38 protein-coding genes and 2 pseudogenes (1 of these 40 running past the window's edge) are annotated in these 57,671 nt (G+C 70.4%); 19 read left to right on the plus strand and 21 right to left on the minus strand.

Translation table 11 applies throughout. The features are described 5' to 3' along the window. Positions 1 to 1,056: 1,056 nt before the first annotated feature. Positions 1,057 to 4,299, minus strand: a complete 3,243-nt coding sequence (locus ACWGR4_RS30170; RefSeq protein WP_452131935.1) for a hypothetical protein — start codon at positions 4,297 to 4,299, stop codon at positions 1,057 to 1,059. A gap of 320 nt (positions 4,300 to 4,619) precedes the next feature. Between ACWGR4_RS30170 and ACWGR4_RS30175 the strand changes: the two genes are divergently transcribed. Further along, a complete protein-coding gene (locus ACWGR4_RS30175; protein ID WP_452131934.1) occupies positions 4,620 to 5,990 on the plus strand; it encodes an AlbA family DNA-binding domain-containing protein in 1,371 nt (456 codons plus the stop codon). 562 nt (positions 5,991 to 6,552) lie between these two features. Then, positions 6,553 to 7,668 (plus strand): methyltransferase domain-containing protein, encoded by a 1,116-nt coding sequence (locus ACWGR4_RS30180; protein ID WP_452131933.1) that lies wholly within the window; start codon positions 6,553 to 6,555, stop codon positions 7,666 to 7,668. A 747-nt stretch (positions 7,669 to 8,415) separates the two neighbouring features. Here ACWGR4_RS30180 and ACWGR4_RS30185 read toward each other — a convergent pair. Next, positions 8,416 to 8,622, minus strand: a complete 207-nt coding sequence (locus ACWGR4_RS30185) for a hypothetical protein (protein WP_452131932.1) — start codon at positions 8,620 to 8,622, stop codon at positions 8,416 to 8,418. Positions 8,623 to 8,746: 124 nt separating this feature from the next. On the opposite strand from ACWGR4_RS30185, the gene ACWGR4_RS30190 reads away from it, so the two are divergent. Further along, on the plus strand, positions 8,747 to 11,059 hold the full coding sequence (locus tag ACWGR4_RS30190; RefSeq protein WP_452131931.1) for a hypothetical protein: 2,313 nt from the start codon (positions 8,747 to 8,749) through the stop codon (positions 11,057 to 11,059). Positions 11,060 to 11,301: 242 nt separating this feature from the next. On the opposite strand, the gene ACWGR4_RS30195 is transcribed toward ACWGR4_RS30190, so the two are convergent. The 3 genes and pseudogenes from ACWGR4_RS30195 to ACWGR4_RS30205 form a co-directional block, all read right to left on the minus strand. Beyond that, positions 11,302 to 11,589 (minus strand): hypothetical protein, encoded by a 288-nt coding sequence (locus ACWGR4_RS30195; protein WP_452131930.1) that lies wholly within the window; start codon positions 11,587 to 11,589, stop codon positions 11,302 to 11,304. A gap of 862 nt (positions 11,590 to 12,451) precedes the next feature. Further along, complete coding sequence (locus tag ACWGR4_RS30200; protein WP_452131929.1) at positions 12,452 to 12,790, minus strand: hypothetical protein; 339 nt, start codon at positions 12,788 to 12,790, stop codon at positions 12,452 to 12,454. A 65-nt stretch (positions 12,791 to 12,855) separates the two neighbouring features. After that, positions 12,856 to 13,314, minus strand: a pseudogene (locus tag ACWGR4_RS30205) (protein kinase domain-containing protein); the annotation flags it as partial. 328 nt (positions 13,315 to 13,642) lie between these two features. On the opposite strand from ACWGR4_RS30205, the gene ACWGR4_RS30210 reads away from it, so the two are divergent. The 3 genes from ACWGR4_RS30210 (at position 13,643) to ACWGR4_RS30220 (ending at position 16,884) form a co-directional block, all read left to right on the plus strand. Continuing rightward, complete coding sequence (locus tag ACWGR4_RS30210) at positions 13,643 to 14,566, plus strand: endonuclease domain-containing protein (RefSeq protein ID WP_452131928.1); 924 nt, start codon at positions 13,643 to 13,645, stop codon at positions 14,564 to 14,566. A 162-nt stretch (positions 14,567 to 14,728) separates the two neighbouring features. Further along, positions 14,729 to 14,953 (plus strand): hypothetical protein, encoded by a 225-nt coding sequence (locus ACWGR4_RS30215; protein ID WP_452131927.1) that lies wholly within the window; start codon positions 14,729 to 14,731, stop codon positions 14,951 to 14,953. Between the two features lie 449 nt (positions 14,954 to 15,402). Next, complete coding sequence (locus tag ACWGR4_RS30220; protein WP_452131926.1) at positions 15,403 to 16,884, plus strand: serine/threonine-protein kinase; 1,482 nt, start codon at positions 15,403 to 15,405, stop codon at positions 16,882 to 16,884. Between the two features lie 492 nt (positions 16,885 to 17,376). On the opposite strand, the gene fxsT is transcribed toward ACWGR4_RS30220, so the two are convergent. The 3 genes from fxsT to ACWGR4_RS30235 form a co-directional block, all read right to left on the minus strand. After that, the gene (gene fxsT, locus ACWGR4_RS30225; protein ID WP_452131925.1) at positions 17,377 to 19,746 is read right to left on the minus strand and encodes an FxSxx-COOH system tetratricopeptide repeat protein; all 2,370 of its coding nucleotides are present in this window, start codon (positions 19,744 to 19,746) and stop codon (positions 17,377 to 17,379) included. An 835-nt stretch (positions 19,747 to 20,581) separates the two neighbouring features. Next, the gene (locus ACWGR4_RS30230; protein ID WP_452131924.1) at positions 20,582 to 20,971 is read right to left on the minus strand and encodes a hypothetical protein; all 390 of its coding nucleotides are present in this window, start codon (positions 20,969 to 20,971) and stop codon (positions 20,582 to 20,584) included. Between the two features lie 118 nt (positions 20,972 to 21,089). Then, positions 21,090 to 21,413: a hypothetical protein gene (locus ACWGR4_RS30235; RefSeq protein WP_452131923.1), complete on the minus strand. Its 324-nt coding sequence runs from the start codon at positions 21,411 to 21,413 to the stop codon at positions 21,090 to 21,092. 394 nt (positions 21,414 to 21,807) lie between these two features. Between ACWGR4_RS30235 and ACWGR4_RS30240 the strand changes: the two genes are divergently transcribed. Continuing rightward, a complete protein-coding gene (locus ACWGR4_RS30240) occupies positions 21,808 to 21,930 on the plus strand; it encodes a hypothetical protein (RefSeq protein WP_452131922.1) in 123 nt (40 codons plus the stop codon). 194 nt (positions 21,931 to 22,124) lie between these two features. Then, entirely contained in the window at positions 22,125 to 22,334 is a 210-nt protein-coding gene (locus ACWGR4_RS30245) for a hypothetical protein (protein WP_452131939.1), read from the plus strand. A gap of 546 nt (positions 22,335 to 22,880) precedes the next feature. Here ACWGR4_RS30245 and ACWGR4_RS30250 read toward each other — a convergent pair. Next, positions 22,881 to 23,168: pseudogene (locus tag ACWGR4_RS30250) on the minus strand (hypothetical protein); the annotation flags it as partial. A 329-nt stretch (positions 23,169 to 23,497) separates the two neighbouring features. Between ACWGR4_RS30250 and ACWGR4_RS30255 the strand changes: the two are divergent. Both ACWGR4_RS30255 and ACWGR4_RS30260 read left to right on the plus strand, forming a co-directional pair. Continuing rightward, positions 23,498 to 23,752: a hypothetical protein gene (locus ACWGR4_RS30255; RefSeq protein ID WP_452131938.1), complete on the plus strand. Its 255-nt coding sequence runs from the start codon at positions 23,498 to 23,500 to the stop codon at positions 23,750 to 23,752. Further along, on the plus strand, positions 23,749 to 23,820 hold the full coding sequence (locus ACWGR4_RS30260; RefSeq protein ID WP_452134278.1) for a hypothetical protein: 72 nt from the start codon (positions 23,749 to 23,751) through the stop codon (positions 23,818 to 23,820). Before ACWGR4_RS30255 ends, ACWGR4_RS30260 begins: the two co-directional genes overlap by 4 nt. A 250-nt stretch (positions 23,821 to 24,070) precedes the next feature. On the opposite strand, the gene ACWGR4_RS30265 is transcribed toward ACWGR4_RS30260, so the two are convergent. Continuing rightward, entirely contained in the window at positions 24,071 to 24,853 is a 783-nt protein-coding gene (locus ACWGR4_RS30265; RefSeq protein WP_452131921.1) for a hypothetical protein, read from the minus strand. A gap of 472 nt (positions 24,854 to 25,325) precedes the next feature. Here ACWGR4_RS30265 and ACWGR4_RS30270 point away from each other — a divergent pair, with 472 nt between their 5' ends. Then, positions 25,326 to 25,571, plus strand: a complete 246-nt coding sequence (locus ACWGR4_RS30270) for a hypothetical protein (protein ID WP_452131920.1) — start codon at positions 25,326 to 25,328, stop codon at positions 25,569 to 25,571. A gap of 333 nt (positions 25,572 to 25,904) precedes the next feature. On the opposite strand, the gene ACWGR4_RS30275 is transcribed toward ACWGR4_RS30270, so the two are convergent. The 3 genes from ACWGR4_RS30275 to ACWGR4_RS30285 all read right to left on the minus strand — a co-directional run bounded on the left by ACWGR4_RS30275 (position 25,905) and on the right by ACWGR4_RS30285 (position 28,934). Continuing rightward, positions 25,905 to 26,336, minus strand: coding sequence for a DUF1877 family protein (locus tag ACWGR4_RS30275; protein ID WP_452131919.1), 432 nt, complete (start codon positions 26,334 to 26,336; stop codon positions 25,905 to 25,907). Positions 26,337 to 27,840: 1,504 nt separating this feature from the next. Beyond that, positions 27,841 to 28,614, minus strand: a complete 774-nt coding sequence (locus tag ACWGR4_RS30280) for a hypothetical protein (RefSeq protein WP_452131918.1) — start codon at positions 28,612 to 28,614, stop codon at positions 27,841 to 27,843. Continuing rightward, the gene (locus ACWGR4_RS30285) at positions 28,611 to 28,934 is read right to left on the minus strand and encodes a PadR family transcriptional regulator (protein WP_452131917.1); all 324 of its coding nucleotides are present in this window, start codon (positions 28,932 to 28,934) and stop codon (positions 28,611 to 28,613) included. Before ACWGR4_RS30285 ends, ACWGR4_RS30280 begins: the two co-directional genes overlap by 4 nt. Before the next feature lie 504 nt (positions 28,935 to 29,438). On the opposite strand from ACWGR4_RS30285, the gene ACWGR4_RS30290 reads away from it, so the two are divergent. Further along, positions 29,439 to 29,708 carry a hypothetical protein gene (locus ACWGR4_RS30290; RefSeq protein WP_452131916.1) on the plus strand — a complete coding sequence of 90 codons (270 nt, stop codon included), beginning with the start codon at positions 29,439 to 29,441 and terminating at the stop codon, positions 29,706 to 29,708. Positions 29,709 to 29,859: 151 nt separating this feature from the next. Here the strand turns inward: ACWGR4_RS30290 and ACWGR4_RS30295 are convergent, their stop codons facing one another. Both ACWGR4_RS30295 and mihF read right to left on the minus strand, forming a co-directional pair. Then, positions 29,860 to 30,069: a hypothetical protein gene (locus tag ACWGR4_RS30295; RefSeq protein WP_452131915.1), complete on the minus strand. Its 210-nt coding sequence runs from the start codon at positions 30,067 to 30,069 to the stop codon at positions 29,860 to 29,862. A gap of 662 nt (positions 30,070 to 30,731) precedes the next feature. Next, positions 30,732 to 31,058: an integration host factor, actinobacterial type gene (gene mihF, locus ACWGR4_RS30300; RefSeq protein ID WP_452131936.1), complete on the minus strand. Its 327-nt coding sequence runs from the start codon at positions 31,056 to 31,058 to the stop codon at positions 30,732 to 30,734. 65 nt (positions 31,059 to 31,123) lie between these two features. Here mihF and ACWGR4_RS30305 point away from each other — a divergent pair, with 65 nt between their 5' ends. The 5 genes from ACWGR4_RS30305 to ACWGR4_RS30325 all read left to right on the plus strand — a co-directional run bounded on the left by ACWGR4_RS30305 (position 31,124) and on the right by ACWGR4_RS30325 (position 38,499). Continuing rightward, complete coding sequence (locus ACWGR4_RS30305) at positions 31,124 to 32,584, plus strand: tyrosine-type recombinase/integrase (protein WP_452131914.1); 1,461 nt, start codon at positions 31,124 to 31,126, stop codon at positions 32,582 to 32,584. 65 nt (positions 32,585 to 32,649) lie between these two features. Further along, entirely contained in the window at positions 32,650 to 34,419 is a 1,770-nt protein-coding gene (locus ACWGR4_RS30310) for a hypothetical protein (RefSeq protein ID WP_452134274.1), read from the plus strand. Continuing rightward, the gene (locus ACWGR4_RS30315) at positions 34,416 to 36,602 is read left to right on the plus strand and encodes a hypothetical protein (protein ID WP_452133929.1); all 2,187 of its coding nucleotides are present in this window, start codon (positions 34,416 to 34,418) and stop codon (positions 36,600 to 36,602) included. The genes ACWGR4_RS30310 and ACWGR4_RS30315 overlap by 4 nt, the downstream gene beginning before the upstream one ends. Next, on the plus strand, positions 36,599 to 37,129 hold the full coding sequence (locus tag ACWGR4_RS30320) for a hypothetical protein (protein ID WP_452133928.1): 531 nt from the start codon (positions 36,599 to 36,601) through the stop codon (positions 37,127 to 37,129). Before ACWGR4_RS30315 ends, ACWGR4_RS30320 begins: the two co-directional genes overlap by 4 nt. 764 nt (positions 37,130 to 37,893) lie before the next feature. Continuing rightward, the gene (locus ACWGR4_RS30325; RefSeq protein ID WP_452133927.1) at positions 37,894 to 38,499 is read left to right on the plus strand and encodes a hypothetical protein; all 606 of its coding nucleotides are present in this window, start codon (positions 37,894 to 37,896) and stop codon (positions 38,497 to 38,499) included. 582 nt (positions 38,500 to 39,081) lie between these two features. Here ACWGR4_RS30325 and ACWGR4_RS30330 read toward each other — a convergent pair. Further along, the gene (locus ACWGR4_RS30330) at positions 39,082 to 39,888 is read right to left on the minus strand and encodes a hypothetical protein (RefSeq protein ID WP_452133926.1); all 807 of its coding nucleotides are present in this window, start codon (positions 39,886 to 39,888) and stop codon (positions 39,082 to 39,084) included. A 459-nt stretch (positions 39,889 to 40,347) separates the two neighbouring features. Then, on the minus strand, positions 40,348 to 40,797 hold the full coding sequence (locus ACWGR4_RS30335; RefSeq protein ID WP_452133925.1) for a hypothetical protein: 450 nt from the start codon (positions 40,795 to 40,797) through the stop codon (positions 40,348 to 40,350). Positions 40,798 to 41,979: 1,182 nt separating this feature from the next. Between ACWGR4_RS30335 and ACWGR4_RS30340 the strand changes: the two genes are divergently transcribed. After that, on the plus strand, positions 41,980 to 43,212 hold the full coding sequence (locus ACWGR4_RS30340) for a hypothetical protein (protein WP_452134130.1): 1,233 nt from the start codon (positions 41,980 to 41,982) through the stop codon (positions 43,210 to 43,212). Positions 43,213 to 44,631: 1,419 nt separating this feature from the next. Then, positions 44,632 to 44,841, plus strand: a complete 210-nt coding sequence (locus tag ACWGR4_RS30345; protein ID WP_452129508.1) for a hypothetical protein — start codon at positions 44,632 to 44,634, stop codon at positions 44,839 to 44,841. 326 nt (positions 44,842 to 45,167) lie between these two features. Here ACWGR4_RS30345 and ACWGR4_RS30350 read toward each other — a convergent pair whose 3' ends face one another. The 4 genes in view from ACWGR4_RS30350 to ACWGR4_RS30365 are tightly spaced (each overlapping or abutting the next) and all read right to left on the minus strand, a layout consistent with a single transcriptional unit that may run on beyond the window. Next, entirely contained in the window at positions 45,168 to 46,826 is a 1,659-nt protein-coding gene (locus ACWGR4_RS30350) for a hypothetical protein (RefSeq protein ID WP_452129507.1), read from the minus strand. Then, complete coding sequence (locus tag ACWGR4_RS30355; RefSeq protein ID WP_452129506.1) at positions 46,823 to 50,707, minus strand: hypothetical protein; 3,885 nt, start codon at positions 50,705 to 50,707, stop codon at positions 46,823 to 46,825. Before ACWGR4_RS30355 ends, ACWGR4_RS30350 begins: the two co-directional genes overlap by 4 nt. Further along, complete coding sequence (locus ACWGR4_RS30360) at positions 50,704 to 53,223, minus strand: hypothetical protein (RefSeq protein WP_452129505.1); 2,520 nt, start codon at positions 53,221 to 53,223, stop codon at positions 50,704 to 50,706. The genes ACWGR4_RS30355 and ACWGR4_RS30360 overlap by 4 nt, the downstream gene beginning before the upstream one ends. Beyond that, positions 53,220 to 57,671, minus strand: partial view of a DUF6603 domain-containing protein gene (locus ACWGR4_RS30365; RefSeq protein WP_452129504.1) — the 3' portion only. Its footprint extends 1,260 nt past the window's final position; 4,452 of the gene's 5,712 nt are visible here — the last part of the coding sequence; its start codon lies beyond the right edge, outside the window; the stop codon is at positions 53,220 to 53,222. The genes ACWGR4_RS30360 and ACWGR4_RS30365 overlap by 4 nt, the downstream gene beginning before the upstream one ends.

Here is a 57,671-nt window from a genome sequence, read left to right on the forward strand (position 1 = left end):
GACCCTACGGGTCGCAAGAGGTGTTGGTTGGAAGTGACTCCGTCACTTCCAACCAACACGCAATCGCTACGCGATTGCCCACCGTGCCGGACGTCTCCGGCTGTCGACCGTTTCGCTCGGGAACTGCGCTGGCAACAGCGGGGGTTCGCGTCCGGGGCCGCGCTCTTCCCGGGGTCGCCCAGACCGGGCATCGGACTAGTGGAGCGAACCAACACCCCAAAACATCACGCGACTTGGCACCGTCATCGCGAACCATCATTGGAAGCAGGCGACTTCACCACCGGGCCAGCCACTTCCAATATAGGTGCGCGCCACACTACCGACAAGGTCTGCATCAAAAGCTGCACCGGGTACGATCTGGGGAAACCCACGGACCCCACCCGGACACCGGACCCGGCCCGCTCCGCGGCCCCACCACCACACCCAGCGAGCGAACCCGCACCGACCCGCAGGCACATCGAACCAGCCCTCCACGGCCACCACAAGTCCGACACGGCAACCACCAGGAACCCCGACAAGCGACTTGGACGCCCTCCTGCAGCCCTCACGCCCGGATCCGCCGCCACTCCACCCATCAGCTGGCACGACGCCGCACAGCGCCATCGACAAGCCCGGCGCCCGATCAACAACCCGAGACTTGAAAGTCGTAAGGAAAACCCGACAGGAAACCGAGAGACACCGCAGGTCAACCACCCCACGGCCACAGGCACGCCCCACACTCCGCCGCAACAGCACAGGTCACAAGGCACAGCACAGCCTTCTCAATCCGTGCCGCACCGCAGGTCAGACCACCACTCCTTCGACTCGGCGTTGAGACGAGACACCCGATATCGCGGCCTCGCCACCTGGCCACCACCAGGGCCGGGACAACGCCGCAGCACGCCCCTCCCCGACCGATAGATCGAGCCGAAAAGGCGTAAGGAAACCCGACAGAATAACCGAACAAGGAAGTCCGAGAAAACCAGGTCAGGAACAATCCCGGATGCGATGCAAATCCGCGTTCAGGACTGCGAGACCTGGATGATCCCGCAACTCGTGCGCGACCCTCGTCCTTGCTTAGTCGTTGGACATGAAATGGGTGAGGGTGCGTCGTACTTCCACGCGTGGATCCTCGGCAAGCATGTCCCGTACTGGGTCGGGGAGTTCGAGCGCTCGGCGAGCGAGTGCCGCCCGTACCTGCATGGAGGGGTCGTCCACCAGTGTCGTGAACATCTCGGATGACGCCGGAGCGTGTGCGACTCCAAGAGCCCGGACGTCGTCGTCGGGGTGTGACAGCAGTCCGGCGGCGAGCGCGGCGTATCGCGGGTCGGCTTGGGCCAAGGTGGCGAGCGTGAGAGCGCCAAGAATGCGCATGTCGCGGTTCTCGCTGCGAAGGTACGCCGGCGACGCTGCCACGGCTTGGTCGACGAACGCTTGCCCGCCGGGTGTCGTCGGAGTGCCGGGGGTTTGCGTGAGTGCCAGCGCTTCGGCCGCAGCAACCATGGCCAGGCCCGGGAGTTTGTGCGCCCCGGTATTGATACGTACGGAGCTGAGTGGGTTGTTTCCCTCCATCGCGGCAAGGTCGGAGGCGTTGAAGTTCGGTGTCTTGCTGACCGCGGCGAGTCGACTCACGAGTGTTGCGGTGGTCTCGGCCGGGATGTGCTCCAGGATGCGGCGCAGCGCTCGTACGGACTGGGCGCGGGGTGCTGCTCCGTAGTGGGTGTCTTCGATCGTGGCGGTGAGGTGGAGGGCGACGGCCGTGGCCAGTGCCGTTGGTGGGGAGGCTGCCGTGTTCGCGGCTTCGTCCTGTGGTTGAGGGTCGTCTTGGGTGTCGAGCGGGGTTTGTGGTGGCGTGTTTGGTGGGCTGGTAGGGGCGACGACGGTTGTGGTGACGTAGAGGACGCCGCCGGCGAGTTGGCATTTGTCGGCTGTGAGTTCGTCCGGGAGAACAGCCACGGGTTGTTCGGTTCCGAGCAGGCCCAGGAGCAGATCGACGGTGGTGGATTCCCACGTTCCGAGGACCGTCGTTGAACGGGTGACTCCCACGGGCATGCGCAGCAGTGCCGCGCATGCTCGACGGGCGGCAAGCTGCACGGCGGGGGTGGCGTTTCCCCAGGTCGCGAGGGTTTGGATCGCTGCGGGGTCTTCGGTGTCGGCGAGTTCGGTGATCGTGGGCAGCAGCGGCTCGCGTGCGTCTTCGGGCAGGTTGGCCACGAGCGTCCAGAGTGATTCCGGGGGCGTTGTCTGCCGGAGCATGCTGGTGAGAGCGGTCGCGAGGTCCTCGCGCCGTTGCTCGATGGTCCAGTACGTCTGGATCAACAGGTTCGCGACGGGTTCTCCCGCCCAGGTGGGGGTCGCGAGGGCAGGCTGTGCCAAGGCCAGGATCGCGTCGACACTGGTGTCGGGAATGCGGACGCCGAAGGCGGCGATTGCCTTCAGCGCTTCGACCTCGGGACGAGGCCCGATGTTACGGGTTTGGGGCCACTGGTCAGCGATCGGCATCAGTGTGTTGACGAGGTCGGTCACGTCTTGATCATCGATCATCGCGGCCTGGGCGCCGACGACTTGAACGGCGGCGTTTCGGCGGCGACGGACACCGGAGGTCAGCCCCGCTCGGACGTCGGCCGGTTCGTCTAGGTCCTTCGCGTGTTTCACGGCTTTCGCGGCCGCCCCGCCGGCGATGTAGAACTCGACGGCCGCCGTCTTTTGACCAGTGGCGACGAGAACGTCACCGAACAACGACAGCGCGTTGAGTTCCTCTTGGAGGTGGCCGGACAAGCGGCTCTGCCACAGGTATCGACGGGTGTCGCCGAACGCTTCGCGCAGACGTCCTGCGTGGGCGGCCTCCAATGCGATGTGCGCCGGGTCGAACGGTGAGTCGATGAGGCACTTCCGGGAGGGCAGCGCGCTGGTGGCCACGTGCAGTGGCGTCCGGCTGTATCGGCCGTCGTCCTGCAGCAGCAGTCGGGATGCGCGCATCGCTCCCCGGGCGTCCCCGTAGAGTTCGTGCTCGCTGGACGCCAGAATCGAGTAACGCCAGTAGTTGTCGGCGCGCTCGATGGCGCCCCTGACCCCGAGTGCGTGGGCAACCCGGGAGACGACCAGGCCGCGGGCATGGCGCAGGCGTCCGCCGATCGCGTTCTCGACGACTGTGCCGAAGACCCGAAGGACGTCATCCACCCCGGCATCGGCCGTCAAAGCGGCGTCCGCCACCGCACATGCCAGGCGGGCGCGGATCTCGGGATCCGAGCTGTCCATGCGCGAGGCGAGTTCTCGCGTCTCCGCCAGAGCGGCGATCGCGTTCGCCGGATCGTCGTCGGGGCTGACGGCCGAAGGGCGTGGTGGTGTGAAGTCGTACCAGCCGTCGACGACGAGTTGTTCGAGTACGAGGCAACACAACACGGCGACGTGTTCGTCGCCCGCGGCCTCCAAGGCTCGTAGGGATACGAGGTCGGCCTCGGGGTTGCACCCTCGCTCGTACCAGCCGTCGATCGACTCCAGGAGGGACATCCGGTGGTGGGCAGCCGCGTCCAGGAAGTCCTTCAGCCGGGGCCACAGGTGTTGGAGGTGCCCGAGTGCGCGTCTCTCCCCGGTGCGTACACGCCCGAGCGTCATGTCGAACAGGGTGTTGAACGCGGTGGCGAAACGGCCGTCCTCGATTTCGGTTTCGGCTTGTCGCACGCGCAGGATCGTCGCGTGGCCGGGGAAATTCCCTGCCTTGAGACCATCCGCGACGAGTCCGTACAAACGGGCCGCTTTGGATCGGTTCGAGGTTGCGACCTCGTTGGCATCCGCCTCGAGGGCGTCCAAGCCGAGCACGGCGACGGGATCGTCAACGAGACCAAGGGCCGGCGGAAGGGCCGCATTCGGGGGCCCGGGATCGAATCCGCAGTACATCTTCGCCCAAGGCCCTCCGAACACCGCGTACACGAGGTGGTGTTCGTTCCGGAGGACACGACTGATCGCTTCGGCGCCCCAACACTCGATGTCCAAGTCGCCGGCGTACTCGTCCTGGAGAACCGCGAGTTCGTTGACCACCTTCGTCTCGTGGTCCACCGGAGCAGACGTCACGACGATGAATCGTTCGGGGTGGAACAGTCGGGGCGGTTCCGTGTGTCCCTGCGGGCGCGCCGAGTCGGCGTACTCCACGACGGCCGCGCGCAACTTCGCCGGGGTGATGACCGCGTAGCGCTTGACCTGGTAGAGCGTCCTGCGATGGTTCAACCTGCGCTCGACGATGTCGAGCCCGTACTGCTCCTGGCCGCTGCGCCCGTAGAACTGGACGCCGAGATTGTGTCGGCGACTCACGAGCTCCGCCACCACACGCTCAAAGACCCCAGGGTCCAGGTGATCCAGGGGCAATACCGGCGGATTGGGCAGTGGAAGCGGGAGCGATCCTGTCTGCGTCCGTCGAGTCAGTTCCGGCAGTGTGAGTTCGGGTGGACACACATTCGAGTCGTCGTTCACCCGTCCAGTCTGTCGTCTCCTGCCGTCAGTGGTCTTCTGTTGCTGGCACGCCGGCTGCTCGGCGAAGAGGCGAGGTCGGTGATCGTGTCGAGGAGTCCCCTCGCGTGCGGGCGTCTTCGTCGTGTTCGGATGTTGTCAGGCTTCGGACGGCGGTTGCGGCGTAGGTTGGGCCGATGGTCTTTCGTTCGCGTCGTCTCGAGGATTTGTTCGGCGGCGCTGTCGCTGACATCGGCTATGCCGACTTGGTGGGTCTGATCGGCAATGCGGACGCCGCCGAGGCGGAGGATCTCGACTACAAACAGGCTCACTACACGGCCGCTCCCGAGAGTCGCGAGGAACTGGCCAAGGATGTGGCGGCGTTCGCCAATCATTTGGGCGGGGTCATCGTGATCGGCGTCGCGGGAGCCCGCGGCGTGCCGTCGAAGGCGTTCGACGTCGAACTCGACGACGCCCATGTCCGCGACCTGCAACAACGCATCGCGTCTTCGACCGCTCCCCCGGTGCGCTGGGAACCGTTCAGGAAGCCCAACCCCGCCGACCCCGGTCGGGGCATGCTGCTCTTGGCCGTGCCGCGCAGTCCTCACGGGCCGCACGCCGTCACCGCGCCACCGACGAAGCCGACGGCCGCTGCCCTACGCTACCCGCGACGCGCCGGCAGCAAGACCGACTGGCTGACCGAGACGCACGTCGCCACCGCCTACCACCAGCGCTTCCAGGCCGCTGCAGACCGTCGGGAACGCATGCGCGAGGTCCAACAGGACCTGGTCGCCGAGGAACGTACTCGCGATCGGCCGCACCTGGTGGTCACGCTGGTCCCGGATGTGCCCGGTGAGATGCCGATCAACCAGCGGTCGTTCGTCGCGCACGAAGCGGCCCTGCTGGCCGCGCGGCCTCTTCTGGGCCTGTCGCAGCAGCCGTTTCTCCAGGTGAGCGTGGGGCGTTGCAGGTTGCGCCTGGACTGGCCCCCTCCCGCGTCGCGCAAGGATTTGGCGTATCTCCACGACGACGGCGCCGGTATCTGGGCCCACCCGGTCAACACGCGCGTCTACACCATGGACGACGACACGTCGGTTCGTGTCGTCGACGCGGACGTGCTCGTGCATCGGCTGATGTCGGCGCTCGCCTTCCTCGGTGCCCATGCGCGGGATCGGTGCGGCACGACGGGGACGGTCAACGAGGTCGATCTCGTGGACGAGATGTACTCCCACCCCTGGGCGCCACCGGAGCCCATCGCACGCCCGGGGGTGCCCTCACGCGAACCGGCGCATCCTCTGGTAGTGGAGCAACGATCCGGACAGTCCGCAACGTTCAACGCGGTCTCCGCCCAGGCGGAGATCACAGCGCTCCTCGACGACCTCGCCGACGCGGGCCCCGCACTCGTGCAGGCAACATCCGCCCTGGCGGACCGCCTGCTGCACACCTTCGGCATCCCCGAAGCCGCCCCCGTCACCACAGACGGGCACATCCGGCGCGCCGCCTGGTCCAAAGATCTCTGCGACGCCATCGTCACCTGGGCCGGTCGCCACTGCGTCGAAGTCGTCTGAGTACCAACGCCCGATCCGACACGGCAACCGTTCGCCCCCTTCCGCAGCGATCGCCCCCGTCCGCCGAACACGGGCCAGGCGGCGTCAACCCGCGACCGACTCCGCCGTAGTAACGACGGGCCATCCTGCGGCGGATGTCGGCGTCCCCGCCCGCACATCGTGGACCTGCTGGAGCGCGCCACCGCGCGCATCGGCCGCGAAGCCGCGGTCAACGTTCGGGCCGACCGGATCCCCTGGGACGACCTCGGCACCGGCCTCGGGATCCCGGCGAGCGAGGCAGGCGTCATGCGCCACAGCCCCGGACACTGGCCCCGACCGACTCCGGCGCCCTGCGGTTCGTCGGGCGTCGGCCGCCGTGGTCTTGCCGTCGCTCGTCGTGTCGCGTCATGCTCGGAACGTCATCTCGCTTCCGAGGACGTGGAGGCCCCGTCGTGGGTGATCACAGCAAGCCGCCGGCGCCCCAACCGGATCCGCCGCAGCCCGATCCCAAGCAGAAGCAGGACGGCGCGTTACCCGGCATCGGGAACCCTGGTCCGGGACGCCGTAAGAAGGACAAGCCCTAGTGCGGGACGACGCCGCGATCGTGGGCGCCCTCGACAGGGAGGGCGCCTTCCCCGCCCCGTGGGTACGCGAGGCCATGCTCGCCGTACCACGCGCCGCGTTCGCGCCCGACACGGTCTGGCACCCCGACCCCGCGTCCGGCCGGTACACCGCGGTGGACCGGCACGCGGACCCCGACGCGTGGGACGAGGTGGTCCTGCGGCCGGAACCGGTGGTCACCCAGGTCGACGACGGCACCACCAACTCCGTGGGAGACCTGGCGAGCAGCTCGCTCAGCGACTACCGCGCGGTCGCCTCCTTCCTCACCGAACTCGACGTCCACCCGGGCCAACGCGTCCTGGAGATCGGCACCGGGCCGGGCTGGACCGCCGCGCTCCTCGCCTGGCGCCTGGGCGGCGAGAACGTCGTCTCGGTCGAGATCGACCCCGCCCTCGCGGCCGGCGCCCGCGCCGCCCACGCCCGGCTGGGCTTGTCGCCGACGGTGATCACCGGCGACGGCACCCTCGGCGCACCCGACGCCGGGACCTTCGACCGGGTGCACGCCACCGCCGCCTTCACGCACCGGGTCCCCTACGCGTGGATCGAACAGACCCGCCCCGGCGCGGTGATCGTCGCACCGTGGTCGCCCGGCTTCGGCGCGGGCGCCCTCCTGCGCCTGGTCTCAGGCGACGACGGAACCGCGTCCGGCAAGCTCGTGCGCAGCGTGGCGTTCATGGAACTGCGCGGCGAACGCGCCAAGGCCGCCTTCGAGGCGGCTCGCGAGGCCGAGCCCGCCACGGGCGAGTCCGAGGTGGAGTGGGTGCTGGACTCGCTGTACCGGGACGGGAACTTCACGCACGCCGTCGCGCTGAGAATCCCCGACGTGCGGCTGGAGACACTCGGGAGCGGCACGGTGTGGCGACTGTGGGACCGCGGGGGGTCCTGGGCTCTGGTCGATGACCGGCCCGGAGTCGGGAAAGCCGTCCAGGGTGGACCGCGCCGGCTGTGGGACGAAGTCGACGCCGCCCTGCAATGGCAGGACGAACACCGCATCCACGGCTACGACTTCGGCATCACCGTCGAACGTGGTCGGCAATGGGCCTGGGCAGAACAACCCGAACGACGCTGGGAGATGTAGTCCATCCAGGCGGGCGAACCACGACAGTGGCAGGGGGACCGCCGCTGCGCAGCGGCGGGTGGACACTGTGTTCCCGTGGGCGCGGGTCCGTCGTCGAGTTCCCGTTCGCATGCGGTGATCCGTTGGTCGATCCTGCGGTCACTTGCGGCGATCCGCGCCGGCTGTTGGCGCAGCAGGCGTTCGTGGTGGCGTCGGTGCGGCCGGTGGCGGTGTCTGGGGTTCCGCGCGCCGCAATCGTTGTCGCTGCTCCCCTCGAGCACGGATTGCACGGGTCTGAAGGCGGCGCGGGTCAGTTCCTCGATGGTCGGCACACCGCACACGACACCGCGCTCGTCGACGTACACCTCGTCCGTCAGGCCAACCCACGCGGTGCGCGGATGCGGGACCACGTCCGTGATCGGTGTGTGCCGATCACGGCCCGGGTCCAGGAGCAGCGGTTCGCCCTCGCCCTCGCGATCCTCGAACCGGAGTCCACCTCGCCACAACCGCCGTCGCGACACGAGGCACGACACGACGACGGACACGGGCGGCCGAACGGCGACACCGCAGCGAGGTTCGCGTGGAGTTCGAGGCGTCGATCGGTGACCGGCCGACGCCTCGGGGCGTGCCCGGGCCCGATCACGCGGCGCCGGACCGGCTCGGCGGTCCGGCGGCCGGCCCTCGAGCGGCGGCCCCGGCGCGAGGTGCCACCCTGCCCAAGGACGGCGGCGCCGGACACGAGCCGCTCCACTACTGCGGGTAGGGCGATCATCGAGTGGCGGCCGCCAGGGCGGCGAGAGCTGCGGTAACAGTCGCGGCGAGGGTGACGGTGGCGCCGAACGCGGCAGCGGACCGAGTGAGGGCCAGAGGGCGGGAAGCTCCGGCCAGGCGGGCAAGCTTGGCGGTCGCAGCGGAGACGAGCAGGCCGACGACGGCAACCAGTGCGGCGCCGATGAGCACCAGGGCGAGGAACATGACGGACTCCCGTAAATCGGGTGGGCGTTGACTTCCTCGATGGTGGGCGAAACCGTGTACGCCGATGTCCGCGCCGGTCGATGATGGTCACCGTCGGACACCAACGGCGGAACCTTCGGGGGCCATGGACGGAGACGTTGCCCGTGCGGCGGCGATGGCGGAACTCCATCGCCGCTTCGACGACGCGCTGGCGCGCTCGCGCCGGACCAAGACACAGTTGGCGGGGCTGGCTGGCCTGGCACGCAGTACGGTCAACGACGCGCTGCGGCCCGATGTCCTGCCGTCGGCGGAAACCACCGCCGCGCTCGCCCGGGCGCTCGGCTTGGACGAGCCCACGATGCTGAACCTGCGACGGCGCGCAGGTCCTGCCCCACGGAATGCGCGATTGGGGCGGTCCATTGAGGCGTGGCATCCTCATGATTTGGAGGTCCATCCGGCCGGCACGCCACCGAACCCGGGCAGATCCGAGCGGGATGGCCGGACGCTGCCTGGGTACGTTGCACGCGCCCACGACCGGATCCTGGGCGAGGCGGTGCGCGGCGCCGCAGCCGGGCACAGCGCGATGGTGGTGTTGGTCGGGTCGTCGTCGACGGGGAAGACCCGGGCCTGCTGGGAAGCGGTGCAGATGCTGGGCGACCCGGCCTGGCGGCTGTGGCATCCGTTCGATCCCAGCCGGGCCGGCGCGGCGCTCGCGGATCTGGCCCGCGTCGGACCGCACACGGTGGTGTGGTTGAACGAGGCCCAGCACTACCTGGGCGACCCACGTGTGGGCGAGCAGGTTGCCGCCGCGGTGCACACCCTGCTCAGTGACCCCCAGCGCGCCCCGGTGCTCGTGCTGGGCACGCTGTGGCCGGAATACGCTCGCCGATACACCCGACTCCCGCGTCCCGGCGAGGCGGATCCACACAGCCGGGCCCGCGAACTGCTGGCCGGGCGCACCCTCGCTGTCCCCGACACCTTCGACGTCGACGCCCTGCGCATCGTCACCGCCTTGGCGAACGCCGGGGACCGACACCTCGCCGACACCCTCTCCCGCGCCCGCCACAGCGGTCGCATCGCCCAGGACCTGGCCGGCGCCCCGGATCTACTGCGCCGCTACCGTGAGGGCACCGAGCCCGAGCAAGCCCTGCTGCGCGCGGCGATGGACGCACGGCGGCTCGGGGTGGGGCCTCACCTGCCGCGAGCGTTCCTCGTGGGCTCCAGCGCCGACTATCTGGACGGCAACGTGCGGGACTTCCTCGGGGACGACTGGGCCGACATCGCGCTCGACGAGCTCGCCCGCCCCGGCCACGGCACACATGCCCCGTTGCGTCGCACCGGACACCCCCGGCGGCGCCCATCGACCCCCCTCGTCGCGTCGCCATCGCCCGCAGCGAGCAGCGCGACGATGTACCGGCTCGCCGACTACCTCGAACAACACGGCCGCCACGAGCGCCGCTGGGTATGCCCGCCCGCCGCCTTCTGGGAAACCGCCCTCCGCACCGCCACACCCGATGAACTGGCCGATCTTGCCCGGCAGGCGGGCGAACGCGGACGTCATCGACACGCTGCGCTCCTCGCCCGGCAGGCCGCCGACGCCGGGCGTCCGAACGGGCTGGCGAAACTGGCCCGGTTGCGCCTTGAGTTCGGTGATCGGGACGGTGCGGAGTGCCTGTACGGGCAGGCCGCCGACGCCGGAGACACCCTCGCGCTGACGTATCTAGCCGATATACGCGCCGAGGCCGGTGATCGGGCCAGTGCGGAGCGCCTGTACCGGCAGGCCTGCGACATCGGATTCCGCCACGCGTTGAACGCCTTGCTCTGGATGCGGTCAAACGATCGGGACATCGTGGAGCGCCTGAGCCGGGAGGCCGCCGACGCGGGAAACTCCCTCCTGCTGAGAAACCTCGCCGACATGCACGCGGAGAACGGGGATTGGGAGGCTGCCGAGCACCTGTACCGGCAGGCCGCCGACACCGGAAACCCCCACGTACTGCCAGATATAGCCCGAATGCGGGCGAACGTTGGGGATCGCGACGGCGCGGAGCATCTCTACCGGCAAGCCATCGATGCCGGGAACCCTTTCGCGTGGATGGAACTCGCTCGGATGCGGGAGGAAGACGGAGACCGAGACGTGGAACACCTCTACCGGCAGGCTGCGGAAACAGGACACCCCTACGTGCTGGGAGACCTCGCCGACATGCACGCGGCGGCCGGGGAACCGGACGACGCGGAGCGCCTGTACCAGCAGGCCGCCGACGCCGGAAACATCCACGCAGTGACAGCTCTCGCCCGACTGCGGGAGAAGAACGGGGACCAAGACGTGAAACACCTCTACCGACAGGCCGCCGACGCCGGCGATACCCACGCGGTGAGAGACCTGGCCCGGGCGACCCACCGGAGCACGAATGTGTGGTACGGCTGGGAACCCGACGGGAGCGACTCCCCGCCTTGGTAGGAGCCACCAACGACTGGGCCATGAACCCCAGCCAGTATCCGCCACTGGACCGACGCGGCTCCGGGACGTCCCGGCGGTCGCGGTTGCCGCGCACCGACGAGGAGCCGTTGCCGTACGGATCGGAACCCAGGGGACCGTCCGCCGCGCTTTTGATCTGCTGTTGGCGTGCGGCGGGGAGTTTCGCGATGTTGTTCTCGGCGCCGGCGGTGAACTGCACGCGATACCGGGCCACGGGTGTCTCCTCACTCGGCGGGAGGGCCGGTCACCGGGTTGCCGTCGGCGTCGACGACACCGGTGTAGTAGCCCCGGCGGACGCGTTCCATGGCCTCCTCGGCCTCCTCGTGGGCCTCCGGCGGCAACGCCCAGTCCAGCACCACACGCCGCACGAGCTCGTCGAGGGGGGTGTCGTACACGACCTTGTCGAACTCCGCGCGCCGCTCCTCCGGAAGCGCCGCGCGGATACCGCCCAACGTCCCCGGCAACGTGACGACTTCCCCCCGCACCACATGCGTCCACTCCGAATCCGCCATGACACCCAGCCTGCCGGCCTCCCCTTCCCCCGAACCACCGCGGCCCGCAGTGCGAACGGCCTCGTCCACGATGGTCCATGGTGCGCCTGCGGATCCGACGCCCGCAGCCGCACACCACTTCCGGGTCGGCCCCGAAGGCAACGCCGGCCACGGGTCCGACAGTGGGGGATGGACTCACCGTGACGCCACCGGTCGGCCGGATGGGACTGCCGTCACTGTCCAAGCGGACGGCGTTGCGTCGCCGACCGGACGTGCAGACGCTGTCGGCCCGCCGGGCGCAGGGCGCGGCGACCGCGGTGTGGTGCCGGCGCGCCCCTCGGGCCCGTCGTCATGGCGCTGATGCCTCGGGGGCGGCGCGTGCGTACCCCGCGCGGTGGTCGAACTCGACATGGAGCCGACCGGCGAGCGGGTGGGGAATCGCCGCTGCCGACCCGACTCGAACAACCACGGCGCGGGATCGGGGCTGAGAAGCGTTGAGGCGGGGCCTGGACCTGCGTAATCGACGCGCCCGTCCCGGACGCAGTCGGCGCGGCACCCGACGGGGCTACGGGCGGCGCCAGGACGGGGAGCCGCAGCAACTGTCGCCGGTATCGGGACCGTTCGGGGGCATCCGCCCCGAGCGGGGTCGCAGGCCTTGACGACGACCGGCCGGTGGTCGACTGCCGCGCACATGGACGGGCGTTGGGGTCCCGGGCCCGGCGCGCCGAGCCCGGGGTCTGTCGCGCCTACGCCCCCACAGGTCACTGCCGGTCGGAACCTTTGCGGCCGAGGGGGTTCGCGCCTTGGAGTCCGAGTTTCGGGTTCCACCGGGCGCCGGCGTGGCGGGTGAGGGCCTCGGTGAGTTCGAAGTGCTGACGTTCGGTCAGTGGACCGAGGACGCACACCGGGACACCCCTCCCCTGCCCGCGGGAATCCTGGGAATCTCGCCGGAGTAGAACCATCCCGCGGGGCGCAGGGGGGTGGCGTTGGTGTCGTCGACGAGGTGGACGCGCAGTCCCGGGTAGACGTACAGCTCGGGCAGCAGGGCGGGCCGTACGGGCTCGATGCCGATCGTCTTGATCCGGTCCCAGGCGATGGTGCGGTGGAAGTTGTCGGCGGTCGTGATGCCGCCCGGGCCGATGCGCAGCGACCAGGGGGCCCTGTTCGGAACCGCGAGTCGATGTCGCCGTTCCGCGACCGGCTTGCAGGCCCTGGTGTACACGAAGAGACCGAGGCAGAAGAACCCGGAGATCCCCGCGCCGGCGATCGCGACGATCAGGAAGGCGTGGTGGACTCGGCGGCCAGGGAGATGCCGAAGTCGATCACCCGCGGCCCGTCCGCCGCCAACAGCACGTTCGAGGGCTTGAGGTCGCGGTGCACCAGGTCGGCGTGGTGGATGGCGTCCAACGCCTCCGCCAACGCCGCACCCAGCGCCATCGCGGCCCTGCCCGGCCAGGCGCCGTGCGCGGCCACCGCCACCTCCAGGGACGTGCCGGGCACGTACGCGGTGGCCAGCCACGCCGGCGTGCCCTGCGGGTCGGCGTCCACCACCGCCGCGGTGAACAACCCCGTCACCCGCCGGGCCGCCTCCACCTCGCGCACGAACCGGCGCCGGAACCCGGGATCGTCCGCGAACTCGACCCGCACCACCTTCACCGCGACCGCGCGACCACCCGACGACAGGCCCAGGTACACCCGGCCCATGCCGCCCCGGCCCAGCAGCCCCACGATCCGGTACCGGCCGATCCGCTCCGGATCCCCCGCCTCCAACAGCGCGAACGCCACCACCGTGCCCCGCCCCCGTCACCGGAACAACACCACCCGTACCCGACCGCTACGCACCACCGAACATCCCACACCCCCACCCGCGAAGGGACCGAAACCACGGACGTCACCCGGGCTCGGTCGAGAAGGCGGGCGCGTGGCGTCGTCCGACGACGCGGGATACTTCTCCGGGCCCGGGCCGTGCGGAAATCGCGCAAACGCGTGTATCCGCGGCGGACTTCTCGTCTCCTGGAAGCCGGGACACTCCGCGGATCGACGACGGTCGACCGCGAGGACGAGGGAGGCACGGATGAGGCACGCGTCGATGTCGTCGCAGGCCAAGGATCGCTACCTGGCCGAGCACCCCCGTTGCATGCTCTGCCCGGGAGTCGCGGTGGTGGTCGACCACGATCACGACACGGGCCTGGTACGCGGTGCGCTCTGTCGCCGATGCAACGCGACGCTCGGGTCGTTGGAGGCCGCGGTGCGTCCGCCGGAACGCGGGTTCCAGACCCTGGCGGGCGATCTGCATCGCGCGCTGCGCAGGAACAAGACGATCACGATGGGCGCGTATCGCCGGGAGTTGGACTATCTGGGGCTGAGCGAGGCCCGGTACGTCGAGCGGCTGCGGCGCGCGCACGATCGGCTGGTGACGCCGTGTGTGTACTGGGCCGATGTGACCGCGACGCCGCTCGGCCGCGCCACCGAGTGGACCGGGTCCGGCCCGCTGCCCGACAAGGCGGAAGCCGAGCGGGTGCTCGCCCGGCTGCTGATCCGGCCCGTGCCTCCGCCGCATCGGTGGATCGCCCTGGCGTGGGAGCCGGACGACGGCGTGGACTCGCCGGTGCCCAGGGGGTTGATCACCCACCACGCGACCGAGGGGGCCGGCGAGGCGTACCGCGCGCTCCGGGGAGAGGTGGACATGAGCCACCACGAGGCGAAGTGTCGTGACTTCGTCGAGCTGGCGGTGCCGGTCCTCCTCAGCCGCGAGCTCACCCCGGAGCAGATCCGCGCCGCCCACTGGGGCTCCGTCACCCGCCTCCCGCAGTCGAGGGAGGCGCTACGAGATCTGATCGGGACGATGTACGCGGCCAAGTGGCTGGACCTGGCGGTGCGGATCGCCGTCGACGACCTTCGCACGGCGCCGGCCGATCCACGCTGGAGCACGTTCGGCAAGGCCCGCCGGAACTGGCGCGAACTGTTCCGGTGTTGGCAGGCCCGGCGATCAGGCTGAGCCGCGTCGGTGGCATCGGGCGGGCCGACTGCCGCGGGCCGGGTCCGGGCGCCCGGATCGGCGCGCACGAGTTGCCGGGGAACCGGGCAGCGGTGCGGCGTCCTCGTCGCGGATCGCGCCGTTGCGTATCTCGTGCGACACGCGGACCACGCCGAGACGGAGGTGTCTCGGCTCTCCGCCGCGTGCCGACGCGAACTGCGGTCGACCGTGAACGGCGCCATCGGCCGCGACCTCTACGGACCCGGCTCCTCACCCGTGCGCGAGGAACGCGACCGCCGCGACGTCGACCTCGCCGGGCCCGGAGCCGTCCAACGCCACGGAATCAGCCGTATGGTCCCGATCGTCACCATCCTGCGCTTCGCCGTCACGGTGCCCTCGGCGCCCTAGCACGCAATCCCCCGCTCGCCCTCGCACTCCGATCGGGTCCGTCCACTCGGGTGAACAGCACGCACCGGGACCGGAGTTGCAGAATCCGGCGCGTGGGCGCAGCCCCGGCTGCTTCGAGGGCTTCGCGTCGTGGTGGCTCCACGTCGGGTGTTCCGGAAACCGTCGAGGATTTGGCGAAGGGTGAGGCTGCGCCCGGTGGTGCGCGCAACCCACGATCGCCCCGATGACCGCCGGACTCGCCGCGCGGAAGGATCGGTGCCGGCATGCGGTCCCGTTTCGTGGGCACGTCCGATTGCCGGGAGACGCGTTCCCCTGCGAACGTCGGTCCCGACGGGCGACCATGAGACCCCCCGCGGATCGCGGCGCGGCTGGCCCGCCCTCGGGCGTGGGCGGTCCGCGTGCGCGGGGGGCGTACGGACCACGGCAGTTCGGGGAGAGGCGGCAACGGCGTGGAACCCGACACGGTGCTGAGCGGGAGATACCGCTTGTACGCCCGCCTGGGTAGCGGGGGCATGGGCGAGGTGTGGAGCGCCCTCGACCAGTATCTGAACCGTCCGGTCGCCGTGAAGATCGTCCTCGCCGATCCGAACGTCGATCCCGCGCTGACCGCACGATTGCGGCAGGAGGCCCGCACCGCCGCCGCGCTGCAGCATCCCTGCATCACCGTCGTGCACGACATCGGCGTCCACGGACACCGTCCGTACTTCGTGATGGAACTGCTCACCGGTCACGACTTCACCGCGCTGCTGGCCGACCACCCCGCCGGGCTGCCCGTCGACTTCGCGCTGCGCCTGATGATCCCGGCCGCCGCGGCACTCGCGCACGCACACCGCCACGGCGTGGTCCATCGGGACATCAAACCCGCCAAGTTCGTGCTGACGACCGGCGGCGCGGTGAAGGTCTGCGACTTCGGCATCGCCCGCTACGCCGAGGCCGCCACCCGTCTGACCACCGTGGGCGGCGTGGTGGGCACACCCGCGTACATGGCCCCCGAGCAGTGGCGGGGCGAGCAGGTCGGCGCCCACACCGACCTGTACGCCTTCGGCGCCACCCTGCACACCCTCCTGGCTGGCAGGCCGCCCTTCCCCGGCCCGACCGACGCCGCGCTGATGTACCAACACCTCGACCACGCCCCGCTCCGCCTGCGTGCCCTGCGTCCCGACGCGCCCCACGAACTCGACGACCTGATCCGGAACCTGCTCGCCAAGCCACCCACCGCCCGACCCGCCACCGCCGGCCACGTCGAAGCGGCCCTGCGGAGCACCCTCGACCGCGTCGTCACCGCCGGCGGGCCGATCGCCGCCCCCGTGCCCGGCCGCGGCAACACCCCGGAAACCACCCGGCCCCGCGTCGTCGCGTCCGACGGCCCCACGACGATCGTCAACGGGCGGTGGACCATCGTGGGAAACGCGGCCCTGCACGGGGGCATGTACGCCCTCGTCGTTGCCGCCGTGTTCGCGATGATCGAGGGTCTCTCCGGCGAACCCGACGGATCGGACACCGTTTTCGGTGTGCTCCTCGTGACGGTGCTCGGGGCGTTCCTGGGAGTCTGCCTGGGGTTCGGGTACAGCACCGTTCCCGACGTCGTCACACTGGATGGTGCGGGCCTCACCGTGACGCGCACCGTGCCGTCCCGAACCGGCCCGCAAAGGATCCCCTTCTCGGTCCGCTGGGACGCCGTCGACCACATCACTGTGGACATCGACGAGAACGGCAAAAGCGTGCTGATCGCCCACTTTCTTCCGTCTCGTCACCCCACGCCCCAGTGGACGACCAGACACGGTGTATCGAAGCGCGCGGACGGCGGCCACGTCGTCTACGGACCCGTCGGCAACAGGCTCATGATGATCGACCCCGAACGGCTGCGGACCGCGCTGCCGCGTCACGCCGGACGGCTCTACCGCGACCGGGACGACATCCCCGACCCGTAAGCGGACATCCCCCACCGTCGGGAACACCCGGTACATCACCCTGAAACGGCACCCGGGTGCTCCCGAGTCGTGTCGTCGCAGACTGCTCCGCTCGCTCTGCCACCATTCGACGACGGGTCCCGGGCCGGTCGCGTCGACGCCTCGAGGCCATCCCCGGCCGGACTGTTCGCAATACCGGCTTCCACCGGCGCGGACGGGCGATTCCCGCCCCAGGGGCACCACCGCGGCCACCGGCAGCTTGAAGACATCCGTCGGGTCCGGACAACGACAGGTGGATCTCCCGCGTTATCTGCACTGTCAGTTCGGTTTGAACGTGCCATTCCTTGGTGTGGCGGGAATGTAGTACAGATCAGTACTCAGAGGGACGTGAGTCACGAGGATCGCACGCGTAGCCTTCGCTTGAACGGCTCGCGGCTGCGACCTGTCTGACGGATTCGCCAGCTATTCGTAGTCAACGGTCCCACCCATCCGATTCAGGCCGACGTGGTCCACCTATGCGGACCGTGCTCGCTCCAGGTTCGCCCGTACCGCCGCGGTCGTCGGATGGCCCACACTGAGCGCCTGCTCGCAGTCCGCCAAGGTCCGCTCGTATAGCGGGATCGCGCGGTCCAGGTCGCCTGCCGACTCATAGGCACCCGCGAGGTTGTTGCGGGAGACCAGAGTGTCAGGGTGCTTGTCGCCGAGCACCCGTTCGCTGTCCGCGAGGGTCTTCAGAAGCATCGGGATTGCGCGGTCCAGATCGCCCGTCAGGGTATAGATGCTGGCCAGGTTGCTTCGGGAGATTAGGGTGCCAGGGTGCTCGTTGCCAAGTACCCGTTCCTGATCGGCGAGGGTCTTCAGAAGCATCTCGATCGCGCGGTCCAGATCGCCCGCTGACCAGTACGCGTGCGCGAGGTTGCTGCAGGAGAGCATGGTTTCTGGGTGATCCTCGCCCAGTACGCGCGCGCGGTCCGCCAGGTTGAGTTCGTACAGCGGGATCGCACGGTCCAAATCCCCCGCTGCGCTGTACGCGTACGCGAGGTTGTTGCGGTAATCCAGAATGCCCAGGTAGTCGTCCCCCAGTACCCGTGTCTGTTCCGCCAGGTTGAGTTCGTACAGCGGGATCGCACGGTCCAGATCCCCCGCTGCGCTGTACGCGTGCGCAAGGTTGTTGCGGGAAACCAGGGTGTCCGAGTGATGGCTCCCCAACACCCGCGCCCGGTCTGCCAGGTTGAGTTCGTACAGCGGGATCGCGAGATCCAGGTCGCCCGCCGTGCTGTACGCGCTCGCGAGGCTGTCGCGGGAGGCCAGAGTATCGGGGTGATCACCGCCTAGCAGCCGTTCCCGGTCGTGGAGAGTCCGTTGGAGCAGCGGGACCGCAAAGTCCAGGTCGCCCGCTTTCGTGTAGACGCGCGCGAGGTCGTTGCGCACGGTCAAGGTGTCGGGGTGGTCCCCACCTAGCACCCGCGCCCGAGCGTGGAGGGCGCGCTGGAAGGCTTGGATGGCGGGGGTAAGTGCGCCTTGTCCGCACTGGTAGGCGGCTGCGCGGACGAGGGCGTCGGCGGTGTCGGCGGTGTCGTGGTCGGGTGTGTGGTGCCGAGTGAGGGCATCGGTATGAGGAAGGAGCGTCTGGCATAGCGGCCAGTTCGCCGGGTTGTAGGCGTCACCGGGGAAGACGTCGGCAAGTTGTGCGGTGGCGGTGTCGCGGGCGTGGTCGATGTCGTGGCTTTGCCGGTGGGGGTCGTCGGGATCAGGCGTGCGGGCGAGGGCTTGCACAAGGCGGTGCACGGTGAGGGTGCCGTCGTGGTTGTCAGTGACCATGCTGTAGGCAACGAGCCGGCCGACCGCAGCCGCGAGCTCGGGGGGCTCGGCGAGGGTGTCGAGGAGGTCGCGCGGGATGTTCTCGGGTGCGTACCAGGCCAGGGTGCGCAGAACCTGCCCGGCCAGAGGCATGCCGGCCAGGCGGTCGAGCGTCAGGCGCCAGATGCGCGCAACGGTTCGCGCGGAGTCGCTGCCCTCGGTGTTGGCGGCGAACATCGTTGCGGGCCACCGGGCGAGCATGTCGAGGTAGGCGTGTGGACTGATGCCGGTCTCGGCGCAGTACGCGGCAGCCTGTTCGACAGCCAGCGCCAGGTGACCGAGTTCCTCGCACAGCGCGTCAGTGCCGCCTGCGTCGCGCGGGCTGCGGTGGGTGAGGATCCTGGTGAACAGGTCGACGGCGTCGTCCGGTCGGAGGGCGTCCAGCCGGATGGCGGTGGCGTGATGGTGCCAGCCGGTCGCGCGGCGGGTAGTGACCAGCACCCGACCGCCGGGCACCCGGTCCAACAGCGGGCGGATGTGGGCAGGGTCCTCGACGTTGTCCAGCACGAGCAGCCACCGGTCGCGGCTCCCGGCGAGCCAGGCCACCGCGCGTTCCATCTGCAACTCGGCAGGTAGACCGGTCAGTCCGGGCTGCAGGGCTCGCGCCAGCGCCGCCATCCCGGCGTCGACCCCGGCGGCGGTGTCGGCGGTGACCCACCAGCGCACCGCCTCGCGTCGTCCGGCCGCCCAGTGCGCGGCGAGTGCCGACTTGCCGACCCCACCCAGGCCGTACACGGCGTGAACCACGACCTCGCCCGGCTGGGTGAACGCTTCGTCCAAAGCACCCAGTTCGGCGCTGCGGCCCACGAAAAGCCCGGAGGCGATATTCGACACCCCGTACGCTGCAGCATCGTCCGGGATCGGGGCATACGCCTCTGATGGAAGCACGAACGCCTGTTCCGCCTGGACGTACTGCGTCGACGAAGAGACCACGTCGCCGCCTGCAACGATCGCGCCGCTGGCACCGTGCAGCCCGGCGGCCGCCGCTGGCGGCTCCGGCGCCGCGCCACCGGCCTCGGTCACGAACCGTACTCCGCGTCCGAGTCCTCGACGTCTTCTCCCGCAACGATCGCACCGTCGCGGCCCACCAACCCCGCAGGTCCGCCCGCCGTCCCTGCCGAGGGAGGGCGCGGGCCGGTGTACCGGGTCGAGGAACGCGTCACCCTTCCCCGCGCCACGATCGCCCCCCGCTCACCGACCACCGGCTCGACCGGCGCTGGCGCCTGTGCAGGAGTTCCACTCGCAGACGGGGTGCCCGTGACCAGCGCCCGCAACTGCCACAGCGATACCCCCAGCGCCGCGACGCCGGCCATCGACCCGGCGATGCCCCATGCCTGATCGGAGCCTTCGGGATGGGCGGTGGCCACCCACGCCAGCAGACCGACCGCAGTGGCGGAAGCCAGCCCGGCAAGTCCCCACCAACACACCCGCCGCCAGACCGTCATGCTTCCATGCTCGCCCCAGACACATGATCAAGTCCCCTTTTCCGCAACACGATCAGGGACCGTACTCGCGTAGCTGCGGCACACCGGTCTCACTCCCGACTCTGCCGGACAACCCGGGAGCGGAGCAGGCATGCCGGACCGGGTCGAGCCGGAGGCCGGAGCTTGATCGGGTGCAGTCAACGGCTATGTCAGGGCCCCGACCGAGCCTGGCAAGACGCCGGATATACACGGCCCAGATGGCCTTCGGCGCACGGCCGTGTCGCGGTGACGGTCCGCTGCCTGCCTAGGGACAGTACTCGTACACCACGGTGATGTCGGGGTGGCCGGTCTGCAAACCCAACGGTCAACACGAGATCAACTGACAAGACCCTTCAAAACAGCCGGGACAGGGCACCCGGACGCGCAGGCGGGCTTCACAGGAGGGCTTGGACACCGATCACGATCATCATCAGGCCCAGGAGCGCCATTGCCCCGGCCATCGCCTTCTCCTGCATGGTGCACGTCCGCCAAAACCTGACCGCCGGGTTGCCGCGGTAGGCGTCCAGGGGGTCCTTGCCACGTACTGCGAGGCGAGCCGCTCGCACGGCGAGCCGATCGGGCAACCGGCGCCGCCGACGGCCTGCGGCGAAGTCGCGAAGCACCTCGTCGGCATCCGGTCGACACGCGGGATCCATCTCCCTGGCGTGGACGATGTTCATGACGCCCTGGAAGCGCTCCTCCTCGTCGGAGGAGTCGAGGAGCCTCAGTCCGCGCTCCCACGATTCGCGGGCTTGCTCGTTCGGGTCCGCCGCGCGTCTGGTCACGACCGATTCCTCACTCTCTCGGGATGCCGGCGGGTGTGCGAACTCTTCACGATGACACCTGGGGCTGTCGAGCCGGTTGCACACTGGCCCGGGAAGGGTACCGGCGGCGGCCGACGCGTCACTCGGGCCGGCGCCACACTGCGGCATTGCCGAACGTGGGTCCATCCGCGGCACCGGCCTCGTGGCGGGCGACGGCCCACCACACGCCATGGGCGGTGTGATCGGTCGAACCGGTCACGGCCTCCAGGAGGTCGTCGCGGATCAACGCGGCGGCCTCCGCGCCGGCGTGGGTGCCCAGGTGGAGAGGTCCCTCTTCCGGCCACGGCACCGGCACGAACCGCGTCGCGGGCGCAGGCCCGATCGCGAGTTGCCGCCGTACGTCGAGTCGGCCGCCGGGGCCGGCACCGACCCGGTCGGCCACGGCCGCGAGGGATTCGGCCACCGACGACTCGAGGCAGCGCCGTGCGAGGGCACACGCTCCGATCCCCTGATTTCGATCTCCCGGTCCTCGACGGTCCCAAGGGTGGAGTTTGCATGGGTACGCCGCAGAGCGCGGCCTTTTCGGAACCCGCGCCACCTCAGGGTTCGCGAGCTGCTCCTCGAACTCCGCACGCTCCTGCGGGCCCGGCCGCTCACGAGACTTCGCGATCGTCCCCGGCCCTGCCGTCCCGCGTCATCACGCCTCCCGGTCCACCCGCCCCACACACCCCACGTCCCACGCTCCACCACATGGACTGCGAAACCGACATCGGCACGAGCCCCCGCCCTCGGTGCTCGGGAGGGTCGGCACGAAACCCGATGGCCGCCTTCCGCACGGTGCGCCTATCGTCGGCGGCATGACACACGAACCCGGGCAACCGACGACCTTGACGCACGAGATGGCCGCTCAGGTGCGTGTGTGGCGCGTCGACGAGGAGTACACCTTCCGCGCCGTGGCCCGGGCCGCGACCGACCTGTAGGGCTCCACATGGGGCAGCAACCAGCACTACGGCACGGACCTGTGCATCACCGCAGCCGAAATGTTCGGAGAAGACCCCCAGGCCGATCCCTGGAACTGACACCCACCCACGAGGAACGGGACACTCGTCGCGGGAACGCCGCGAGCGGGCCGGGGCGATCCGGCGTACTTCGACCCCGGGATGGGCGGGCATTCATGACGGATTCGGCCGAGGAACGACGCGACCGCGAGATCCTCGAAGAGATCATGATCGGCATGACCCGCGGAGAACTGCCCGAGGTGCACTGCAGGGTATGCGGAAGCCCGATCCGGTACGCGGGCGTCTTTCGTGACGACGAGCGGGTCATCAGCCTGCGCACCGTATGTCCCTGCGGGCATTCGAGCGGTGCCATCAGAGGCATCTGAAACCACGCGAACCATGTATCCGTACGCGGCGTCGGGAACGTGACGACGGCCCCGGCATACGCCGCACCACACACCGGACGCCGGCCGCGCCGGGGCAGGTTCCGGCCGGCATGAGGGCCACCGTCGACTACGGCAGTGGTCATCGCCGGCGCCCGGTCGGGGCTTCAGCGTGGTGGCTCGTCGCACCACAGGCGCGTCGTCGGCACGAGCGCCGGCGGGGGGGCTCGTGGGCAACACGACGGCCAGGGCCTCCTCGACGCGGCCGAGGTCGACGAGGTGACAGGCGAGGTCGTGGCCGTTCCCGCGGTCGTGCTCCCGGAGGACGGTGACGGCCTCCTCGGTGCGCCCGGCGCCGGCGAGCAGGCGTGCGATGTCCTCCGCCGCGTACCGGGTGTCGCCCTCGGGGTGGGCGCGGGCGTGTGCGACCGCCTCGTCGATGCCGCCGCGGGCGGCCATCAGCGGCAACCGTATCCGGTACAGCTCCCACTCGTCCTCGCCCCCACGTCGAGCCCGGAGGGCGTCGAGGTGGGCCAAGCCCTCGGCGGGGCGGCCCCGGTCCAGGCACAGCTCGGCCAAGGCGTGGAGAATCCAGTCGTCGCCCGGGCGGGCATCCGCCCCGGCGCGCAGCACGACGATCGCCTCCGCTGCCCGTCCGTGCCGTGCCGGGCGAGCAGCCTCGTATAGGCATCCAAGGCCATCGGGTGCCCGGCCTCCATGCGCTTGCGGGTGATGTCGATCGCCTCGTCGACCCGGCCCCAGCCCTCCAGCAACCCGGCCGCGCCGACGACGGCCGTCCACCAACCCGTTGCCACATACGGGGCCAGAACCTCCCACGCATCGCCCTCCCGGCCCCGATCACCCAGCGCCCCTGCCCACGCCAACGCGCAGAACCACTGCCCGCGCCCGGCCTGCGCCTCCACCACGTCGGCACGGCCTCGCTCGAGCAACCGCGAGGCGAGTTCCGGCGGAACGCAGCCGGACCGCGTCCGGGCCCGGAAGTCGAGATCGTTGACGTCCACGACCGGGCACCGTAGCGCCCGACCCCGACACGGAGCCGACAGCACCGACGACTTCGCGTCGGACCGATGGAGACCACCGGCAGGACCCCGCGCCGGGTCGTGGGTCGGCGCTGCGGGACCGGTTTGGACCGAGGGGTTGTCCGCGTGCCGACGTATCGACGCGGGTCCTCCCTCGGTCGGGACCGGCACACGTCCGGTGTAGCGCGGGGCAGCGAGTGGGACCTGTTCGTGAACCGGCTGCGCAGCGCGCCGGTGGCGATGGCGTCCATTCCCGAACACCTGCCCGCGCTGCGCGCGGCCGTCGCCATGATCCGGATCCCCGCGACCAGCGAACCGTCACCCCTCTACGGCGACGACCTGACCGCATCGTCGTCGACGAGAGCCGCATGGAGGAGATGAGCGAGGCACACGTCCCGGTGACCACGGAGTTCGGCCCCGGCATCCTGGTCTGGTCCAACTCCGACTGAACCCCCGCCACCGGGCACGCAGGCACGGCCACATCGGCAAGGACCGGACCGTGTCCCCGGCACGCGACAACCGCCCGCCCCGGGCGCGCCTCGGGTCCAGGACCCGGGGCCTGCGATAGACGCGTTCCATCACGGCGGTGTCGACGGCGTCGGCGACTTTCGCGCCGTCGAAGCGGGTGGTGCGCGGCGGTCGGAGCCCGTCGTTCGCGTGGTCGACCGTCCCATCGTGGGCGGGTGACGCCCCACGACGTCAGACCAGGGGATCGCCGTTGCCCGGGTACTCCTCGGAGGGGAGCGAGTCCCATTCGGTGTTCGCGCCGTCGCGCGTGACCATGAACAACGGGCGCGATCGCATGACCGACCCGACCGTTTGCTCGCACATCACGATCCCGGAATCGTCCGGTCCGGCGTAGCCCGCGTGCGAGTAGCGAAGCCAGACGCCCCGTGTCCGGGCGTACGCGATCGCCTCGTTCTCCAGCTCCGTTCGGTCCCTGCCGACCAGCGCGATTCCGTCGTAGGCGACTTGGGGGCCGTGTTCGGCGTCGACGGCGACGCAGAACAGCCCCGCAGCCCGGCTGACGTACGCCGTGACCGCGGGCGGTGAGGAAGCGGGCTCGCGGCGGCGGACCTCGATCCTCCACGTCCGGGAGAAGGTCGTGCGGCCCGGCGCGCAGTCGCCGACGCTCGTCCGGCCGGGTGTCCCGGCCGCCGCCTCGACCGTTTCGTCGACGGTCATGCCGAACCGGAGCGGGCCGACGCCGACGGCGGGCGCATAGACCCACTCGTCCCATCCGGCGGGCCCGGCCCCGAACACCGCGGCCGCGGTCGCCCCCGTGAAGGCATCCGAGACCCGCCGCCTCACGGACCAGGCACCGTCCGGCCCCCGGGTCGGCGGCCCCTCCGGCACGCCCGCACCCGCGAGGACGTCCTCGACCGGTGGACGCGGGGGTCGGTCGGCGAGGACCTCCTCGAGGTTCTCGTGCTCGTACCGTTCGATCGCGTACACCAACGTCTTGTACACGTCCTCGGCCAATCGGGCCCCCACCCCCTGCGACGGGCGTCGTCCGCCGCGAAGACGGCGGCGACCGCCCGGGTGTACGCGTCGAAATCGGCGAGCGGGGCACCGGGCACCCGAGGATCGGTCACGGGAACGATCATCACCGATGACCCCGACACACACCGGAGGCCACGTCGAACGCCGGGTCGACGACCGCACCTTCCCCGGCCGCCACTGGCATCGACGCACCCGTCGAGATCGCTCCGGGGCCTCCCCCGCCCGCATCGGAGTGACACTCCCGTCGGCCTCACCCCACAACGGGACCCACGACGACGCCCGATCGCTCGACCACCTCCTCCTCACACCGGGCACCGGACCCTAAGGTCCGGGACCGCGGGCAGGGGTCCGGCTCATGGGCGGGTTCGTCGCGTCCGGTGCGCCCCGAGGGCCGTCGCTGCCTACGGTGACGGCGGAGCCCTCGCGACGTCGCCGGGAGACACGAGGGCCCTTGGAGACCAACCCCGCCGCGCCGTTCCGGGACCGCATCGGCGCCACGATGCCTGCGACGATCGTCGCGCTCCCCGAGCACGGCGCCGCCGTGAGCGCCCTCTCGGACTTCCTCGTGACCGGCCTGGCGCTGACCGACGAGGATCGCGCGACGGCGCGCGAGGGCGACAGAGTCCACATCCGGATCCGCGCAGTCGACCTCGGAACCGAACCCGGAACCCACCGGGTGACCGTCGCCACGCCGTGAGGCCGACGAAGCGCACGTCGGCGGGCGGCGTGGCGCCCGAGGTGGGCGGCAAATGCGTCGGGTCGGGCCGGTGGGGGTCCGTTTCGGTCTCGACGACGTTGCCGCCGAAGGCAAGTCGTGTTCTCCGGCGCCGATGCGACAGTGGCCCATTGCCGCGCATCCGCTCGATCTCCCGAACGAGGATGACGCGATGCGGGCGCCGAGCGACGCCCGCCCGGGGTAGGGAGTTGCGCATGCCGTCAACCGGGGTCGGGTCGGAGTCGAGTCCCGGAACCCCGGCCGCGGAGGGACGTCGCGTGGGCGCGGTCGGTTCCGGACCGCGTCGAACGGCCCTCAGTCGATCCACACCACCATGGCCAGGTCCCGTCGGGCGGCTTCCGCGTAGAACGCCCGCAGCCGGTCCAACGCGCCCGTCACATAGGGCACGAGCCCGATTCCGGCCATGAGAGCGACGATGTCCTCGACGCGGAATCGGAACACGGTGGCGGTCTCCTCCGCGGTCGGGGGTATCGCGGCGAGGACCCGGTCGGCGTCGATGGCGTCCAGTGCGGCGGCGATTTCGGCGACGGCCCCGGGGGCAAGGAGGGCGGGTGGCTCGCTCATGCCGTCGTAGACCCCGTCGTGGTCCAGGAAGGCGATGTCTCCGCCGGGGTCGCCGTCCAGGGCACGGTCGATCGCCGCCACCGACGCGGATTCGAGGCCGGCCCGACGAAACAGCGCCGGCAAGGGCCAGGCGTCCCAGTTCAGGTCGAGGCAGTCGTCCACGGGCGGATCCCAACCCGGATCACCTGTGGAGGACTCGGCCGCCCGCCGACGACAGGCCTCGATATACGCCGGAGTCACCCTCGCGAACTGCTGTGTCAACGCCACCGGCACAGTCTTGCGCACCCCTGCGGTCACGTCGCCGGAAATAGTCTCCACCGTCTCGTGATGCCCGCGGGAACGTGGAACACGTCACCGTCGACGGCGCCGGGCGCGGTGAATCCGGGCGTCGCACCCATCGACGCACGACAGCGACCGGCGAGATCGCCGACCACGCGGGCGGCCTTCGGGCCCACGAGCCGGTTGTCCTGGCCGGCGTTGTTCGAGCGTACCGTCGGGTTCCGCCACGCGCACCGCTGCGGCCTCGTTCCCGCCATCGCCGGGGATCGCGAAGGGCGTGGGTGAATTCGGAACGATCCAGGCATCGGCTCGACCGGCGTCGCAGGTCCGCAACTCGCGCACCCAGGCGATGTGTTCGTTCGCCGAAGGCTGCTCCGGGATCGCGAGGCGCTCGAACGGCTCGGACGTCACGATCGCCTCCACCCATGCCTGTGCCGAATGACCCCTGTGTGCCACTCGTGTTCTTCGCCGCGCACGGCGGGGACCGACATCCCGGGATCGGCCGCGCCGCCAGATCCAAAGCCATGGACCGCCTCCGCGATCAACACTGGCTCACCAACTACGGCCCGCCGTACGGACTCAAGCCCGGCAAAGGATTCCGTCCGGTCGACGTGCACGCACCGGGGAGCGCGCCGGCCTCCACGACCACCGCTTGATGCGGACTGCTTCTCGCGGTCACCCGCACTCATGGTTCGGGCTCCGGCGACCGGCACGGGCGCGAACCTGCCTCCTCGCGGGGCCGGGGACCGCAGCCGGGGCCGCGAGGGAGCCCGACCGTGCGGAGCGGAGAGCCGGACCACGGGGTACGTGCGCGAACGGCTCAACGCCGTAAATGCGCGGTCCACACCGCGGTATCGACGCCAGGGTCCGGATCGGCGGCGTCTCCTCGCATTCCCTGCGTTGCGCGCGGGCGGGCGGCGGACCCGGACCGGACCTCGAAACCGCATGGTGAAGTCGGCACGCGCGCATCGGGGGATGTCGTCGGCCCCGTAGATGCGGCGGCCCGACCACGTCTCCCGGACTCCGGTTCGCGCGGGACGCAAGCGCGGGAACCGCACGCCGGTCCCGGCGTGGATACCCTCCGCACCGGATTCCGTTCCTCGCCCTCGGACCCGATGTGCGCGCCACCGAGCAGTTCGGTGCGCGCGCTCCGGTCCGTGAGCGCCGTCAAGTGCCTCTGGGGGTAGTCCTCGACACCCCCGCTGCGGTCCCAGGACGGGGACCGCATCAAACCGGGCGACGACGTGCGGGCGTTGGTCGCGCAGGTAGGCGCGGACGTGGCCGTGGTTGCGGACCCGGACGGGGTCCCCAGGGCGCCAGGGAAGCACGACGGCGACGTTCATCCCACCTCCTGTGGAGTCGGACGAACGTCGCCGTACAAGGAGCGCTATTCGGTCTTGTGGGCTCCTGACTCCGCGGCACGGACCTCAATGCAACGGATGCGGCGCAACCAGCGGACCAGGGTCAGGAGCACGGTGCCAAGGGTCGCGGAGGCCAACCATTCCTGCGCCACGAACTGCGCCGTGCCGCTCCGGTGAACGAGGAAGATCGAGAAGGCTCCGACCGCTGCGGACACGAAGGCACGGCTACGGCCCTCGGTACGCAGGAACCAGTCGACCGGTCGCCACAGGTGTCCGGCCAGGTCGGCTGTCCTCATACGTAGCGCCGCCGCGAGGAAGCCCGCGCACGCCCGTAGTGTGTCCCGGCCGGTGAGGGGCTGCTCACCACTGTTGAGGTGGGCGTTCCACTCGTCTGCGAGGTGTAGTCGTTGCCTGCCAGCCAACGATGCCACCAGTGCCACGTACCCTCTCGCGATCCGAGCGGAGACAACGCTGCGATCGACGAAGTGGTCGAACGTGTCGAGGAGCACGTTGATCGGCAAGAGGCACAAGATCAGAAGACCGAGCGTTGCGGCCATTGCACCGAGGGATGCGGCGGATGCCTGGCTCTCACGTGATGCTCCGCTGATGATCAGGAGATACGTCGCGGCAACGCCGCCGAGGATTCCTCCGCCGACCCAGGCGCATCCGATCCCGAGCATTCGAAGGTTGCGGCGAAGGCGGATGCTCAGGCTGATCGGGCCGGCGTCTGCACCCGGTGTCGGATCGTCGCCGCGCAGATACATCCACCCGCTCATCCGTCCGTCTGGTGGCATGTTCACGCCTGCACCTCGCCGATGAGACCGAGGCGTCGCCAGGACCGCTTGGCGGCGCGCTCGGCGAGAGCGCTGCGGGCTGCTGCCCGGCCCTCGCCCGTGAGCCGGTAGTAGCGGCGTGGCGGGCGCCCGGGGTGCGGTTCGGCTTCGTCCCAGCTCTCGATCCAGCCGAGCTTCAGCAGGCGGTCGAGGATGGGATAGACCGTACCGCTTCCGAGGTCGGCGTCCTGGCAGATGCTGAAGCCCCAGGGTGGGTTTGCCGGGTCGGCGTCGAGCAGTGTGTCGAGCACGCCGATCGTCGCCTGGGTCAGGCGAATGGGTGTCATGGATCCAGTGGAGCAGACACCCGGACCATATGTCGAGTACGACAGATGCCATGATCATGATCGATCCAACTTGGTTTCAACAGACCATATTTGGCTTGATATTGATCTCTATCGACCATTGTTGTGCAGTGCTCGCCGGATGCCCTCCTCGAGGGAGATGTGCGGGACGTGAAACGACTTCATGCTCCAGACCGGATCTGCCGCCGGGCGCCCACCGCCGCCTCGTCGAGCTCCTGAGTGCCGCGATGACCGGGATCAACCTGCCCGGCAAGACCACGGTGATGTGGCTTGCCAACACGCTCGCCGGCTTGGCCGTGCGGGGCCGGCGCCGAGAACGAACTCGACGAAATCGACCGGGAGGTCGCCGAGCTGTGGGACCGAGCGGTCCGCGAACGCCGGCCTCCCGAGCCCGACGGTGTCGAACTCGCCGTACGGTCGACGTGGGAAACGTTCGCCGCCGGCCAGGCGCCCTGGCCCCGGGTGCCACACGAGGTGACGGACGCAATGGCGAAGGCGACCGTCGTGGGCACCGTCGTGCGAGAGGACTGGGTGGAGGTGTCGGTCACCGCGGATGACCAGGACACGTTCTGGGCCCTGGATTGCCAGAGCGAGGAGACGTTCGACCGTGGCTGGCGGGAGGAGTTCGCGATGCACGTGTGTCGCGCCATCGGCAAGCACGTGCACGTGCACGTGCACGTTATCGAGGACTTCGAAATCGATCACGGGCCGGGGCGCGACCCGGTGACGCAACCGCAGCCGGCGCGAACCGAGTGATCCCGACGACCGACCGCGTGATCCGTTCACCGCGGCGCCAAGAGTGACCGAGGGCGGCCCGGGCATCACCTCGGCGTGAACCGCATCGGCCCCACACACGACGACACTTCGGGCTACGAGCGCCGGCCGCGTGACGGCCACCGGCCGGTGTTCACACCGATGACCCCTCGCGCTCGGTCAGCAGGTCGGCGGCGTTGTCCCTCAACGCGGTCACCAGGTCACGCAGTCCGGCCAAGCCGGCGTACTCGGGACGTACCGCCGGATCCAGCCCTTGGGCCTTGGCGTTCTCCCACAGGTCGTCGACGAACGCGAACAGCTCCTCACGAGGGTCGTATTGCTCCCGCAGATGCGTATCGCTCAAGAGCTCCAGGCCTGCCACGTCGTGCGGGCCGACGTCCTGCGCCAAATCCTGTGCGGGCTTCCTGCAGCGTTTCGAACTCGATGGCCACGCGAGGTCTCCTTCTCGTCAAGCTCGCCGGGTTTTGCGGTGCCGTCCTGCGTCCCGTGTCGTCGCGTCCGGGGCCGGCCGCGTGTCGGCGCCGGAGCCCGAAGGCGGTAGTCGCTGGCCCCGGGGTGGGGTCATGCGGGTGCGGGGAACCCCCTGTGTCCGGGCCGTCCCGATCGATCCGTGCCAGTCGACCACCCGACCACCCCGCCCGCCCGGTGGTTCGCCAAGCCGCGCAGTGACGGCACGGGAATGCGTCGTCCGGTCACGGCTTCACTCCCGGCGGGCTACTCGGGGCGACTGTCGACCCGTCCGGACAGTTCCGTCGTCCACGTGGCGGCCACATGTCCGCCCACGTCGGCGAAGCCCTTCTGCGCGCGGAAGTGCACGATGCACCTCGGCGTCCTTCGAGGGGCTGTACGTGGAGATTCGCGCACGACGACGCATGTACCGCGGCGGCGATCACTCGCGTGACGAACACGCCGGCGCCGGTGGGCACTCTCACGGAACTCGACGCGTACAGGCGGGTTGTCGCGGCCGTCGGACGCCGCCGGCCGGGCCCGTCGTAGCGGTGGGGTTCAGCCCTGCGGGTCGAACCGCTCGAGAAGCCGGTCGCGCTGTTGGACGCCCAGGCCGCGGACTCGGCGGTTCTCGGAGATCCCCAACTCGACGAGAAGTTCGGCGGCGCGTGCCTTCCCGATGGCCGGGAGGGATTCGAGCAGGGCCCGGACCGGCATCTTGCCCACGGCGAGGGTGTCGGTGGCCAACACCTCGCCCAGTGACAGCCGACGGCTCTTGAGCGCCGCCTTCACCGCGGCTCGTTCCCTGCGGACGGCGGCGGCCTTGGCGAGCGCGGCGCTGCGCTCCTCGGGACTTATGTTGGCGCTTACCGCTGTCTCAACGATCAACTGTCTACCCAATCGTGGGAGCCGCTCTCGGCGCCCGCCTCGCCTCACCCCAAGGGAGATGCATGCTGCCGTTCATGTCCGCGACGGTCGAGTTGCGTACGACGAGTCGTTCCCACACCGCAGGACTGCAGACAGAGGCCGTAAGTCCGTGCAGCGTTCTGGACCGAGCCGGCGTCAAGGAGGGGCAACCCTTCATTCTTGGCGCCGATGGCTCGTACGACCTGCACCTGAATCGGTTCCTTCGAGAACTGGACAGCTGGGGCGTCTCTGCGGACAACAGCATCAAGGGCTACAGCCGGGACGTGATGCTCTTCTGCCGGTTCCTGAGCGAGTCGCGCAACGGGAAGTCGATCTGGGAGTGCGACGGCGAGGATCTGCGCGCCTACAAGCGAGTTCGCCTGTTCTCCGGGCCGGACTCGGTGTCGGTGGGGACCTGGAATCGTTCGATCGCCGCTCTGGACAAATGGGTGGCCTGGTCGCGCTATGAGGAGCTGCTGACGAAGGCGCCGTTCCGCTACGTCGACAAGACGGTGATGACGCACAACGGGCCACGCACCATGCAAGTCAATACTGAGTATGTCGCCGACCCGGAGGACGAACCGGTGCGGTTCGTGTCCTTTGAGGACTATCTCCTGTGGAGGGATGTCGGGTTGCGGGGGGATCTTCCCGAAGGCGGGCGGGACCCGCGGTGGCGGGGCCGTAACGGCGAGCGGAACGCGATGTTCGCGGACCTCATCGTCTATACGGGCATGCGGCTGAGTGAGTCCTCCTCGTTGCTCGTCCCGGAGGTTCCGCCGCTGGTCACGGGCCGTCGAATAACGGGAGACGTACACCTGTCGAAGGCTGTCACCAAGCGGAACAAGGCCCGCACAGTGTTCATGACCGTGCGGATGCTGCGGTCGTTGCACCACTTCATCGATATAGAACGCGACGAGCTCGTGGCCCGACGACTCGCTGAGGGCGCCTATGCGAGTGTCGAGGACACCTTGCTGGTGCGCCGGGCCGGACGGCACGCGCTCACGCTCGATACCGGCCGCGGCTGGGCCTACGCGAAGATCGGCTCCGAGGAGCGGAGGCGGTTGGCGAAGGTGTGCGCCGATGGCAGTACCGGGGCGCCGTTGTGGCTGTGGCTGGGCGAGGATGGCCGGCCGTTGAGCCCAGCGACCTGGCAGTCGGCCTTTCGGCGGGCGAACGAGCGGTGCGCGAAGTTCGGTATCGATCTGGTGATTTCGCCGCATATCTTGCGTCATGTCTATGCCGTTCACATGCTGGGGCTGCTGTTGCGGCAGACGATCCGGGCGCTTGGCCGCCGCGAGGATCAGTGCCTGACGCGGGCAGAGCTCAGGCGCTTGCTGGTCGGCAACCCGATGCGAAAGCTGCAGCAACTGCTGGGACATGCGCACGAGTCCACGGTCTACGTCTACTTGGACGTCCTTGACGAGGCCCAAGAAATCGTGTTGGCGGCGATGGCCGAGTGGGACGCCCAGGCCGCGGTGCTGGATCGGCTGGAGGTGGCTGCGTGAGCCGCCGGCCCGGCCGACGTGTGCGGTTTCCCTCCTCGGAAGAGCTTCCCCCGGTGCCTGCCTCCGTGCCCGAGATCGGGCAGGTCGCGTTCTCGGCGCAATTCGACGACGGGATCGAGCGTCGTTTCGATCTTTCGCATCTGCCGTGTCCTCGGCTGGTGCGGCGCCTGGTGCGGGCCCTGGCCGAGATCGCCGGGCGGGAACGGGAGCAAAGGTCCGTGTTCACCACGGCGACCACCGTCCGGCAGATCGAGGGGTTCGTCCGTTTCGTGGCACAGGTGGAGGCGGACGACGCCGGGCGTTTGGACGTGGACGATCTCACGCCGGAACTACTCGAGGCATTCGAGCTCAAGCTCATAGCCGACCACCGGGACACGAACTCCAACATCCCGTACGCAACGACGTCTGGCATCCTGCGGCTGCTGCGGCTTGTCCGCGACGAACATCCCGACGACTTCGACGCGGAAATGCAGGCCCGATTGGGCTTCACCGTGGTGAAGGCCACCGTCGAGCACAGGCCGCTGGACGCGTATCCGACCCCTGTGTTCGAGGCCATCGAAGCCGCTGCGCTGGCAGACGTCCGCAGGGTGCGGGACCGCATCCTGGAGGGTGAGCGCTTGGCCGCCCTCGGTGAGGACCCCGCGACGGGCGGTTGGCGGAAGCCGGAGAACGCGCTGTGGCACATCACCCGCCATGGCCCGCTGACGAAGAAGGACCGCGCGGACAACAGGATTCGCGGCGGGATGGAGTCGATGGGCGGCCTGTTGCGGACCAACGCCCGGTTGTTCCTGACGCGCACCGATGTGGTGGCCTTCCTGGTGTTGCTGACCTGCCAGAGCGGCATGGAACCCGAGTGCACTCGCGCGCTCAAGGCCGACTGCCTGGTCAACCCGGCGCGCGGCTACGTGAGCATCACCTACCTCAAGAAGCGGGCTCGCAACGACTCCCACAAGACGTTGCGCGTGACTGACGGAGGAGCCCTGCACCATCCGGCCGGAGTGATCCGCCTCGCTCTGCGGTTGACCGCCCGCGGACGACAACTCGCCGGGAGCGGCGTGCTCTGGGCTCACACAGGGCGGTTCGGGCTGCAGGCCGGGTTCCGCCCCGGAGCACGATCACCGCTGCGCGCGGAAATGGTGGCCTGGGCCGCCGGTCACGGCATCGACCAGTTGAAGGACACCGACGGCAGCCCCGTCACCCTGGACATGCGGCGCCTGCGCAAGACCTACAAATCGCGCCGATACCAGCAGGCGGCGGGTATCTTGGAGGACTTCGCCGAGGGCCATTCCAAGCAGGTCGCCGCCCGTCACTACGCCGACATCGAAGCCCACCGTGAACTGCACGAAGTGGCGGTCGAGAACGGTCTGCGCGAAGCGCTGGAAGCCGCGCTCGCACCGCCGGTGGTCCTCACAGACCGGGGCGAGCGAGCCGACGAGGGCCCGACGGACCTGCTGCCCCCGGAAGTCGCAGCCGCGCTGTCCGGCGAGAACGACGTGTGGCTCGCGTCGTGCAAGGACTTCTACGGCTCGCCATACGCGCTGAAGAAGGGCGCCGGGTGCCCGACGGCCATCTGGGGCTGCATGGAGTGCCCGAACGCCGTCTTCACCACCCGGCATCTGCCCAGCGTCTACAGCTTCGCCGCGTTCCTGGACGGCCAGCGCAATGAGCTGTCGACAGCCGAATGGAAGGCACGATACGGGCTGGCCTGGCAACGCATCACCACCGGAATCCTGCCGAAGTTCACCCGCCAGCAACGGATCACTGCCCAGGCCATCGCCGAGTCCGCCGCCGACCGGTACGCATTGCCCGCCCAGTTCCTGGAGCTGACGACATGACCATCGCCATACCTGCTCTCGGAACGCTCACCTCCGCGATCATTCCCGACGACGCGTATGTGCTCCCCGAGCACCTCACGCAGACCAACGGCTGCCGCGGTCCCCGATTCGGCGAGGACATATGGGAGTTCCGTCCTTTCCTGCCCCGGAGCATGAATCGATCGCGAATCACATGTACCGAGATCGAGGATCCGGTGACGGCCCTGACGCTGAAGGAGTACCTCTACTCACGGCTGCGCAGAGGTACCGGTTCCGCCATAGCGGGGCATCGCAGCGGCCGGCCGATGAAACTCACCAACATCTACAGTGCCTTCTGGTACGCGCGGGCGGTCATCACGACGCTGCAGGAGCTCGGCGTTCCGCGCCTCGCCGTGGCAACCCGGCAAGACTTCACCGCCGCGCTCGAGCAGTGGAAGAAGATCTCTGCGGATGCGGCGGCCTCGCACGTCCTGCAGACAAAACACCTTTTCGCCCACGGCCCCTTCCTCCACGCCGACCGGCTGGTGATCAGCCCATGGGCCGGGCGGCCGGCCAACCAGGTCGCCGGACTGAAGCGGGACAGCGAGAACTCCACCTTCCGCATCCCGGAGCACATCAGCGGCCCTCTGCTGAAGGCCGCCGTCTTCTACGTCGAAACGGCCAGCGGCGACGTCCTGGCCGCCCGGCGTGAGTTCGCTGATCTGAATGCCGCGGACAAGACCCGCGACGCGAACCGGTGGGGGACCTCAAAACCCAAGGCCGCTCGGTTCATCGACGAGTTGCGGGCGTCTGGCCGTCCTGTGCCGGCAGTTCCCTACGCGGACCGACACACCTGTCCTGGCGCCAAGATCGTGGACGGTGTGGTCCAGGCTCCCAATGTCAGAGTGGTCGCTCTGCTGGCCGGAGTGGGCGAAACGACCCCGGGCCTGCGGCGGATGCTGGCCGAGGCCGCTGAGGAGCTCGGTTACGGACCTGGCGGTCTGCGTACCCCGGTCTCGGTGTGGCCCGACACCGGCACCCCGTGGCACGCGAGCTTCGGTCCGAGAGAAACCTGGGAGGAGATCGGGTTCCTCCGGACGGCCTGCTGGCTGGTGCTTGCCTTCATAAGCGGGATGCGAGCCGCCGAAGTGCGTGAACTGGCACCAGACTGCGCGTTCACGGGGACCGGCGAGGACGGCCGGCCTCGCTACAAGATCCGCGGGCGGGTCTTCAAGGGGCGCGCGCTGTCCGGAGACGAGGCCGAGTGGGTGGTCCTGGAGATCGTTCACCGTGCGGTCGACGTGCTCCGTCAACTCAACGACGATCCGACTCATCTGTTCGGCTACCGGTCGGGAGACGGCTTCGTGCTGGCGGCCCCGATGAAGGGCGGGCAGCTCAACCGGTTCCGTGACCACGTGAACGAGCTGTTCAGCACCGCCGAGGGCCTGTTCGTCCCCAACGAGCGTGTCACCGGTGACACCGACAACGACGCTGGCGAGGAGGGGGACGTCGCCGAGGACGATCCGGACGACGAAGGCGTCCCCTGGTCGTTCGACGCCCGTCAATTCCGCAGGTCACTGGCCTGGTACATCGCCCATCAGCCGTTCGGCATCGTGGCCGGCGCACGGCAGTTCCAGCACGCCAGGATCGCCATGTTCGAGGGGTACGCCGGTACGTCCGCCTCCGGCTTCGCCGCCGAAGTGGCGGTCGAGGAAGCCATCGCCAAGCTCGACTACGTCGAAGACCTGTATCGGGACTGGAACGACGGCGGCGGTTCCGGCGGTGGAGCCGCCAAGGGCATCGACGCCGAGTTCGAGCGTATCCGACACGAACTCGGTGACCTGCCCGGTGTCGTCGCCAGTCCGTCGCGGCTGCGGACTATGTTGCGGCACCTCACCAAGACCCTGCATCCGGGAGTCCTCAACGACTGCTTCTACCACGCGGCCACCGCCGTCTGCCGCAGCCGGGCCAAGGCTCTGGGCCGCCCGCTTCCCTTGCACAACATGTGCCTGACCTGTCCCAACGCCCGCCGGTCGGCCGTCCACCTCCCCCGGCTGATCACAGCGAGGGACCAGGCGGCGCGGGCACTAAACGCAGACGTGACGGACGGCAACTCCTTTACCCGTCTGCAGATCACTGCCTTGTCGTCATACGCGACCGAACTCGACGCAGCCATCGACAGCGTCCGCGAACTCGAAAACGAAAAGGCGGAGTCGCCCACATGAACGACGAAACCCAGCTTCGGGTCCGGCACACCTTCGAGCGTCTCTCGGCCGGCGGACGGGTGCCGACGGACATCGACCGCGCGTTGATGGAGGCATTCGAGCGGTTGATGCACGGCCTGCCCGAGCTCACCGACGGCAAGATCACGGTCGTCAACGTGTGTACGGAGGCCGGTGTGTCCCGCGCATCCTTCTACCGCTCGCCGGTGGCCCAGGCGGTGAAGGAGATCCTGGAGGCGCCACAGACCCGCCGTCCGGAACCGGAGGAACTGCGGGCGGAGGTATCCCAACTGAGGAAGACCGAACGCGAGCTGCGCACCGCGCATGCAGGCGAGGTCCGCGAACTGAAGGACACCCTGGCCACCTACGCCAACCAGATCCAGTGCCTGACCCTGCGCAACGTTGAACTGGAGAAAGACAACGCCCGCCTGGTCGAGCAACTCCAGCGGGCGGGCGGGAACGTCGCCGCCTTGTCCGTGCGGGTCTCGCGCGGTGCCTCGACAACTGCCACAGACGCACCGCTGCCGTGAGACACCGTGCCCCTGAGACGGTTTGACAGATCACATAACGGTGGTCAGCGGCGGCACGGTCATCCGGGTGCTCTCCTCGCATCGCTCGGAACGGAACCGGCCCATCATGTCTCTCCGCCCGCAGCTTCGACCAGCGACTTTGCCGATGGCGGCGGGCAACTGGGGTCCCGATCGACAGGGTGGGCGCACGACGTCATCCGGCCGTACGGGAAACGTCGCGTGGGTCGGGGCCGTGCGGGAATCACGGAAACGCGCGTGTCCGCCGCGGACTTCTCCGTCCCATGGCAGCCGGGACGCTTTGCAGGTCGACGACCGGTCGGCCACGAAGACCCGGCGGAGGCACGGGTGAGGTACCCATCGATGTCGTCGCCGGCCAAGGGTCGCTACCTGGCCGAGCACCCCCGTTGCATGCTCTGCCCGGGAGTCGCGGTGGTCGTCGACCACGACCACGACACGGGCCTGGTACGCGGCCTGTTCGTCGTGACCGGTCGTCGGCGCGCGTGGTCGTCGGCATTGCGCGAAGCACGCCATCCACGTCCGGGCGTGTTCGTCCCGGCGCGTCGGAAACGGGTCAGATTCCGGGGCGTGGTGAGCGCCGGGCGAAAACGGCCCTTTGGCACACACGACGCGCCGGGACGGACGATCATGTGGGCATCATGGAAGTGGGAAGTCCCCTCCCATCGGTAGAGGGAACCCAGCGCCCCGGTCGACGAGGTCGTGCCTCTCCCGGTGATCCCGGTGTCACGAGAGGAAGGAGTCGTCGGATGATCACGTCGACGGTCGACGAACTGCGTATATCGCTGGAACGCGAGGCCGAAGGACTGGCCGAGCACCGCGACGAACTACGGACGGAACTCGCCGAAGTGGAACGGCAATTGGAAGCCCGCCGCAACGCGGTGGAACACCTCGCACTGATCCGCCCCCTCACCCCTCCTCCGGTGGCGCCGGCCGGCGACGTCCCGACCGAGAAAGCCACCGCGGACACGCCCGTGGACGCCGGCCCGACCGCCCCCAGGAAGCGCCGGCCCAAGACGGCGCCGAAGAAGGCCGAGACGGCCCGGGCCCACCCCGCGCACGCGGCACCCGCAACCGCTCCGGCGAAGAAGACCCGCGCGAAGAAGACCCCCACCGCGAAACCCGTCCCCGAACCGGTGACCGGGCGACCGGTCCGGACCCACCTGCGCGACGAGATCGCCGAACTCCTGGAAAAGACCGGCGAACCCATGAACGTCCGCCAACTCACCGAAGCCCTCGGCGAAACCGCCACCAAGAGCCGCATGGAAAGCGTCCGCACCTCCACCGAGGGCCTCGTCAAAGCCGGACGCGCCGTCAAAACCGGACGCGGACTCTTCGCAGGCACCACCACCTGAAACCCACACCCCGCCGGCTACGACGGCCACCAGGGCCACAGACGCCGGTTCCGCCACCCCGGCAACACGCCTTTCGGAAGCCGAACACGACGACGCACTCCAACTCGCCCGGAATGCCACGTCCCAGGCCCCGGCCAACGGGCTCGGCCGAACTCGCGGCCGCGATCGACGGGCGATGCCGGCCACGCTCAGACCCCGCAGCATCGCAGGTCGACCGTCTCCCCTTCGAGAGACACACTCGGCACCACCACCGCGACCCAAGTCGCAAGCGGAGTTCCCGCGGGGTTCACCGGCGGGTTGTCGCAGTGCGGGGATGTCAGGGGGCTCGGCGGGAACGGGAGTGCCGGTCCCCCACGGGTGGCGGCGGCTCGGCGACGAGTCGGCGGGGGCGAAGTGGCGGTCAGGGGCCGCGGTGGGTGCCGGACGCCCTCTCGGCCCAGGTCAACGAACTGGGCGTCCCCGCAGTCGCCAGCCGGGTCGTGGGCAGTACCGTCCGACGCCCCGAGACCGTCATCGAACGCGACCGAGCCGGACCTTGAGAGGGTCGGTGGGATGGTCCGAGTCTGTCTTCGACCCCGGTGGTCAGGTCGCGGTGGGGACGTGGCGTGTCCCTGCGAGTTCGGCCACCGTTCGAAGCCTCGTGAAGTAGGAGGCGCAGTACTCCTCGTTGATCATGGGCACGACCTTGTCGAGGTCGGCGATGCATGCCCAGAGGATGGCAATGCCATTGTCGTCGAGTCCGCCGTTCAACTCTCTCTGGACGAGGCCGGCAACGTCGGCGTCCAGGAGGACGAAGTCGACGCCCTCGACGTCCACGCCGCGGAAGCTTGCCGGAAACGGTGCGCGCAGGTGCTCCTTCCACAACCGGGCGAGTCGGTTCTCAGGCTGTGCTCCGCTCGTGTCGGCCGCTGTCGCTTCCGCCGCAGCAGATGAACGAAGGAGCAGCGCGACGGCATCGAAGACAGCACGCACCAGGTGGACGGCCATGACCGGGCTGAGGTCGGCACTGATCACGCCCTGCAGGAGTTTGTCGCGCAGGAGTCGGCTGCGGTCCAGCTCTGTGGCGAGTTCGACAGCGATGAGCTCTGCCTCGGTGGCCTGCTCGATCAGGTCCTTCAGTGGCTTGTTGACGGCCAACCGCTCGGCGAGGACGCGCTCCAGGGCACACAAGGAATGCATGACGGCGACGGTGGCGAACTCGTACCGGTAGTACGAGTGCCTGATGAGTTCACGGGATGTTTCCAACGCGCTCATGACGTACATGGACGCGCCGTCGGGCAGAACCAGGTCGGCAACCAGGTCGTGCATACCCGCATAGTCGAGAACGACATCGCGGGCCCGCGGGTCCGGCAGCGGAAGTGGGCCGGGCACCGGCGGCAGGGTGTTCACCGGTGCAGTCTCGTCGACCGAGGCCGTTGCTGCCATCGGATTCGCTCGGGGTGACGCTTGGCGACCCGCTGCCGAAATCATGGAACAACGCCAGGAAAGAGGGCTACGAGATCTTCCTGTGCGCCGAGGAAGGCACCGTGGAACGCCTCCACATCATGTGAGGCCCCACGCACGAGCACCGCGCCGGCCGCTCACCCGGACGACCCGCCCCGCCGGAGATCCGGCGGGCGACATGGCCGGCGGAGCGGGTCGAGGCGCTCACGGTGCTGGGGATGCGCTGGACGTGAGTGGGATGTGGGATCCGATGTGAGGTTGCTCCGGGCGGGCCGGCGGATCGGCTGGTCCTGTGCCCCGGGCGACGAAACGGCCGGCCTCGGGATCGGGTTCCGGGGCCGGCCGTCGCCGTTGTCGGGGGTGGTCTCGGGTGTGGAGAGGGTCAGTGCCGGTGCGCGGTCGTTGTCACGCGTGCGGTTGGGGCCGGGACACGTCCAGCTCGCTGTTGTAGGCGTCCCTGACGGTGAACAGCACCCTGGGGAGGCGGAGGGGGGCCCTGAAATTGACGTCCGACTCGGCTTCGCCCACCACGAGTTGGGGGGTGAGCGTCAATTCCTTGTTGTTGAACTCGACGATCAGGTCGATGGTGTGCGAGCCGCCCAGGCGCGTGGTGGGTGTGGCGGAGGTGGTGAGGGTGAAGGCGTGGGCGAGTTCGGCCAGCGCCTTGGACGCGGCTCCCGGGTGCTCGGCCACGACGTTCGCGGCCTCGGTGCCGATGGCGGCCAGGAGCTTGTCGCGGGCCTCGGTGACGGCGGCGGGCTCGGGTGCGGTGCTTTGGGCGATGGCTTGCTGAAGGGCTTGTTGGGCTGCCTCGCTGAGGGGCACCTGGAGGGGCTCCGATTTGCTGGTGGTCACGGCTACTCCCTGGGTTGGGACGGGTTGGTCGGGTACGCAGGGGGCGTTTGCCCGCGGCGCCCTCGAGATCATGCACGGGTGCGGGGGGAAACGCGTCCCGTCGGCGACGACTGGCCTGTTCCGGTGGATGGTTGACCTGGACCCGTCGTGTCGGATGCGGCTTTCGTCGGCCCCGGCGCGTGCGCGGCACACCCGCGCGGACCGGCCGCCGGGCCCACACGAGGATGGGCAGGCCCGGTTCCCCGGGCCGGCCCATCCCCCCGAGGCCGCCGGCGGGTCGCGGGCGGCGCGGGTCGGCACTACACCGGCGCCGCCCGCGAGGGGCGACCGGGCGTCGGCATCGGCGAGCCGCCGCGACGGTCGCTGATGAGAGGCCTGACCGTCACCCGGCCGAGCGCGACGCCCGGCCTCCGCAGGGTGGTCGGTCTGCGTAACGTGGATGCGCGCAGTGCGCCGTGTGGCGCTTTGTTGTATCCCCGACGCAGTCGGGAAGGACTCGGACGGATGTTCTTGGGTCGCCTGGCTCACCTGGACGCGAAAGCGCGAGGGGACAACAGCATGCCAGGAAAGCGGTGGCCGCCTGGAGGCATCCGAGGCGATGCGCCGCAAGACCCGCTCGATACGGCCGAGGCTGGATTGCTGAAGCCCAATTCCCAGCGGCGTCTACCACCGCCGTCGGATTGATGCCTGTCACCGACACCTCGTTCTGCCCGCCCCTTGTGCGCGGCGGCCGGGCAACCTCCGGAACGAGGAGCGCCACCCAACGAGGGCGGTCAAGGGGATGAATGGGCGGCCTACGTCGAGCTCGCTGCGTACAACGAAGACGTACCACGGGATCGCCTACGGGACGAGAGTCCTATGGCGACGGAGTGCTCGTGGTAGTCGCAGGGGTAACGGCCTGCCGGGGAGGACGGGAACGCCGTCCGCAGGGCGAAGGGGCACAGGAGATCGGGGCATCGGGGCCGGGAGGTTTGCGTAATGCAAAACGCCGAAACGGTTTTGAATGTCATTCGGGAACGTGGCAGGCGCGGCCTGTCATTGGAGAGGGTCTACCGGCAGCTGTTCAATCTCTTGCGGTCGGGGTTCGGTGGTTCCCGGGCGAGCGCCCATCCCGATCGATACCGTGTGCTCTGGTGGTGTCACGGCCGGTCATGGCCTCCCCGGGTGAGAGGTGTCAGTCTCATGTCGTTGGTCGAACGTTCGTCGAAAACCGTGACGTCGGGGCGCCTGGTGGCGGCCGGGGACGACACCGTGGTGTCGGAGATCCTGGAGGCCGTCGCGGGCGCACGCGTCACGGCGGTGGCCACCGGGAGCCGGTCCGCGCTCGCGGTCGTCGAGGACGGCACCCTGCGGGGGGCGGGCGCGGAGGTGGCGAGCATGGTGGCCGTCGCCGAGGGCCGAAAGATCCGGTCCGTCGCCGCGGGCAGCGACGCGAGCGCCGCGGTGACCGAGGACGGGGAACTGCTCATGGTCGGCGCGTACTCCTACGAGCTGATGCAGGCCACCGCCGGCAGGAAGGTCGCAGCGGTGGCCATCGGCTCGAGGTTCGCTCTGGCGCTGACCGAGGACGGCGAACTCCTGGGCGCGGGCAACGACGGCTCGGGACAGGTGTCCGGGCTCCTGGCGGCCGCCGAGGGCAGGAACGTCGTGTACGTGTGCGCGGGCATCAACGAGAGCCTGGCGGTGACCGACGACGGCACCCTGCTGATCTCCGACGACCTCGACCCCTACCTGCCCGACCTCGTGGAGGCGACCGCCGGCAAACGGGTGACGGCCGTATCCACCGGCGGGTTCTTCGCCCTCGCCCTGACCGACGACGGCACCCTCACCGCCACCGGGCAACACTCCGACCAGGTGAGGGGAATCATCGAGGCCGCCGCCGGCAGGAAGCTCGCCACCCTGACCGGCGACGGCGGAGTGACCACCGCACTCACCCGCGACGGCACCCTCCTGGCCGCCGGCGACGACGGCCAGGGGCAGACCTCGGGACTCCTGACCGCCACCGCCGGCAGGACCGTCACCGCCGCATCCGTGGGCAACCGCGCCGGCCTGGCCGTCGTCGCCGACACCGACGAGGACTGCGGGCCGCTGCAACCCCGCCAGATCTGCGCCCGGTTCGTCACCACCGGCGACCCCCAGGACACCCACGCCCTGTCCTTCAAAGTCGGCACCCACCACCGGGAACTGGTCTCCGGCACACCCTGCGCGGCCCTGGACACCCACGACACCGAGGCCACCCACCTCATCGTCCGCCGCGTCTCCACATCCCAGGACCTCGCCACCGGCTCCGCCTACTTCACCTGGAACCCCGCCACCAACGTCGCCGACATCGACCCCGACAAGAGCCAACTCCCCCACGGCCTGACCCACCACCGCGCCGACGGCAACAAATTCACCTTCACCTGGACGGGGTGACACCACACCGACGGGCCGGGGTCCCGACGGCGCCCACCCCTCGGGGCCGCGACACCGACGAACGAACACCACGGCCCCGCGGGCAACGCCCGCGGGGCCGACCCCTGTCCGAGGTCGCGTGCGCGTCACGTTCCCTCGCGGCGTGGAGGCCACGGCCCCCCGAGCCATTCGCTTCGCGGGGCCGTCGCGCAAGTGGCGTCCGGCTCGCCTCACCTTGACTGATATCTCGAACCCGAACAGAGCCACCCGGGGCGACGCCTCACGCGTCCCGGAAATATCGACCCGCACAGATCACTGGACCAATGACCTGGTGCAGTGTTCGTTTCGAGGGGTGCGCTATCGGCGATGGTCGTACACGTCCTGCCCTCGCGGGGGCCGGACCCTCCGGGCCAGCCGTGACCCGGCGGTCGGCGTGACTGCGGGGTCACGGCTGCCGTCGACCGGTCAGGACCGGCGACCCGGCCGAGCGACGCAGTTCCGGGACACCTCTTGGAGATCGACCCAGGAACCAGTCGCCGGCTCCGATGCCTCCGAACCGGGACCTCAGAGTTCCGTTCCGCCTCTTCAAGCGAGTGTCCCCGTCTTCGCGAAGCCACTGCCTCCTGATCGCAGGGGTGAAATACCGCCGAGGTGCCGTTGGCCACCAGGGCGTACGCCCGGGCGAGTTCCGCCAGCGCCACAGACGTCTGGCCTGGGGACCTCTCGACGACCGACCGGGCCTCGGCTCCGATGGGCGCCAGGAGCTTGTCGCGGGCGTCGCTGGCGGCAGGTACCTCGGTTGCGCCAATCGCCGTCGGGATCTGATGGTTTCCCTCGTCGCCGGCCGTGGTGGTGGGCTCGGTCCCCATGTCGCTCCCGAGTACTCCTCGGTCCGCATCGGTGCGGGATCGCCGCCGTGATTCGCTCCCGAGATCATTCACGAGCGCGCTCCGGAAGGTCGGTTGCCGGACTACTCCGGTGTCTTCGGCCGCGGGTGGTCGGCGGCGACGGAACGCTCGGGCACAAGGGCAGCCGGCGTGCGACCGCGTCGAGGCGACCGGGGCGGTGCGGCGCGTGCCCTACGCGTGGGTGGAACAGACCCGGCCCGGGGCCGGATCCTCACCCTCTGGGTCGGAGGCGCCGACGGCGCCGGGCACCTGTTGGCACTGGACGTCGACGACACCGGCACCGCGACCGGAAGCTTCGTCGGCGACAGCGCCTTCATGACCCTCACCGGACACGACGACCCCACCTGGGCCGGGCCCGGCGCCGAGCGACCCGACCGCGACAGCGCGATCGACCCCGCCGAACTCACCGATCCCGATCTCGTCGCCATCCTGGGCATCGTGCTGCCCGACGTGCGCATCGCTGCCCACATCGAGGACCGGGGCCCACCAGCGGATCCAGGCGTGGGGACCGGACGGGACGTACGCCCTGGCCGTGTCCGACTCCGACGGCGACCACCCCGCCTGGACCTGGGGACCCCACGACCTGTGGACACGCGTCGAGACGGCCACCGCCTGGTGGCAAACGGCCGGACGACCCGGCCCCGTCGACCTCACCTACACCGCCACCCGCACGCGACAGTTCGTGACCTGCGGCACGACGGACGGCCCGCAGTGGGATATGCCAGACCTCACCGTCGGCTGAGATAGGCACCACGCCCGTGCGCGTCGTACCGACGATGCCGCCGGCTTTCCGGCCCTTGGGGGTGCCGACCGCTTCCGTCCCTCGGCACGTCGCTCGCGGCAACGCACGGCGCAGACGTGTGACGAGGTGCAGCGCATCATCCTTGGTGATTCCGGCGAACGCCCGTGTGCCTGCACCGGTCGGGAAACGCCGGTGCCCCGCCTGCTCGTGGACGAGTGGGCGGGGCAAACGGCACTCGACCGCGTCTGCTCGACGTTGCCCGGGTCCGCGACGGGGTTGACCGGTGCGATTCCGACGGCGCGGCCGGCGGTGGTGCGCGGAAGGGGTCAGGTGTTGGGTTCGGGGTCTTCCAGCGCGAGCGCGGTGGCGCTCCCGGAGCCGAAGGGCAGCCAGTAGAACGTGCAGTACGCGTTGGCGTCGCTGTCCCAGCGACGGGTGGAGCCGACTTTGAAGGTTTGGTCCTTGTTGATCCGGGCGACGACGGTGGCCGATCCCCTGTGCTCCCAGTGGGCTTGCGCCAGTGGGTTGTTGTTGTTGTCGAGGACCCGGACTTGGCCGTTCGCGCTGGTGGCGGTGACGTCGACGACTCCGACGACCAGTCCCGCGGTTTGGGCTTTGAAGGCGTAGAAGACGTCCCGGTCCGGCACCTGGAAGCGGGGCTTTAGGGTGATCATGCCGCCGGCCAGGGCAACGGGTCCTTGGAGGGTGAGGGTCGCTTCGGCGGCGACTGTGACGTTCTTGTTCGCTTTGAGCTCACCGTTCGCGGTGAGTGTGCCGCCGACCGTGGCGCTGCCGAACTCGGCCGGCCCGGTGGCGGTGACAGTGCCACCCTTCACCTCCGTGGTGGCGGTGACCGTGGCGCCCTTGACCTCCCCGGTGGCGGTGACCGTGGCGCCGTTCACTGCTGTCTTGCCGGTGACCGTGGGGGCCGTGACCTCCGTGGTGGCGGTCAGGGTGGTCGCGGTGGCCGCCCCGTTCACCGACAGGGCCGACCCCGGGACCGGCTCGCCGCCGACGGCGAGTGTCGTGTGGGCTTTCGTCGGGCCTTTGGCGTCGAGGGTGTCGGCGACGGTGAGGGCGTCGAGGGTGGGGTTGCCGACGCAGACGGTGACGTGGTCCCAGCGGACGACGTGGCCCGACGTCGGGGTGGGGGTGCTGGTCTTGAGGGCGAAGGCGGTGTCGCGTCGGAGGCCCGCCGTGACTGCCCAGCGGGAGCCGCCGGCGATCTCTTCCAGTTCGGCTGGGGAGGACCCGACGCGTTTGCCGTCGGCGTAGAGCTCGTGGTTGTCGAGGCGTTGGTGGTGCCATTCCAGGACGACGGGGGCGCCGGCGGCGATGTTCGTGGCCGGGGCTTGGCCGGTTCCCTCGAGGGCGACCAGGGCGCGGCCGACGCCGGGGTGGGGGTCGGATCCACTGCGGAAGGGGAACTTGGCGACGTCGAGCTTCATGGTGTTGGGGACTTCGGGAAGGGGGCCTTCGGTGTCGGTGGCCCATTCCTCGATGTCGATCCGGGCGATGCCGCTCTTGGTGCTGACCTTGATGCCGGCGAGGTGGATGTAGAGGCCGTCGACGCTGATGTCGCGGCCGGAGCGCGGGATCACCTCGAAGCGCGCCACCGACGGCTCGGCGGCGGCGTCGCCTGTCGGGGCGAATACCGCGGTCTCGGCGGTGGGGATCGCGAGGAGGACGTCGGATTGGATGTCGACGACGGTCCATTCCGTCTCGGGGCTGACGTAGGCGTCGATCCCCTCGCCGGTGACGGCGATGTCACGCGCGCGGGAGCCGACGGGCAGCACGACGGCGATCCTGGAGCACCGCACCGGGGTGTTGCCGCTGTTGGAGACGACGATGTCGAGGTCGGCGAAGGCGTGTTCGTCCTCGGTGCCGGGGACGATGTTCGGCGGGCTGGCGGTCAGCGGATTGGGGGTCGTCGTCAGGGCGTAGCTCAGCTTGCAGTCCTGGGCGGTGCGCACAGCGGTGGTCATCGGCGGGTTCCCTCGGTCTCGTCGGCGGGGTCGGGACGGAGCTGCAGGCGTCCGGTGCGCAGGGTCGGGGTGGGGCGGGGGTGGTGGGCCCGGTCGTCGGCGGCGTCGGTGGGGGTGGTGGTCCAGGTGTCGCCGTCGCGTTGGGCCCAGGTCCAGGTGCCGTGGCGGTCGGAGGGGCGGGGCACGGTGAGCGCGCGGACCTCGTCGGAGTGGGCTTCTTCGGGTGCGGGGCTGTTGGTGGGGAGGGGGCCGAGGCGGAAGGAGACGGGGAGGGCGGCGAGGGGTGGTTCGACGAGTCGGGTGGGGAGTTTGATCTCGGCGGTGGGCAGGATGTCGGTGGTGGCGTGGACGGTGCCGCGGGGGTCGGCGAGGAGAGTGAGGAACGCCGCTTCGCGATCGTCCGGGTCGGAGCCGGGTGGCCTGGCGGGCAGGGTCAGCGCCGCACCGGTGTCGATCGGTGCGAAGTAGGCGCGGCCCTCGTCAGGGAGTTCGTCTTGGTCGAGGACGGTGTGGAGCAGCGTGTAGTCGGTGGTGCCGCGTGCGCCGCGGAAGTAGCCGACGAGGCCGTCGGCGAGTTCGTTGCGCTCCCCCAGGCGGATCGGCCAGCGGTAGTGGGGGTAGGGCGGCGGTTCGGCCTCGCGCAGGTTCTCCCAGGAGGGGTCGGCCGGGGGTGGCCCGTCGAGGTCGAGTTGCAGCCTGACGCGGATCAGGGCGATGGGGCGTCCGAGGAGGACGCTGGGGGTGGCCGGTGGTGGGGTGCCGCCGGTGGGCGCGGTCATCGACAGGGTTCGGTCGACGACCGTGAGCAGTGCGCGCATCGCGGCGGGCCCTCGTGCGGGGGCGGTCAGTTCGGTGAGGAAGTCGTACAGGTGCGGGAACTCGTCGCGCAGGTCTTCCCGGTCGGGATATCGGGAGTAGGGCAGCGCGTGCCAGGTCACCCGCGCGGTGCCGTCCGGGGGCAGGGTCGTGCGGAGTTCGCCCAGAGGGGCGCCGTCGGGTGCGTAGCAGTGCAGGGCTTGGTCGAGGTGGGCGGGGACGAGCCAGGCCCCGACGGCGGTGGCCTCGGGGGTGGGGGTGCGGGTGAGGGGGGTGTGGTCGTCGAGGGCGTCGAGGAGGGTGAAGCGGGCGCGGGCGGGTTGGAGCAGGCGCGGGGTGAGTTGCGCGAAGCGGTACCAGGTCGGGGGGTGGATGGTGCGCAGGCCGTCCTCGGGGCGGTCGGGGTCTTCGGGGGTGGGGGTGAGTTCCTCGGGGAGTTCGGGGGCGAAGCGGCGGGCGGGGGTGCCGGGGGCGATGACGTCGCCGGGTTCGTCGTCGTCGAAGTCCAGGGCGCGGGGGTCGGGGTAGATCGCGGGGAGGGCGTGGCCGAAGCGGTCGATGACGGCGAGGCGCTCGAACGCGAACTGTCCCGCGCGCAGGGGCTGGTACAGCGAGGGGCTCCAGCCTTCGGCCAGGAAGGGGTGGGGGCGGTGGCCGGGGTTGGGGGGCAGGACGCGGCCGGCGGCTTCGGCGAGCGCGGTGCGCAGGTCCGGGTCGAGCAGGTGGTGGGGGTTGATCACGGCGGGGGTGTGGCCGCGGGCGGAGAGTTGTTCGGTGAAGCCGACCATCTGCTGGGAGAACAGGTCCCCTTCGTCGGCCTGGCGGGCGAGCGCGCGAAGGGCGCCCGCGGCGGGGCCGGGGTGGGTGCGGGCGTACTGGCGCAGCGCGGCGGCGTCGGTGCGGCCGGGGGTGGGGGTGAGGAATTGTCGGCCGCGCAGGGTGAGCGGGATGGGGTTGGCGCCGGTGCCGCGCCAGTGGTAGCGGTCGCCGTCGAAGTCCCAGTTCGCCCGGTCGGGTTCGGTGCCGTCGGGGTCGCCGTGCCATTCGATGGGGAAGTAGTCGACCTTCCACTCGAAGAACAGCGGCGACCACGGTTGGCGCCAGGGCGCGGTGTACGCGCCGGGGGTGCCGATCGCGTTTGCGTGCGGGTCGCGCATGGCGTCGGCGAGAGCCTGGACCTGACCCGTGTGGCCGGTGACGGCCGCGAGGGTGGGGGCGTTGGAGGAGGCCAGGTGGAAGAGCTCGCGCAGCAGGGCGGCCAGTACGCCGGAAAGCCCTTCCGGGGCGGGGAGGTTGCGCGGTTTCGGTGTCTGCGTCTGCGTCGCGGACACCGGTCGGCCGGCGACGGTGACGCCGGTGATCAGGCGGTCGGGCCAGCGGCAGACGAGCGGCGGGTTCTCGTCCTCCTCGTCTTCGTCCCAGGTGCCGGGGGGCACGGTGTAGGGGTCGGTGTCGTCGTGGGGGGTTGGGGGTGTGGGTTTGTCCTTGGTGCCGCGGATGACGACGACGGGGTCGTTGGGGAGTTGGAAGTCGGGGAGGACGGCACGTTTGAGGACGACCTCGTCCCGGGGCAGGCTGTGTTTGGTCTGGTAGGCGCGGATGGCGGCGTCGAGGGTGTCGGGGGTGTCGCCCCACGGAACGTCGGCGCGTGTCCTGGTGACCGCGTCGCGGCGGGTGACAACTTCCTGGGTGGCTTCGCGGACCAGTTCGTTGAGGTCTTCGCGGTAGGCGCCGTCGGGTTCTCCGGGTGCGTCGGGGACCTTGGGGAGGTTCGCGGCCCACCACAGGTCGTACAACCGGCGTTGGGCGGCGGCGAGGTCGCGCATCGCGCTGTCGTGGGTGACCTGGGCGGTGTTGAGCCGGGCCAGGGCCGCGGCGTAAGCGGCGCGGGTCGCCCGGGGGCGGGGCGTGGTGCGGGGTGCGGGGGCGCCGTCGTCTTGGGGGGCGGCTTCTTCCAGGACCCAGGTGTGGCCGGCGGGGGTGGGGGTGAACCAGGAGGCGTGCAGGGCTCGTTCGGTGGTGAACTCGCCGTCGGCCTCGTCGAGGAGGTCGAGCACCCCGGCGTGCAGCGCGGTGAGCAGGGCGGCGACCTCCGGTGGCTCCCCGGCCCGGTGGGCGGCGTGTTCGCGTAGGGCGCCGGTGGCGTGTGCGGTGGTGTTGCCGAGGGCGACGGTGACGTAGTCGGGGCGGTCGGAGGCCGGCATCGCGCCGCCGACGCGCTGCCAGCGCACGTCCACGGCGGTACCGTGGCACAGGGTGCGGGCGGAGGTGGGCGCGGTGCCGGTCGCCGACCAGTTCAGGGCGGCCATCCGGGCTTGGAGGTCTCCGGTGAGGGGGTCGCTGGTGGGGTCGCTGTACCAGCCGGCGACGAGGTAGTTCAGGCGCCATTCGAGGGTGGGGTCGAGGTCGGTGAGGCGGTCGTGGATGGAGAACACGTCGGTGTTGTAGGGCTGGTACGCGGCGAACGTCGCCAGGCCGGGGCCGACCGCGGTGAGGAACATGCCGCCGGCGGGGGTTCCCGGTTCGGTCCAGGCGCCGGTTGCGAGGTCGATGCGGCGGCCGATGCGGGTGAGGCTGCCGTCGCGGGGGTGGAGGTAGGGGCTGGCGCCGTGTTCGGGGTCGAGGTGGTCGCTCTCGACGATCCAGCCGCTCTCCGTGCGCGCTCCGGACGCGGTGGCGACGGCCTGGCGAACGACCAGCCACCGGTTGGGCACCGTGGGGAACTTCGTCCCGGCCTCTGCCTCGTCCGCTTCGCCGGTGTGCTCGGGGTCGGGGTCGGGTGTCTCGTCGATTCCGGCGGTGAGGGCGTCGGGGAGTTGCCAGTGCAGGTAGACGCCCTCGCGAGCGGGGTCGGCGTTGAAGCCCAGGTCGGTGTTCGAGAACGGCGGGGGCTCCGGGGACAGGTGCAGTCGGGTCAGCGCGTAGTTCGCCTGCCAGCGCTGGAACACCTCCGCTTGGCGCACCCGTTCGTTCACCGTCAGCGCATCCACCCGCATGGGCACCACCAGCGGCAGCTCCGCCGCTGCGACGGCTGGGGTGTCGGCGGGGGTTCGGGGATCGGTCACGGCGTGTCCCTGCCCGTCGTCGAGGTGGGCCGCGCGGCGGGGGCCGTGCGGGTGATGAGTTGGCGGCGTGGGGTGTTGACGAGTTGCACGGCCAGGCCCGCCGGCCCGAAGGCGGCGGCCGAGGGCTGCCCCAGAGCGGTCAGCCGGGCGCCGAGGGCGCGCAGAAGGCCCGCCGGGTCCGTGGGGCGCAGGTCCAGGATTGTCGGGCTGCCGGAGGGGTCGGGCCGTAGGTACGCGTCGAGTCCGGTGGGTCCGGTGGGGGTGGGGAACGCCTGGCCGGGGATTTGTTGGGCGACGGGGGTGTCCAGGCGTCGCAGGCTGATGACCGGGATGCCGCCGGGGGCGGTGTCGATGCCGAAGGACAGGCCCTCGGGGGGTTCGGCGAGTTCGATCTCGTCGGGGACGTCGGCGAACAGAACGAGCAGGACGTCGGGGGCGAGCGTGTCCTGGCGCAGTACCCGGATCGGCGTGCGGGTCGGTTCGTGGCCGCGGTAGGGCCGCACGAGGAGTCCGGGGCATTCGTGGACGAGGGCGGAGCGGATCAGGACGCCGGCGCGCGGGGGGTCGGTGTTGCCGCCGTGGGCCCAAGGGGCGGCCATGTGGGTGATGTCGGTGTCGTTGTCGCCGGTGATGGCGATGCCCGCCGCCCCCGCTGCCAGGGCGGTGGGCCATCCGGCGTCGACGTGGAACAGGCGCAGTGATTCGGCGGGCAGCATGCGTTCGTCGGGGACCAGGTCGGCGAACGGCACGTCGTGCAGCAGCCGTAGGCGGTCGAGCCAGGCGACGATCGGGGCGCCCTCGAGGGCCAGGAGGTCGGCGAGCGCGGTGCGCAACGCTGCGGGCGGGTCCGAGAGTAGGTTCGCCGCGCGGGCGGCCCGTCCCTGCCCGCGCCGGCCCGCGACCGGGCCTCGGCGCCTTGGCGTGGGGGGTGGGGCGTTGCGGGCACCGGCGGGGTGGGTGGCCGCGCGAAGTACCCGGGCGGCGGAGCCGTCCGCGACGAGGGCCTCCAGCAGTGTGCCGAAGGGACGGTGGCCGAGCGCGCGGGCCTGCCGGGCCGCGAACGCGGCCAGTTCGACCCCGGCCTCGACCTCGGTCTTGGCCTCGGTGCCGGAGTCGGTGCCGGTGTCGGCGGCTGCTTCGGCTTGGGTTTGGGGGGTCGCTTCGGTGCCGGTGGCCGCTTGGGTTTCGGCTGCGGTGTCGGCGGGTGTGGGGGGCCGGGCGGCGTCCAGGCCGGGGGCTGCGAGGCGTTGGGCCATGGCGGCGGCGCGGGCGCGGGCCTTGGCGTGCCAGGCGGTGAGCATGGCGGAGAAGTCCGCGTCGGCCAGCGCCAGGGCGCGGCCGAGCGTCCAGGCGGCTGCGCGGCTGGTGTCGAAGAGGCCCCAGGCCTGTTCGTAGGCCAGGAGTTGGGCGGCGCTGGTCCAGCCCTCGTCGGGGGTGGGGGGCAGGGGTTGGGCAGGTTCGGCGGTGAACGGGCCCCGATACCAGGCGTAGGTGTCCTCGCCGGTCTCCACCCGGTAGGGCAGCGGAAGGTGCCCGGAGGCCAGGCGGGCGTGGGCCGCAGTGTGCGCGGCGGGGTCGACACCGGGCGGGGGTGTGAGCGGGGCTTGGGGCAGGCGCAGGAGGAGGTCGCGTTTGTTGTCGTTGGCGTCGCGGAGGAAGTTGCGGACGCGTCCTGGGAAGCCGCCGCCGGGGGCGGGGATGCTGGTGAACGCCCAGCTGTGGAGTGCGGCGAGGCGGATGCGCACCTGCGGGGTGAGGGTGCCGTCGTCGGCGTCGGCCAGGATCGAGCGGCAGCCCTCGAGGGAGACCAGGTGGGCGCTGTATCGGGTCTCGGTGGTGCGGTCGGGCAGGCGGGACGCGACCACGACCGCGAACTCGCCCTCCGCGAGTTGCTCGGCGCGCAGGCCCGGGTCGGGTCGGACGTCGCGCACGTGCAGGAGGTGGCGCAGTTCGTCGGTGCGCGGGACGACGATCTGGAAGATGTCGCCGGGGATGTCGATCGTGGCGCAGGGCGCCTCGGGGTCGCCTTCGATCTGCTGCTCGCCGATACCGGGCCGGCGGATGCCGGGGGCGTCGGTGAGGAGTTGCCGGGCGGTCATGGTCGTGGTCGCCGCGTCGGCTCCGGGGTCGTCGGGAAGCTCGCCTTGGGCGAACAGCAGCAGGGCCAACCACGGCGCGGTGGGCTCGGCGCGATCGGTTTCGGCGAGGTGGCGTTTCCAGGGTAGGAGCGGGTCGGTGAGGGTGACGTGGGCCAGGGTGGTGGTGAAGTCCGCGGCGGCGTGCGGCGCGGGGTTGACCGCGTGGACCAGATCCGGGTCGAGGGCGAACTGTGGGGCGCGGACCTCGAAGTCCTCGTGGACGGGGTCCAGGTAGGTGCCGGTGTCCAGGTCGGTGACGGTCTGGGTGGCGCTGATGCGGAACTTGCCCGCGGGTACGGCGGGTTCGCGGTTGTCCTGGAACCGCAGGACGAAACCGGGATCCGCGAGCGGTGCGCGGTCGTCGAGCTGGTCCGTCATCGGGCGGTCCCTTCCGGGGCGGACGGCGTGAACGCGGTCCGGGTGGACGCGCCGGCCGTGAACAGGGTGAACAGGGCGGCGGAGGCGACCGTGCCCGCGGGCAGGTCCCACCGGTCCAGGAGGTGTGGGCCCGTGTCGCCGATCTCGACGACGGCGATGGTCGTGTCGGCACACACGAGGTACGCCCGTGCGGCGTCGGCGGAGAAGGCGATCGCCAGCGGGGCCGCGTCGAGGGTGAGCGTGCCGCGCGCGGTGGCGCCGTCCACGACGGACACGGCCGCGGCGTGCAGGACCCAGCGGCGGTTGCGCGGGTCCAGGACCAGGGCCACGGGCGCCGTGTCCAGTGGGACGTCGGAGACCAGGCGGGTGCTGCCGGGGGCGCCGTTGTGGACGGCGAACGTCGCCAGGTGCCCGGTGTTGTCGGTGAACGCGCGGGCCAGCACGGCCTGGTTGTTGGTGTCGACGAGCATGGCCTTCGCGGTTGCCTTCTTCGGGAACCGGTAGGGCTCGTAGTACTTCGAGCCGGGCGGGCGCGGGCGGACCTGGACGATCCCGTTGCCGCCCTGTTCGGAGCCGTACACGAACAGCACGTCCTGGCCGGGGACCGCCGACACCCGCAAGGGCGCCGAGGGTTCCGGGACGTGCCCGATGTAGATGCCGGTTTCGGTGTCGAACGCGGCGGTCTTGCTGGTGTTCGTCTCGACGGCGTACAGGTGCCCGGACTCGGCGTCCAGCGCCAGCGCGTCGATCCGCTGCGCGCCGGAGTCGTACGCGTTGGTGGCGACCGGTTCACGGGCGCCGGTGAGGTCGAGGGACACGGCGGCGGTGGACTGTGCCGCCGGGGCTGCGGCGACCAGACGTGTCCCGGCGCGGTTGAGGGCCAGCGCCCGGGGCCGGGCGCCGAGGCCGAGGGGGAGCGGGGGCTCCGGGCGCATCGTGGCGGTGTCGAGGATGTCGATCCGGGTGGCCGGGTCGCCGACGACGTACAGGCGGGCGCCGTCCGCCGTGGCGGTGGCGAGGTAGGGGCCGCGTTCGAGGCCGGCGACGCGTCCCAGGACCGTCCCGGAGTCGGGGTCCAGGGCCAGGGCGGCGGTGGTGGTGTCGTCGAGGATCAGCAGGGCCGACGCGGGCGGGGGCGGGGCGGTGTCGTGGGTGAGCAGGAGCGGGTCGGCGTCCAGGCCCACGGTCGCGGCTTGGTCGGCGTACGTGCCGAGAGTGCCGTTGGGCAGATCGTCGTGCCCCAACAGGGCCCCGAGTGCGCCGTGCAGGCGGGTGCGGGCCGTCGCCGAGGACAGGGTGGCGAGGTGGTCGGCGACCACGGCGACACCGGTGCCAGCCGGCGCCGGGACGCGGACCGGGGGGCCGGTCGGCGGGTCGGCCGGGTTGAGGGGGTTCGGGGCGTCCGGGTCGAGCGTCTCCCAGGCGAGGTCCCCGTCGGTGATCGGCCCCAGGTCCTGCCCGTTGACCCGGTGCGGGGGCACGCTCACGCGCAGGCCGGTGAGGTGGGTGAGCATGGCCTCGTGGCCGGGCTTGAGCGCGTCCTGGGTCTTGATGGCGGGGTCGCCCCACATCGAGAACGGCACCCGGCCGTACTCGGGTTCGACGATCCACCGATCCAGGCCCGGGACCGCGCGCCATGCCTCTTGCCTGCCGGCGTCGGTGGGCTTGTAGGCGACGCTGACGTGCAGGAGGCCGTCCAGGCCGGTCTTGCCCATCGGGCGGATGTCGACGCCCTTGTCGCCCACGTCCGGGCGGGTGTCGAAACGGACGCGCCTGGTGGGCACGACGGTCGCGACCGCGAAGGAGAACGCGGCGGGATCCACCAGCCACGGCTCCTCCCCCGCCTCCACCCGCGCCGCCCGCAGTTCCGGGTCCGCGTCGGCATCGGCGGTCAGACCGGTCAACGCCGTCACCGTCAACGGCACCTGCCCCGGCAGGAGTTGCGCGGCGAACTGGGCCCAGGTCAGCGGGGGCGGGCTGGCGAGTTGTGCGCCGAAGCGCACGGTGACGGTGATGAACACGAACTTCGCGCGGACCGTGCCACCGGTCGGCGGCCCCCACAAATCGAGCGACGCGCCCAACTCGCCGCGCAGGGTGAACAGCAGTTTGACCTTGACGCCCACGCTGACCGAGATCCCCGCGCGGAAACTCAACGGGGCCCACTGGACGAGGATGTCGGCCTTCGCCGTCAACCACGCCTCCACGTTCCCCGACCGGTACCGCACGTCCAGCATCCCGCCGGCCATCACCGCGTTCGGGGTGAGCGCGAAGTAGGACCCGCCGGTGATGCTGACCGAGCCCAGCGACCAGGAGAACCCCAACCGCGGCACCACCGGGAAATGCGACGGCACCTTGTAGGCGGGATGGTAGCCGCCGACGGTAACCACGAAATCCCCCGCGTACGGGCTGCGGCCGGACCACAGGTAGAACGCGAACCCGCCGGTGAGCACACACGCCGGGTCGATCACGTAGGAGTCGACGAGCTGCGCGGTGACCGCGAGTTCACCCCGCTTGGACTGGTACACCACCCGCATGTCCACACCGATGCGGGCATATGCGGTACCCGTGTGGGGGAAACTCGCGTTCGCCCGCCCGATCAACGCCAACGTGAGGTCGCTCCCGGCCTCCAGGAGCAGGAGCACGCGGGTGCGGACGAACTCGAACGAGGTGAAGTTCAGACCCCCGGCCAGCCAGATCTGACCCTGGGCAGGTTTCACCCATGGGTTCTCGCCGCCGGTCAACAGCGCCAGGACCTGCAGCGAGTCCGCGGGGAAGTCCTCGTCGTCCAGGCCCGCCACCAGCGGGAAGGACCCGATCTCGTGCTGCTCCGGTATGCGCACGCTCGACTGGTAGCCGAAGCCGAGGGCGAAACCGGTCACGTGGAACGGCGGCGGCCCCCCGAACGGGACCGAAGCCCGCCCGAACACGAACAACGACACCGCGCCGGTGCGGGACTTCTGGTAGGCGCCGATCGCCAACACGCTGAACTTCGGAGCCAGCTCCACCGTCAACGAGCCCTGGACCAGCACCGGCCACTCGGGCGGGTTCGGGCGGCTGACCAGGGCGCCCGCGACGTGCAACGGCGGGCGTTCGAAACCCACGCCCAAACCGTCCAGGCGGGTCCGTACCGGGAACGAGTCATCGCCGTTCAGGTCGATGCCCAGGCCCAGGCCCGCCACGCCGATCGTCAACCCCGCGGCGGACAGGGACGCGTCGACCATCAGCCAGACGGTGCCCTTGTCGTATGCCAGGCCGATCCTGGCCACGTGCAACGGACCGAAGGAGCGACCCACGTCCAACCACACACCGGGCGCACTCGTACCCGGGGCGGCAGCGAACACGCCTTCGTTCGGAAGGAGCACTCGGGCGAGGGAGCCGGGCGCCGCGCTGCCGGCGGGCCACACCACACCCTCCAAGACCGCGCCGTCGGGAACGGCCTGCGCGGTCCCGCCGCCGTCCGTGGCCTCTGGCGGCGTGGGGTCGGTCGGCGCCCGCATGCCGGGCCGGTCGCCCGTGCTCTCCCAGCCATGTGACGAATGCCGAACTCCGGTTCCGCCGGGAGTCGGAGTCGGCGGCAGGCCCAGTGTCAGCGACGCGGGCGCGCTTGCGGGTAACTGGTAATCCACCACCATGACCGCGCCCCGACGCAAGCCCCCTTCGATCTGTCCCTGGGAACCGGGTATGTGCGGGAACGGCGGCAGGGTCGAACCTGCCTCGGCCAACAAAGCGTTCGCGCGATTCACCACAGCGGGCGACGCCTGTCGCGAGGCGTACACCGCCCGCACTCCCGACAGCCGCAGATCCGCGCCGGCGGGAATCACGTCGGCCAACAGCGGCAGATCCGACAGCCCGGCCCGGACGTTCACGCCCACCTGCACCAACGACACCCGGGAGCCCGGCGGCACCTGACCGGGAACTTCGGGGACGGACGCGAACACCACGGTGCCCTGGCCGAACTCGGCGGCGATCATCGTGGATCCGGCGGCTCCGTCGTAGGTGATGGCCACCGACCGCAGACTGGGTGTCAGCGCCGGCGGCAGCAGCCGCCGCAGTTCGTCCATCTCCTCCACGCCCAGCGCCGCCAGCAACGCGAAGATCGACACGGGTGCGGTGCCGACCGCTGCCTGCCACGAGGCGGTGAACCGGGAACCGGCGCCACCCGTGCCGAACTCGACCGCGAAGTCCAACACGGCCATCTCGCCGTCGATGTCCACCTCGACACTCAGATCCGCCGCGAACCGCACCTCACGCGGACCCGAGGGCGGCTTGGCCCCGACCGAGGCGGTCAGCGTGAACATCGCGCCGTCGGGCCCGTCGCCCAGCGGGAAGGAACCCGCGCACACGACCTCACCTGCCAGGCCGGAGTCCAGTGACACCTGGAGGCGGTCCAACACCAGGCCCGACACGGCCTGCGGCAAGGGCACCCCGAACGTCTCGTCGAACCAGGC

It is taken from the genome of Embleya sp. NPDC055664 (assembly GCF_053618075.1).

Bases quoted from the DNA above. Each gene is read 5' to 3' on its own strand.
- ACWGR4_RS30305 (WP_452131914.1), top strand. From the start codon at position 31,124: ATGCTGCCGTTCATGTCCGCGACGGTCGAGTTGCGTACGACGAGTCGT.
- ACWGR4_RS30195 (WP_452131930.1), bottom strand. From the start codon at position 11,589: ATGGCGGATTCGGAGTGGACGCATGTGGTGCGGGGGGAAGTCGTCACG.
- ACWGR4_RS30245 (WP_452131939.1), top strand. From the start codon at position 22,125: ATGACGGATTCGGCCGAGGAACGACGCGACCGCGAGATCCTCGAAGAG.
- ACWGR4_RS30340 (WP_452134130.1), top strand. From the start codon at position 41,980: ATGTCGTTGGTCGAACGTTCGTCGAAAACCGTGACGTCGGGGCGCCTG.
- ACWGR4_RS30325 (WP_452133927.1), top strand. From the start codon at position 37,894: ATGATCACGTCGACGGTCGACGAACTGCGTATATCGCTGGAACGCGAG.
- ACWGR4_RS30315 (WP_452133929.1), top strand. From the start codon at position 34,416: ATGACCATCGCCATACCTGCTCTCGGAACGCTCACCTCCGCGATCATT.
- ACWGR4_RS30210 (WP_452131928.1), top strand. From the start codon at position 13,643: ATGAGGCACGCGTCGATGTCGTCGCAGGCCAAGGATCGCTACCTGGCC.
- ACWGR4_RS30285 (WP_452131917.1), bottom strand. From the start codon at position 28,934: ATGACACCCATTCGCCTGACCCAGGCGACGATCGGCGTGCTCGACACA.
- ACWGR4_RS30190 (WP_452131931.1), top strand. From the start codon at position 8,747: ATGGACGGAGACGTTGCCCGTGCGGCGGCGATGGCGGAACTCCATCGC.
- ACWGR4_RS30240 (WP_452131922.1), top strand. From the start codon at position 21,808: ATGACACACGAACCCGGGCAACCGACGACCTTGACGCACGAGATGGCC.
- ACWGR4_RS30320 (WP_452133928.1), top strand. From the start codon at position 36,599: ATGAACGACGAAACCCAGCTTCGGGTCCGGCACACCTTCGAGCGTCTC.
- ACWGR4_RS30175 (WP_452131934.1), top strand. From the start codon at position 4,620: ATGGTCTTTCGTTCGCGTCGTCTCGAGGATTTGTTCGGCGGCGCTGTC.
- ACWGR4_RS30360 (WP_452129505.1), bottom strand. From the start codon at position 53,223: ATGACGGACCAGCTCGACGACCGCGCACCGCTCGCGGATCCCGGTTTC.
- ACWGR4_RS30185 (WP_452131932.1), bottom strand. From the start codon at position 8,622: ATGTTCCTCGCCCTGGTGCTCATCGGCGCCGCACTGGTTGCCGTCGTC.
- ACWGR4_RS30290 (WP_452131916.1), top strand. From the start codon at position 29,439: ATGGCGAAGGCGACCGTCGTGGGCACCGTCGTGCGAGAGGACTGGGTG.
- ACWGR4_RS30350 (WP_452129507.1), bottom strand. From the start codon at position 46,826: ATGACCACCGCTGTGCGCACCGCCCAGGACTGCAAGCTGAGCTACGCC.